51 protein-coding genes, 3 tRNA genes, 1 rRNA gene and 1 pseudogene are annotated in these 53751 nt (G+C 65.1%); 24 read left to right on the top strand and 32 right to left on the bottom strand.

What is annotated here, in order from left to right; all coding sequences use genetic code 11:
* Window positions 1–312 precede the first annotated feature (312 nt).
* Window positions 313–897, bottom strand: coding sequence for a YajG family lipoprotein (locus tag E8F11_RS01310; RefSeq protein WP_280286998.1), 585 nt, complete (start codon window positions 895–897; stop codon window positions 313–315).
* Window positions 898–1074: 177 nt separating this feature from the next.
* Here E8F11_RS01310 and E8F11_RS01305 point away from each other — a divergent pair, with 177 nt between their 5' ends.
* Window positions 1075–1308: a hypothetical protein gene (locus E8F11_RS01305; protein ID WP_280286997.1), complete on the top strand. Its 234-nt coding sequence runs from the start codon at window positions 1075–1077 to the stop codon at window positions 1306–1308.
* Between the two features lie 304 nt (window positions 1309–1612).
* Window positions 1613–3175 (top strand): malate dehydrogenase (quinone), encoded by a 1563-nt coding sequence (mqo, locus tag E8F11_RS01300; protein ID WP_280286996.1) that lies wholly within the window; start codon window positions 1613–1615, stop codon window positions 3173–3175.
* 250 nt (window positions 3176–3425) lie between these two features.
* Here the strand turns inward: mqo and E8F11_RS01295 are convergent, their stop codons facing one another.
* The gene (locus E8F11_RS01295) at window positions 3426–3713 is read right to left on the bottom strand and encodes a PA4642 family protein (protein WP_280286995.1); all 288 of its coding nucleotides are present in this window, start codon (window positions 3711–3713) and stop codon (window positions 3426–3428) included.
* Window positions 3714–3776: 63 nt separating this feature from the next.
* The gene (locus E8F11_RS01290) at window positions 3777–4187 is read right to left on the bottom strand and encodes a hypothetical protein (RefSeq protein ID WP_280286999.1); all 411 of its coding nucleotides are present in this window, start codon (window positions 4185–4187) and stop codon (window positions 3777–3779) included.
* 206 nt (window positions 4188–4393) lie between these two features.
* Here E8F11_RS01290 and dauA point away from each other — a divergent pair, with 206 nt between their 5' ends.
* Entirely contained in the window at window positions 4394–6148 is a 1755-nt protein-coding gene (gene dauA, locus E8F11_RS01285; RefSeq protein ID WP_280286994.1) for a C4-dicarboxylic acid transporter DauA, read from the top strand.
* Here dauA and E8F11_RS01280 read toward each other — a convergent pair.
* Both E8F11_RS01280 and E8F11_RS01275 read right to left on the bottom strand, forming a co-directional pair.
* Entirely contained in the window at window positions 6115–6588 is a 474-nt protein-coding gene (locus E8F11_RS01280; RefSeq protein WP_280286993.1) for a WbuC family cupin fold metalloprotein, read from the bottom strand. The genes dauA and E8F11_RS01280 overlap by 34 nt on opposite strands.
* Before the next feature lie 3 nt (window positions 6589–6591).
* Window positions 6592–7149: a hypoxanthine-guanine phosphoribosyltransferase gene (locus E8F11_RS01275; RefSeq protein WP_280286992.1), complete on the bottom strand. Its 558-nt coding sequence runs from the start codon at window positions 7147–7149 to the stop codon at window positions 6592–6594.
* A gap of 278 nt (window positions 7150–7427) precedes the next feature.
* Between E8F11_RS01275 and upp the strand changes: the two genes are divergently transcribed.
* Both upp and E8F11_RS01265 read left to right on the top strand, forming a co-directional pair.
* The gene (gene upp / locus E8F11_RS01270) at window positions 7428–8066 is read left to right on the top strand and encodes a uracil phosphoribosyltransferase (RefSeq protein WP_280286991.1); all 639 of its coding nucleotides are present in this window, start codon (window positions 7428–7430) and stop codon (window positions 8064–8066) included.
* A 3-nt stretch (window positions 8067–8069) separates the two neighbouring features.
* Complete coding sequence (locus E8F11_RS01265; protein WP_280286990.1) at window positions 8070–9347, top strand: uracil-xanthine permease family protein; 1278 nt, start codon at window positions 8070–8072, stop codon at window positions 9345–9347.
* A 170-nt stretch (window positions 9348–9517) separates the two neighbouring features.
* On the opposite strand, the gene E8F11_RS01260 is transcribed toward E8F11_RS01265, so the two are convergent.
* The 3 genes from E8F11_RS01260 to E8F11_RS01250 form a co-directional block, all read right to left on the bottom strand.
* Window positions 9518–10882: an MFS transporter gene (locus E8F11_RS01260; protein WP_280286989.1), complete on the bottom strand. Its 1365-nt coding sequence runs from the start codon at window positions 10880–10882 to the stop codon at window positions 9518–9520.
* Between the two features lie 162 nt (window positions 10883–11044).
* Complete coding sequence (hemH, locus tag E8F11_RS01255) at window positions 11045–12073, bottom strand: ferrochelatase (protein WP_280286988.1); 1029 nt, start codon at window positions 12071–12073, stop codon at window positions 11045–11047.
* Window positions 12073–12981, bottom strand: coding sequence for a TIGR01777 family oxidoreductase (locus tag E8F11_RS01250; protein ID WP_280286987.1), 909 nt, complete (start codon window positions 12979–12981; stop codon window positions 12073–12075). The genes hemH and E8F11_RS01250 overlap by 1 nt, the downstream gene beginning before the upstream one ends.
* A 198-nt stretch (window positions 12982–13179) precedes the next feature.
* Between E8F11_RS01250 and E8F11_RS01245 the strand changes: the two genes are divergently transcribed.
* The 4 genes from E8F11_RS01245 to phrB all read left to right on the top strand — a co-directional run bounded on the left by E8F11_RS01245 (window position 13180) and on the right by phrB (window position 17443).
* Window positions 13180–14163 (top strand): NAD(P)/FAD-dependent oxidoreductase, encoded by a 984-nt coding sequence (locus E8F11_RS01245; RefSeq protein WP_280286986.1) that lies wholly within the window; start codon window positions 13180–13182, stop codon window positions 14161–14163.
* Window positions 14164–14373: 210 nt separating this feature from the next.
* Complete coding sequence (locus tag E8F11_RS01240) at window positions 14374–15036, top strand: DUF1722 domain-containing protein (RefSeq protein ID WP_280286985.1); 663 nt, start codon at window positions 14374–14376, stop codon at window positions 15034–15036.
* A gap of 2 nt (window positions 15037–15038) precedes the next feature.
* Window positions 15039–15968, top strand: a complete 930-nt coding sequence (locus tag E8F11_RS01235; protein ID WP_280286984.1) for a MerR family transcriptional regulator — start codon at window positions 15039–15041, stop codon at window positions 15966–15968.
* 11 nt (window positions 15969–15979) lie between these two features.
* Window positions 15980–17443: a deoxyribodipyrimidine photo-lyase gene (gene phrB, locus E8F11_RS01230; protein WP_280286983.1), complete on the top strand. Its 1464-nt coding sequence runs from the start codon at window positions 15980–15982 to the stop codon at window positions 17441–17443.
* Window positions 17444–17529: 86 nt separating this feature from the next.
* On the opposite strand, the gene E8F11_RS01225 is transcribed toward phrB, so the two are convergent.
* The 6 genes from E8F11_RS01225 to hemA all read right to left on the bottom strand — a co-directional run bounded on the left by E8F11_RS01225 (window position 17530) and on the right by hemA (window position 22872).
* The gene (locus E8F11_RS01225; protein ID WP_280286982.1) at window positions 17530–18045 is read right to left on the bottom strand and encodes an acyloxyacyl hydrolase; all 516 of its coding nucleotides are present in this window, start codon (window positions 18043–18045) and stop codon (window positions 17530–17532) included.
* Between the two features lie 104 nt (window positions 18046–18149).
* Window positions 18150–18944, bottom strand: coding sequence for a glutamate racemase (gene murI / locus E8F11_RS01220; protein ID WP_280286981.1), 795 nt, complete (start codon window positions 18942–18944; stop codon window positions 18150–18152).
* The gene (locus tag E8F11_RS01215) at window positions 18937–19692 is read right to left on the bottom strand and encodes a molybdopterin-synthase adenylyltransferase MoeB (RefSeq protein ID WP_280286980.1); all 756 of its coding nucleotides are present in this window, start codon (window positions 19690–19692) and stop codon (window positions 18937–18939) included. The genes murI and E8F11_RS01215 overlap by 8 nt, the downstream gene beginning before the upstream one ends.
* Window positions 19686–20516 carry a peptide chain release factor N(5)-glutamine methyltransferase gene (prmC, locus tag E8F11_RS01210; protein WP_280286979.1) on the bottom strand — a complete coding sequence of 277 codons (831 nt, stop codon included), beginning with the start codon at window positions 20514–20516 and terminating at the stop codon, window positions 19686–19688. Before prmC ends, E8F11_RS01215 begins: the two co-directional genes overlap by 7 nt.
* Before the next feature lie 2 nt (window positions 20517–20518).
* On the bottom strand, window positions 20519–21601 hold the full coding sequence (prfA, locus tag E8F11_RS01205; protein WP_280286978.1) for a peptide chain release factor 1: 1083 nt from the start codon (window positions 21599–21601) through the stop codon (window positions 20519–20521).
* Window positions 21598–22872 (bottom strand): glutamyl-tRNA reductase, encoded by a 1275-nt coding sequence (gene hemA / locus E8F11_RS01200; RefSeq protein WP_280286977.1) that lies wholly within the window; start codon window positions 22870–22872, stop codon window positions 21598–21600. Before hemA ends, prfA begins: the two co-directional genes overlap by 4 nt.
* Window positions 22873–23057: 185 nt before the next feature.
* Between hemA and E8F11_RS01195 the strand changes: the two genes are divergently transcribed.
* The 10 genes from E8F11_RS01195 to E8F11_RS01150 all read left to right on the top strand — a co-directional run bounded on the left by E8F11_RS01195 (window position 23058) and on the right by E8F11_RS01150 (window position 30295).
* Window positions 23058–24788 carry a tetratricopeptide repeat protein gene (locus tag E8F11_RS01195; RefSeq protein WP_280286976.1) on the top strand — a complete coding sequence of 577 codons (1731 nt, stop codon included), beginning with the start codon at window positions 23058–23060 and terminating at the stop codon, window positions 24786–24788.
* Window positions 24789–24791: 3 nt separating this feature from the next.
* A complete protein-coding gene (gene lolB / locus E8F11_RS01190; protein ID WP_280286975.1) occupies window positions 24792–25409 on the top strand; it encodes a lipoprotein insertase outer membrane protein LolB in 618 nt (205 codons plus the stop codon).
* Window positions 25409–26260, top strand: a complete 852-nt coding sequence (gene ispE / locus E8F11_RS01185; RefSeq protein ID WP_280286974.1) for a 4-(cytidine 5'-diphospho)-2-C-methyl-D-erythritol kinase — start codon at window positions 25409–25411, stop codon at window positions 26258–26260. The genes lolB and ispE overlap by 1 nt, the downstream gene beginning before the upstream one ends.
* 32 nt (window positions 26261–26292) lie before the next feature.
* A tRNA-Gln gene (locus tag E8F11_RS01180) sits at window positions 26293–26367 on the top strand.
* A gap of 60 nt (window positions 26368–26427) precedes the next feature.
* A tRNA-Gln gene (locus E8F11_RS01175) sits at window positions 26428–26502 on the top strand.
* A gap of 85 nt (window positions 26503–26587) precedes the next feature.
* On the top strand, window positions 26588–27529 hold the full coding sequence (locus E8F11_RS01170; protein WP_028629917.1) for a ribose-phosphate pyrophosphokinase: 942 nt from the start codon (window positions 26588–26590) through the stop codon (window positions 27527–27529).
* A gap of 108 nt (window positions 27530–27637) precedes the next feature.
* Window positions 27638–28246 (top strand): 50S ribosomal protein L25/general stress protein Ctc, encoded by a 609-nt coding sequence (locus E8F11_RS01165; protein ID WP_280286973.1) that lies wholly within the window; start codon window positions 27638–27640, stop codon window positions 28244–28246.
* A 37-nt stretch (window positions 28247–28283) separates the two neighbouring features.
* A complete protein-coding gene (gene pth, locus E8F11_RS01160; RefSeq protein ID WP_280286972.1) occupies window positions 28284–28868 on the top strand; it encodes an aminoacyl-tRNA hydrolase in 585 nt (194 codons plus the stop codon).
* Window positions 28869–28894: 26 nt separating this feature from the next.
* On the top strand, window positions 28895–29995 hold the full coding sequence (gene ychF, locus E8F11_RS01155; RefSeq protein ID WP_280286971.1) for a redox-regulated ATPase YchF: 1101 nt from the start codon (window positions 28895–28897) through the stop codon (window positions 29993–29995).
* 223 nt (window positions 29996–30218) lie between these two features.
* A tRNA-Met gene (locus tag E8F11_RS01150) sits at window positions 30219–30295 on the top strand.
* An 83-nt stretch (window positions 30296–30378) separates the two neighbouring features.
* Here E8F11_RS01150 and E8F11_RS01145 read toward each other — a convergent pair.
* From E8F11_RS01145 to E8F11_RS01135, 3 genes are all read right to left on the bottom strand, one after another.
* Window positions 30379–30798, bottom strand: coding sequence for a type II toxin-antitoxin system VapC family toxin (locus E8F11_RS01145; protein ID WP_280286970.1), 420 nt, complete (start codon window positions 30796–30798; stop codon window positions 30379–30381).
* Entirely contained in the window at window positions 30795–31040 is a 246-nt protein-coding gene (locus E8F11_RS01140) for an Arc family DNA-binding protein (RefSeq protein ID WP_280286969.1), read from the bottom strand. Before E8F11_RS01140 ends, E8F11_RS01145 begins: the two co-directional genes overlap by 4 nt.
* A 630-nt stretch (window positions 31041–31670) precedes the next feature.
* A complete protein-coding gene (locus E8F11_RS01135) occupies window positions 31671–31943 on the bottom strand; it encodes a DNA-binding protein (RefSeq protein ID WP_280286968.1) in 273 nt (90 codons plus the stop codon).
* Between the two features lie 429 nt (window positions 31944–32372).
* Between E8F11_RS01135 and E8F11_RS01130 the strand changes: the two genes are divergently transcribed.
* Window positions 32373–32585 carry a hypothetical protein gene (locus E8F11_RS01130; RefSeq protein WP_280286967.1) on the top strand — a complete coding sequence of 71 codons (213 nt, stop codon included), beginning with the start codon at window positions 32373–32375 and terminating at the stop codon, window positions 32583–32585.
* Window positions 32586–32726: 141 nt separating this feature from the next.
* Window positions 32727–32960 carry a hypothetical protein gene (locus tag E8F11_RS01125; protein ID WP_280286966.1) on the top strand — a complete coding sequence of 78 codons (234 nt, stop codon included), beginning with the start codon at window positions 32727–32729 and terminating at the stop codon, window positions 32958–32960.
* A 262-nt stretch (window positions 32961–33222) separates the two neighbouring features.
* On the opposite strand, the gene E8F11_RS01120 is transcribed toward E8F11_RS01125, so the two are convergent.
* The 11 genes and pseudogenes from E8F11_RS01120 to E8F11_RS01070 form a co-directional block, all read right to left on the bottom strand.
* On the bottom strand, window positions 33223–34221 hold the full coding sequence (locus E8F11_RS01120; RefSeq protein ID WP_280286965.1) for an isocitrate/isopropylmalate family dehydrogenase: 999 nt from the start codon (window positions 34219–34221) through the stop codon (window positions 33223–33225).
* 4 nt (window positions 34222–34225) lie between these two features.
* Window positions 34226–35150 (bottom strand): annotated as a pseudogene (locus E8F11_RS01115) (DMT family transporter).
* Between the two features lie 3 nt (window positions 35151–35153).
* Window positions 35154–35798 (bottom strand): carbonate dehydratase, encoded by a 645-nt coding sequence (can, locus tag E8F11_RS01110; RefSeq protein ID WP_280286964.1) that lies wholly within the window; start codon window positions 35796–35798, stop codon window positions 35154–35156.
* A 72-nt stretch (window positions 35799–35870) separates the two neighbouring features.
* Window positions 35871–36323: a ribosomal protein S18-alanine N-acetyltransferase gene (gene rimI, locus E8F11_RS01105; protein ID WP_280286963.1), complete on the bottom strand. Its 453-nt coding sequence runs from the start codon at window positions 36321–36323 to the stop codon at window positions 35871–35873.
* Entirely contained in the window at window positions 36320–37117 is a 798-nt protein-coding gene (locus E8F11_RS01100; RefSeq protein ID WP_280286962.1) for an energy transducer TonB, read from the bottom strand. Before E8F11_RS01100 ends, rimI begins: the two co-directional genes overlap by 4 nt.
* On the bottom strand, window positions 37114–38664 hold the full coding sequence (locus tag E8F11_RS01095; protein ID WP_280286961.1) for a 2-isopropylmalate synthase: 1551 nt from the start codon (window positions 38662–38664) through the stop codon (window positions 37114–37116). Before E8F11_RS01095 ends, E8F11_RS01100 begins: the two co-directional genes overlap by 4 nt.
* 282 nt (window positions 38665–38946) lie before the next feature.
* Entirely contained in the window at window positions 38947–41271 is a 2325-nt protein-coding gene (locus E8F11_RS01090) for a DUF6160 family protein (RefSeq protein WP_280286960.1), read from the bottom strand.
* 10 nt (window positions 41272–41281) lie between these two features.
* A complete protein-coding gene (locus E8F11_RS01085) occupies window positions 41282–41890 on the bottom strand; it encodes a DUF6160 family protein (RefSeq protein WP_280286959.1) in 609 nt (202 codons plus the stop codon).
* Window positions 41880–42911 (bottom strand): hypothetical protein, encoded by a 1032-nt coding sequence (locus E8F11_RS01080; protein ID WP_280286958.1) that lies wholly within the window; start codon window positions 42909–42911, stop codon window positions 41880–41882. Before E8F11_RS01080 ends, E8F11_RS01085 begins: the two co-directional genes overlap by 11 nt.
* Before the next feature lie 2 nt (window positions 42912–42913).
* Window positions 42914–43957: a DUF6160 family protein gene (locus tag E8F11_RS01075; protein ID WP_280286957.1), complete on the bottom strand. Its 1044-nt coding sequence runs from the start codon at window positions 43955–43957 to the stop codon at window positions 42914–42916.
* A gap of 175 nt (window positions 43958–44132) precedes the next feature.
* The gene (locus tag E8F11_RS01070; RefSeq protein ID WP_280286956.1) at window positions 44133–44741 is read right to left on the bottom strand and encodes a hypothetical protein; all 609 of its coding nucleotides are present in this window, start codon (window positions 44739–44741) and stop codon (window positions 44133–44135) included.
* 235 nt (window positions 44742–44976) lie between these two features.
* Between E8F11_RS01070 and mksB the strand changes: the two genes are divergently transcribed.
* Genes mksB through mksF form a run of 3 tightly spaced genes read left to right on the top strand, consistent with a single transcriptional unit; the run spans window position 44977 to window position 49774 of the window.
* The gene (gene mksB, locus E8F11_RS01065; protein ID WP_280286955.1) at window positions 44977–46236 is read left to right on the top strand and encodes an Mks condensin complex protein MksB; all 1260 of its coding nucleotides are present in this window, start codon (window positions 44977–44979) and stop codon (window positions 46234–46236) included.
* Complete coding sequence (gene mksE, locus E8F11_RS01060; protein ID WP_280286954.1) at window positions 46236–46937, top strand: Mks condensin complex protein MksE; 702 nt, start codon at window positions 46236–46238, stop codon at window positions 46935–46937. The genes mksB and mksE overlap by 1 nt, the downstream gene beginning before the upstream one ends.
* The gene (gene mksF / locus E8F11_RS01055; RefSeq protein ID WP_280286953.1) at window positions 46934–49774 is read left to right on the top strand and encodes an Mks condensin complex protein MksF; all 2841 of its coding nucleotides are present in this window, start codon (window positions 46934–46936) and stop codon (window positions 49772–49774) included. Before mksE ends, mksF begins: the two co-directional genes overlap by 4 nt.
* Window positions 49775–49902: 128 nt before the next feature.
* On the opposite strand, the gene E8F11_RS01050 is transcribed toward mksF, so the two are convergent.
* From E8F11_RS01050 to rrf, 4 genes are all read right to left on the bottom strand, one after another.
* Window positions 49903–52194, bottom strand: a complete 2292-nt coding sequence (locus tag E8F11_RS01050) for an MlaD family protein (protein ID WP_280286952.1) — start codon at window positions 52192–52194, stop codon at window positions 49903–49905.
* Complete coding sequence (locus tag E8F11_RS01045) at window positions 52187–52810, bottom strand: paraquat-inducible protein A (RefSeq protein WP_280286951.1); 624 nt, start codon at window positions 52808–52810, stop codon at window positions 52187–52189. The genes E8F11_RS01050 and E8F11_RS01045 overlap by 8 nt, the downstream gene beginning before the upstream one ends.
* Entirely contained in the window at window positions 52797–53459 is a 663-nt protein-coding gene (locus tag E8F11_RS01040; protein ID WP_280286949.1) for a paraquat-inducible protein A, read from the bottom strand. The genes E8F11_RS01045 and E8F11_RS01040 overlap by 14 nt, the downstream gene beginning before the upstream one ends.
* Before the next feature lie 167 nt (window positions 53460–53626).
* A 5S ribosomal RNA gene (rrf, locus tag E8F11_RS01035) occupies window positions 53627–53742 on the bottom strand.
* Window positions 53743–53751 lie beyond the last annotated feature (9 nt).

Below are 53751 nucleotides of genomic sequence, written 5' to 3'. Positions count from 1 at the left end.
GGGACGAGCGGCATGGATGCCGCGAGAGGCGTGCGGGGCCATGGATGGCCCCTCACGCCGGGCGCCCGGAGCAATGATGTCGCGAGGGAACCCCGGCGAAGCCGGGGCCGGATGCAGGGGCAAGCGTTCTTGGTTACTTCTTTGTGGTTCGGCATCCCGACGTTTGAAAGAAGTGACTCGCCGGGAGGCGAAACAGAGACTCGCAGCCCACTCGATAAGCAGCTCGGCTCAAGACTCGTTAGCAACACTTAACGCAGACATAGCCAATGAAAAAGCCCGGCACGAGGCCGGGCTTTTTCATGCGGGGACGACTTACTGGGCCAGCAGCTGGCCGATGGTCGGGTCCTTGAAGGCGCGGGTCAGGGCGTCGCTCAGCACATCGGTCACCAGCTTGGTGTTGGTCTGCTGGTTGGGTGCGGTACCGAAGCGCTGGTTCAGCGAGGCGCCGTACTTGCCACTGTAGCGGCGGGTGCTGTTCTGCACGTCGACACGGAAGCTGGCGCTGATAGTGGCCTCGGTCACATAGACGCCTTCCTTCGGCGACTGATACTTGAGGTCGGCCAGGGTCAGGGTCAGCTGAGGCGCGTTATAGGCGTTGGGCGACGGGGTGAAGCCCAGCAGGCGCACAGCCGCTTCGGCCTCGGCCTGCAGGCGCGGCAGGAGGTCCTGGCTCTGCACGCTGATGGCGCTGGTTTCCGCGTAGATGCCACCGCGGGTGCCGAGTACGGGCGAAGGACGCCCGTCGGCGACACGCACTACCACGGGCTGGCCCTGGCCGACCGGAGTCAGCGGGCCGGTGAGTTTGGGTTGCGGGCTGAGTTGTTGCGGGCTGAGGGCACAGCCGACGAGGGTCAGGCTGAGGGCGGCCAGCAGGCCGAGCAACGGGCGTTTCAGCATGCTTGATCTCTCCAGGAATGAAGGTAAAACGGCCGGCAGTATAACCAGCCGGCATGGGTACTGACAGAGCGCCAGCACCGCATGCAATGTCAGACATCCGCGCAAGAACGCGGTTCCTGTCATGCCCCTGTCACGCCCCCGTGGGATAAAGGCGCTGCACTCAACGGAGCAATCCCGATGATTTCCCTCTGGTCGCTGTTTCCTCGCCGCCCGCAACGCCGCTGCTTCGCCCTGCTGGATGCCGCCGGCATCTGCCGTGGCCTGCACCAAGCAGCCGGATGCCCAGCGAGCGGCCACTGGGTGGAAGTGCATGAAACCCGCCTGGCCTGGATCGGCCAACCCCTCCCCGCCAGCGCCCGGCTCATGCCGGTCGTCGGACAGCCTGCGCGCCGCAGGGCGTTGGCAGCCTGACCGGCGGAAGAAGAAAAGTCACACCAACCGCCCTATTCCCCCCATTTCATCGTTATAATCGCCCCCCGATTATAAGGTCGTCTCCTGATCGGGCCTCGCAACACCGCTCCTCGCACCCGCTTGGGCATCCGCACAGCCCCACAGAGAGCCGTCCACTTTTCGCGCTGCCACTCGTTGGCTCGCCGCATCCTTTCGCCCGAATTGCAAACGCTTTTGCAGGGACGCATGCGTAAACACGCGCGCAGACGGAAGCGGCCTGCCCGGGGGTAGGCGATCCTTTTGAGGTTCACGTCTCCAAAAGAGCGTGAGAAGACGGTTTTTCACTACTTCACGAGAGAGTGGCGAGCAAATGGCGCAAGACGATAACCAAGCAGTGGACGTGTTGCTGGTCGGGGCCGGCATCATGAGCGCTACGCTGGCGGTACTGCTTAAAGAGCTCGATCCAGGCATCAAGCTGGAGATCGCGGAACTTCGCGAATCCGGGGCCATCGAGAGCTCCAACCCCTGGAACAACGCGGGTACCGGCCACGCAGGCCTCTGCGAGCTGAACTACACGCCCCAGGCGGCTGATGGCTCCATCGACATCAAGAAGGCCGTGAACATCAATGCCCAGTTCGAGGTCTCCAAGCAGTTCTGGGCCTACATGAGCGGCAAGAGCGCCTTCGGCTCGCCCAGGAATTTCATCAATCCGGTCCCGCACCTCTCCTTCGTGCGCGGTGAGAAGGACGTCGCCTTCCTCAAGAAGCGCCATGAGCTGCTCCGCCAGCACCATGCCTTCAGCGAGATGGAATACACCGAAGACCGCGCCACCATGGCCAAATGGACGCCGCTGATGATGAAAGGCCGCGATCCGGCCGAGAAAATCGCCGCGACCCGCGCCATGAACGGCACCGACGTCAACTTCGGCGCGGTCACCAACCAGCTGCTGCAGTACCTCGCCAGCCTCTCGGGCACCCGCGTCAGCTACTTCCAGAAGGTCACCGACCTCAGCCGCAGCGACAAGGGCTGGAAAGTCAGCATCAAGAACACCGAGACCGGCGCCAACCGCGAGGTGTCCGCGCGCTTCGTGTTCCTCGGCGCCGGCGGCGGCGCGCTGCCGCTGCTGCAACTCTCTGGCATCGAGGAAGGCAAGGGCTTCGGCGGCTTCCCGGTGAGCGGTCAGTGGCTGCGCTGCGACAATCCCGAAGTGGTCAAGCAGCACCAGGCCAAGGTCTATAGCCAGGCCGAAGTCGGCGCCCCGCCGATGTCCGTACCGCACCTGGACACCCGCGTGGTCGACGGCAAGAAGTCCCTGCTGTTCGGGCCCTACGCCGGCTTCACCACCAAGTTCCTCAAGCACGGCTCCTTCATGGACCTGCCGCTCTCGGTGCGCCCGAGCAACCTGCTGCCGATGCTTTCCGTGGCCCGCGACAACCTGGACCTGACCCGCTACCTGATCAAGGAAGTGATGCAGTCCCAGGACCAGCGCCTGGACGCCCTGCGCAAGTTCTACCCGGACCTGAACCCGGCCGACTGGCGCCTGGAAGTGGCCGGGCAGCGCGTGCAGATCATCAAGAAGGACAACAAGAAAGGCGGCATCCTGCAGTTCGGCACCGAGCTGGTCTCCTCCACCGACGGCAGCATTGCAGCCCTTCTTGGCGCGTCCCCGGGCGCTTCGGTAACCGTTTCCATCATGCTCAACCTGATCGAGCGCTGCTTCGCCGAGCAGGCCCGCTCCGAGCAGTGGACGGCCAAGCTGAAGGAAATCTTCCCGGCCCGTGAGAAGGTGCTGGAAAGCGATGCGGCCCTGTATCGCGAAATCAGCGCCCGCTCCGATGAGCGCCTGGGACTGACCAGCGTCGGCACTGCGACCCAGAGCATCGCCTGAGGGTCGCGCTGAATGAAAGAACCGCCCTTCGGGGCGGTTTTTTTATGGCTCCTCGTCCTCGACATAGAGAATGGGCGGTGCAAGTCTGTCGTACTTCATCGATCCACCAATCGTGCTCAGGCCCGGCTGAGCTGGTGGATATGAAAAGCGATATCCACCCTACGGGAGTGCCCATCCTTGCGGCTGCGAGGGCTTTCTCGCCCACAAAAAAGCCCGCTCGATGGCGGGCTTCTTCACCAACTGGAGGCGATCAGCCGCGGGCTGCCTTGATCACTTCGATATAGGGCTCGGCCTGGCGCTGGTCCTGGATCAGGGCGATGAAGTCGTTACCCTGCTCGTCCTTGGCGTTCAGGTCGTAGCCGGCCTCGACGAAGAAGCCGACGAAGCGCTCGAAGTCGTCGATGCGCAAGCCGCGGTAGGCTTTGATCAGCTTGTGCAGCGACGGCGGCGTGGAATCGGCCGGCTCTACCGCGAGGAACAGCTTGATCGAGTCATCGGTGATCTCTTCGCCAATCACCTGCTTCTTGTCTTTACGCATCGCTCACATCTCTCAGGCCGGGTATCACGGGGCGGGCAGTTTACCCCCGGCCGGCCTTCGGGCTCAACGCAGGCGCACCGCGCCGCTGTGCAGGTCGGCCCAGACATGGCCGTTGGAATAACTGAGGAACTGGCAATAGACCGGCCCGTTGCGCAGCAAGTCGAGCACCGCGGCGTACTGCGCCAGCGGGTAGTTCAGCTGCAGGATGCGTTTTTCGGTGTCGTAGCTCGGCTTCTTCAGGCTCTTGCCTTCGGCGTCGAACTGGATCACCACCTGGCGCACGTCGGCGCCTTTGCTCAACGGCTTGCCCTTCAGGCGCAGCACGGTGGGCGAGGTGATGGGAATCGGCTGCTGGTTGGACTGGCGCTGGCTGCCGAGCACCACCGAGTACTCGCTGATCTGGATCAGTTGCTGCTGTTCGGGCGTTTCCTGGCGCAGGGAGAGGTCGTCCGGCGGCAGGAACTGGGCGTGCATCGGCGCCAGCTCGGCAGCCCCCAGGGGCAGGCTCAACGACAGGGCCAGGCAGGCCCCGAGACGCAGGGAAACGGGCATCGGCAACTCCGGAGTCAGACAGGCGCACCACTCTAGCACGGGCTTTTCGGACACGGGCATTCGACTCAGGTCGGCATCTCGCCGCGCCGCCAGCCCCTATACTCGGAGCTTCTGCCAACGGAGTGACCATGTCCGGATACCTGCCTCCCCTCTTCGCAGCCCTGCGCCAAACCTGGCGCGAGGGCTACACCCTGGCCGCGCTGCGTGGCGACCTGGCGGCCGGGCTGACGATCGGTATCATCGCCATCCCCCTGGCGATGGCGCTGGCCATTGCGGTAGGCGTGGCGCCGCAGCACGGCCTGTACACGGTGCTGATGGCGGCGCCGCTGATCGCCCTCACCGGCGGCTCGCGCTTCAACGTATCCGGCCCCACGGCGGCCTTCGTGGTCATTCTGCTGCCCATCACCCAGCAGTTCGGCCTGGGCGGATTGCTGCTCTGCACCCTGATGGCCGGGTTGATCCTGATCATCATGGGCCTGGCGCGCCTGGGCCGGCTGATCCAGTTCATCCCCTATCCGGTCACCCTGGGCTTCACCGCCGGCATCGGCATCGTCATCGCCACCCTGCAAGTCAAGGACCTGCTCGGCCTGCAACTGGCCGAAGCGCCGCAGAACTATGTGGAGCAACTGCGCCTGCTGGCCGGGTCGTTGCCTACGGCGCACCTGGGTGATGCCCTGGTGGCCGCCACCTGCCTGGCGGTGCTGCTGGTCTGGCCGCGCCTGGTGCCCAAGGTCCCGGGGCATCTGGTGGCCCTGGCCCTGGGCGCCCTGCTCGGCCTGCTGCTGGAAGCGCTGCAGATTCCCGTGGCCACCCTGGGCGAGCGCTTCAGCTATGTGGTGGACGGCGTCAGCCACCCCGGCATCCCGCCCTTCCTGCCGAGCTTCGCCTGGCCCTGGCAACTGCCCGGCCCGGATGGCCAGCCCCTGGGGCTGACCTTCGAGCTGGTCCGCCAGCTGCTGGCGCCGGCTTTCGCCATCGCCATGCTCGGCGCCATCGAGTCGCTGCTGTGCGCCGTGGTGGCCGACGGCATGGCCGGCACCCGCCACGATCCCAATGCCGAATTGCTCGGCCAGGGCCTGGGCAACCTGGTGGCGCCACTGTTCGGCGGCATTACTGCAACGGCCGCCATCGCCCGCAGCGCCGCCAACGTGCGCGCCGGGGCAAGCTCGCCGGTCGCCGCCATCGTCCATGCTGGCGTCGTGCTGCTGGCGATGCTGCTCCTGGCGCCGCTGTTCAGTTATTTGCCGATGGCCGCCCTGGCGGCGCTGTTGCTGATGGTGGCCTGGAACATGAGCGAAGCACGGCATGTGGCCCACACCCTGCGTATCGCGCCGCGCAACGATGTCGTGGTGCTGCTGGTGTGCCTGGTGCTGACCGTGCTCTTCGATATGGTGCTGGCAGTGGGCGTCGGCCTGCTGCTGGCCGCTGGACTCTTCATCAAGCGCATGAGCGACCTCACTGACACCGCCCCCCTGCCACAACACTTCCACGAGGCGCTGCGCGAGCTGCCCGAGCAGGTGCTCGCCTATGCCATCCGCGGGCCGCTGTTCTTCGGTGCAGCGGAGAAGGCCCTCAGCGTGCTGCGCCGCTTCAACCCGGAAGTGAAGGTGGTGATCGTGGAGATGAGCGCCGTTCCGCTGCTGGACATGACGGCGCTGGCGGCCCTGGAGAACCTGCTGCACGACTACAGCCGCCAGGGCATCGGCCTGGTGCTGGTGGGCACTTCACCACGCGTGCGACTGAAACTGCGCCGCGCCGGCGTGCACCGAGAAACAGGCCGGCTGGCTTACGTGAAGACCCTGGAGCAGGCTCGCGCCAAGGCCTTGCGCTGGCTGGAGCCGGAAGCGCCTCAGTTGAACAGCGACGTCATCCAGGCCAGGTAAGCGGCAACGCCCTCTTCCCCTTCGCGGGGCGCCCAGGCGGGATGTTCGCCCTCGCCCAGCGGACGATAGGGACCGGCCTTGCATTCGAACAGGATGCTGTCCGGCTCCAGCACCACCAGGGCGTGGAACAGGCCCGGCGGCAGGTCGACGCCGACACAGTCGCCGCCGGCGACCAGCTCGCGCTTGTCGGTAACCTCGCCGCTGTCGCTGAAAATCAGCAGGCCCAGGCGGCCCTTGAGTACCAGCAGACCCTCCGCCTTGTCGGCGGACAGGTGACGATGCGGCGGGATGTAGGTCTCGGGCTGCAGCCCCACCGCCAGGCGGTGGCAGGGCTCTTCCATCTCATGGAAGTTGTGGTGCTGGCGCTTGCGCGGGCTCGCCGCGGCCTTGCCGGCCAGTTCAGCGAACAGGGCCTGATCGAGGAAACGCGGCGTGCCCATGGTTCAGAGCCCCTTGACCGCGAAGATGCCGGCGGCGTTGCGCCAGTAGCCCTTGTAGTCCATGCCGTAGCCGAAGATGTAGCGGTCTTCGCAGTCCAGGCCCACGTAGTCGGCCTTCAGATCAGGGCGCGCCTTGCGGTCGTGGGTCTTGTCGATCAGCACGGCGGTGTGCACATGGGCGGCGCCGGCGTGCTTGCAGAAGTCGATGATGGCCGCCAGGGTGTGCCCCTCGTCGAGGATGTCATCGATGATCAGCACGTCGCGATCGATGAAGGAGATCTCCGGCTTGGCCTTCCAGAACAGCTCGCCGCCGCTGGTTTCGTTGCGGTAGCGGGTGGCGTGCAGGTAAGACAGCTCCAGCGGGAAGCCCAGCTTGGGCAGTAGCTTGCCAGCGAAGATCAGGCCGCCGTTCATCACGCAGAAGACCACCGGGTTGCGCTCAGCCAGTTCGCCGTTGATGGCGTCGGCGACCTGGGAAATGGCCGCCTCGACCTGGGCTTCGGTGTACAGGCAGTCGGCTTCGGCCATCACCTGGCGGATGTGTGCGAGATCGGCGGACATGGCAATTCCTCTGGGTTCGACGGGAGCCGCACAGGGCTCCCGCAGGGAAACTTGAACGGGGCGTCAAGATAAAAGTCGGCAAAGGTACTCATCCGACTGCCTCGGAGCAAGTCCCGACGGATGAGCGTCGACCATACTGCAGCAGGTGTGCCGCTGACGGACAGTTCCTTTATTCCCCGCGACATCGCCGTGGAGACCGCCCAGTCAGTGCAGCACAGCCTGTAGCCAATGGATTAAGCTAACGCAATTTTTTTGCCAGCCCGCCGGAGAACCCTCCCATGCCCATCCGTGAGATCCGCCATCCGCTGATCCGCCACAAGCTCGGCCTGATGCGCCGCGCCGACATCAGCACCAAGAACTTCCGCGAACTGGCACAGGAAGTCGGCGCCCTGCTGACTTACGAAGCGACCAACGACCTGCCCCTGGAAAGCTACGAGATCCAGGGCTGGGCCGGCACCGTGCAGGTGGAGAAGATCGCCGGCAAGAAGATCACCGTGGTGCCGATCCTGCGCGCCGGCATCGGCATGCTCGACGGCGTGCTCAGCCTGATCCCGGGCGCCAAAGTCAGCGCCGTGGGTGTCGCCCGCAACGAAGAAACCCTCGAAGCCCACACCTACCTGGAGAAGCTGGCTCCGGAGATCGACGAACGCCTGGCGCTGATCATCGATCCGATGCTGGCCACCGGCGGTTCCATGGTCGCCACCATCGACCTGCTCAAGCGCGCCGGCTGCAAGGAAATCCGCGCCATGGTGCTGGTGGCCGCGCCCGAGGGCATCAAGGTGGTCAACAACGCCCATCCGGACGTGATGATCTTCACCGCGTCCATCGACCAGAAGCTCAACGAACACGGTTACATCATTCCGGGCCTTGGCGATGCCGGCGACAAGATCTTCGGCACCAAGCAGAAGGAAAACTGATTGATGAGCGACGACTTCAAGGACCCGCTCTGGCGCCAGGTGATATCCGGCGCCCAGATGCTCTTCGTGGCCTTCGGCGCCCTGGTGCTGATGCCGTTGATCACCGGGTTGGACCCCAACGTGGCGCTCTTCACTGCAGGCATGGGTACCCTCCTCTTCCAACTGGTCACCGGCCGCCAGGTGCCGGTTTTCCTGGCCTCCAGCTTCGCCTTCATCACCCCGATCATCCTCGCCAAGGGCCAGTTCGGCCTGGCCGCGACCATGGGCGGCGTGGTGGCGGCCGGTTTCGTCTACACCTTTCTGGGCCTGGCGGTGAAGATCAAGGGCACCGGCTTCATCGACCGCCTGCTGCCGCCGGTAGTGATCGGCCCGGTGATCATCTCCATCGGCCTGGCCATGGCCCCCATCGCCGCCAACATGGCCATGGGCAAGGCCGGTGACGGCACCGAACTGATCCCCTACGCGACCGCCATGTGGATCTCCATGCCGGCACTGCTGACTACCCTGATCGTCGCGGTGTTCGGCAAGGGCATCTTCCGCCTGGTGCCAATCATCTCCGGCGTGCTGGTGGGCTTCGCCCTGTCTTTCTGGTTCGGCGTGGTGGACACCGCGAAGATCGCCGCCGCCCCCTGGCTCGAGCTGCCCAACTTCGTCGCTCCCGAATTCAACTGGCAGGCCATCCTGTTCATCGTGCCCGTGGCGCTGGCGCCGGCCATCGAGCACATCGGCGGGGTGATCGCGGTCGGCAGCGTGACCGGTCGTGACTACCTGAAGAAGCCCGGCCTGCACCGCACCCTGCTGGGCGACGGCCTGGCCACCTCGGCCGCCGGCCTGTTCGGTGGCCCGCCGAACACCACCTACGCCGAAGTGACCGGCGCGGTGATGCTGACCAAGAACTACAACCCGAAGATCATGACCTGGGCGGCGGTCTTCGCCATCGGCCTGGCCTTCATCGGCAAGTTCGGCGCCATCCTGCAGAGCATCCCGGTGCCGGTCATGGGCGGCATCCTCTGCCTGCTGTTCGGCTCCATCGCCGCGGTGGGCATGAACACCATGATCCGCCACAAGATCGACCTGGCCGAAGCACGCAACCTGGTGATCGTCTCGGTGACCCTGGTGTTCGGCATCGGCGGCATGCTGGTGGGCAGCGGCACCGGCCAGGACGACTTCGGCCTGAAGGGCATCGCCCTCTGCGCCATAGTCGCCATCGCCCTCAACCTGCTGCTGCCGGGCCATGAAACCTGGAAGCACAGCCGTCCGGACGACGCGCCGCATATCTGAGCTGGTGCAATTAAAGAGAAGCCCCGCGATTGCGGGGCTTTTTCATGGCTGTCGGTCGATGGTTTTCGCTTCGCTCAACCCTACAAGGCTTCCGTAGGTTGGGCTGAGTTCGACGAAACCCAACAGCGGAGTTCCGGGAATCGTTGGGCTTCGCTTTGCTCAGCCACAACCTACGAAGGCTGCGCATCGCGGAGCGTGGCGTCGTCCTGTACCTCCACGCCCCACTGCTGCAGTCGCTTCAGGCTTTCCCGATAGGGCTTGAGCCCCATCCACAACAGCACCACCGAACTGGTCACCGCGAGGGAGGTGACGATCAGCAGGGAGTAGCGCAGCGCGGCGTCGTCGCCGAATACGTAGTCCGTGAACAGCGCCACCGCCGTCGGCCCGAGGCCCAGGCCGATCAGGGTGATGACGAAGAGATAGATGGCCGAGGCCTGGCCGCGCATGGAGTTGGGCATGATCTCCTGGATCGCCGCCGGCGCGACGCCGAAGGGCATGCTCAGGCAGAACACCGTGGGCGCCATCAGCACCGTGACCCAGAAGGCATCGTCCAGCAGCGGGAAGAGCACCACCAGCGGCAATGCGCCCAGGGCGGCGAAGAGGCCGACGCGCATGTTGGCATCGCTTCGCCCGTGCTTGGCCATCCAGTCCGCCAGGCGCCCGCCGAAGACGATGCCCAGGCAGCCGAACACCGCCACCACGCTGCCGTAGACCACGCCCACCTGGCCGGCGTCCCAGCCATAGGTGCGGATGTAGAAGGTGGGAATCCAGGCGGCGCTGCCATAACCGGCAAAGGCCAGGCCGGCAAAGCCGAAGTTGTGGCAGATCACCGTGCGTCTGTTGCTGCGCAGGTAGCGCCCGACTTCGGCCAGGGGCACCACGACCCCGGCGCCGACGCCGCGCCGCTGCGGTTCGCGCACCGCCAGCATGAGCAGGGTGAAGAGCACCCCGGCTGCGCCCAGGGCGAGGAAGATCAGCTGCCACGGACGCACTTCGCCCAGCAGCGGCAGGGTGACTTCGCCTTGGGCCGAAGCGAACTTGATCACCAGCCCCCCGAGCAGGAAGGCCAGCCCGGAGCCCAGGTAGACGCCCATGGAGTAGACGCTGATGGCTGTGGCGCGGCGTTCCTTGGGGAAGCTGTCAGCGATCAGCGAGAAGGCCGCCGGCGACAGCGCCGCCTCGCCAACGCCGACACCGATGCGGCATAGCAGGAACTGCCAGTACAGCCTGGCCATGCCGCAGGCCGCGGTGGCGGCGCTCCAGAACAGCACACCGACTGCGATCAGGCCGCGCCGGCTGCGACTGTCAGCCAGGCGCCCGAGGGGGATGCCGCAGACGGTGTAGAAGAGCGCGAAGGACAGGCCCATCAACAGGCTCATCTGCGTATCGTTGATGGCAAGGTCGCGGCGGATGGGCTCCACCAGCAGGTTGAGGATTTGCCTGTCGATGAAGGACAACACATAGGCCAGCATCAGGATGGCGACTGTGGTCCAGGCATACAGACTCGAGGGGTAGCCGTTGTTCTTGTTCTGCACTGGGCTCTCCTCGGCGCCGCGGTGCGGCGCACGACGGTGGTAGGAGAACCCAGCTTAGGTGGCCATGGACAGCCTGAATACCGAAGAGCGCGACATATAGGCGACATGAATGCGTCTCGTGCCCTCCGGATGATGTCGTAATTCGAAATATGGCCGACAGCTTCAGAGCGGACGCACCGCCGTCTCGCACAACCGCGCGAGGCTCGCGACCCATTGCGGGTGGCTGTTCAGGCAGGGCACCAACACCAGCTCCTGGCCACCGGCCTCCTGGAACTGCTCGCTGCCGCGCTGGCCGATTTCCTCCAGCGTCTCGATGCAGTCCGCGACGAAGGCCGGGCACATCACCAGCAGCTTCTTGACGCCCAGGCGGCCCAGTTCCTCGAGACGGGTCTCGGTATAGGGCTCGATCCATTTGTCCCGGCCCAGGCGCGACTGGAAGGACACCGACCATCGCCCGGGCTGCAGCCCGGCGCGCTTGGCGAAGGCCTCTGCGGTGCGCTGGCACTGGCTGCGGTAACAGACCGCCAACACCTCGTCGCTGACGCCGCTGCTATCCCTGGCGCGCAGGTCATGCTGCGGGTCGATACCCTTGACCAGCTTGCGGATGTGCCGCTCGGGCAGGCCGTGGAAGCTCAGCAGCAGGTGGTCGAAGTCCTGCTCCAGATAGGGCTTCGCGCTGGCCACCAGGGCGTCCAGGTAATCGGGTTCGGCGAAGAACGGCTCGAGCACTGAGACCTGCAGTTGCAGGCCCAGCTCGCGGACCACCCGGCGGGCTTCTTCGATGGCGGTGGTGGTGGTGCTCTCGGCGAACTGAGGATAAAGCGGGGCCAGAGTCACGCGCTTGATGCCTTGCCCGGCGAGCTTGCGCAGGGCACCTTCGATCGACGGCTCGCCGTAGCGCATCGCCAGATCCACCGGCCCGTGGGGCCAGTGCGGCGCCATGGCCTCCTGCAGTTGGCGGCTGAGGACGATCAGCGGCGAGCCGTCCGGCCACCAGATGGACGAATAGGCATGGGCCGACTGCGCCGGCCGCTTGATCAGGATCAGCGAAACCAGCAGTCGCCGCAGCGGCCAGGGCAGGTCGACCACATAAGGGTCCATGAGGAACTGGTCGAGGTAGCTCCGCACATCCTCCACCTTGGTGGAAGCCGGGGATCCCAGGTTGACCAGCAGCAGCGCGTGATCAGTCATCAAACATCCTTAGGCTTCAGCAAGTCGCCGAGCGCCGTGTCCAGATCGGTGAATGCAAAGGTGAATCCCGCCGCCTGCAGGCGCGCCGGCACCGCTCGCTGGCCACCCAACAGCAGGCCGGCCAACTCGCCCAGCAGCAGGCGCAGGACGAAGGCCGGCGCCGGCATGAAGGCCGGCCGCCCCAGCGCGCGCCCGAGGCTGCGGGCGAAATCGCGGTTGCGCACTGGCTGCGGCGAGCACGCATTATAGGGACCGCGCGCGTCTTCCCGCCGCAAGAGAAAATCCATCAGGGCGATTTGATCATCCAGGTGCACCCAGGACATCCATTGCCGACCATTGCCGAGCGCTCCGCCGAGCCCCAGCTTGAATGGCGGGACCAGGCGCTTGAGGAAGCCACCGTCCCGCGCCAGCACCAACCCGGTGCGCACCAGCACCACACGGGTGCCAAAAGCTTCCGCACGCTGCGCGGTTTCCTCCCAGGCCACGCAGAGCTGACTGGCGAAGTCCTCGGTCACCGGCGGCGAGCCCTCGGTCAGTTCGCGTTCACCGCCATCGCCGTACCAGCCCACGGCCGAGCCGTTGAGCAGCAGCCGCGGCTTCTGTTCGCGCTTTTCCAGCCACTCCAGCAGCTGCTCGGTAAGGGTGATGCGGCTGCCCCAAAGCTGTGCCTTGCGCTTGTTGCTCCAGGGCCGATCGGCGATAGGTTCGCCGGCCAGGTTGACTATGGCGTCCAGCGGCTCGTCGCCGTAGTCGGAAAATCCGCTGATTCCACGCACCGTGCGCCCGCACAGGCTGGCGACACTCTGCGGCCGGCGGCTGAGCACGGTGAGCTGGTGACCGTCGTCCAACCAGCGCTGGCAGAGCGCGCGACCTATCAGACCAGTACCGCCGGTCAGCAATATGTGCATGGCATCCTCCTCGCATGGCGCTAAGTACGGATATCGCCCTAGTCTGGTTTATGACGTTCGGACGTGCCCTGGATTGAGCCACGCACCGTCAGAATTGCAGAAGACCGCGATTGGAACCGATCAACCTGTACAGAGCTTGAATATTGTACAGGTCTTGTCTAAAGCGTAGCCTGTAAGCCATAGGTAACGAGGTAGACCATGAGTGCACCTATCGCCATCATCGGAACCGGCATAGCCGGCCTTTCCGCCGCCCAGGCGCTACATGCGGCTGGGCAGAACGTTGAGCTCTTCGACAAGAGTCGCGGCAGTGGCGGGCGCATGGCCAGCAAGCGCAGCGATGCCGGCTCGCTGGACCTTGGCGCGCAATACTTCACCGCCCGCGATCGCCGCTTCGCCGAAGTGGTCCAGCAATGGCGCGACCGGGGCTGGGTCGCGGAGTGGTCGCCCAGCCTCTACAACTTCAGCGACGGCCGCCTGCACCCCTCGCCGGATGAGCAGATCCGCTGGGTCGGCACACCGCGCATGAGTGCGATTACCCGCGCCATGCTTGGCGCCCTGCCGGTGAACTTCGCCTGCCGTATCACCGAAGTCTTCCGCGGCGAACGCCACTGGGGCCTGCAGGATGCCGAGGGTCTCAGCCACGGCCCATTCAGCCATGTCATAGTCGCGACCCCTGCCCCACAGGCCACGGCTTTGCTCGCCTCGGCACCCAAGCTCGCCGGTGCTGCCGCCAGCGTCGCCATGGAGCCCACCTGGGCGGTGGCGCTGGGCTTCGACACGCCGCTGGATACGCGTGTCGAGGGCTGCTTCGTGCAGGACAATCCGCTGGACTGGGTAGCGCGCAACCGCTCGAAGCCCGGTCGCGAGGCCGGCCTGGACACTTGGGTCCTGCATGCCAGCAGCGCCTGGAGCAGGCAGCACCTGGACATGCCCAAGGAAGCGGTGATCGAGCACCTCCACGGCGCCTTCGCGGAAATGATCGGCTGCGCCGTACCGGCACCGAACTTCAGCCTAGCCCACCGCTGGCTCTACGCCCGGCCTTGCCAGGCGCACCAGTGGGGTGCACTGGCCGATGCCGACCTGGGCCTCTATGCCTGTGGCGATTGGTGCCTGTCCGGCCGAGTGGAAGGTGCCTGGCTCAGCGGCCAGGAGGCCGCCCGCCGGCTGCTCGAGCATCTGTAACCGCGCCGCGGCTCGCGCTACAAGTTGCTGCTACCGAAATGGACGGCCGTGAGGCCGTCCAACGCTGAAGAACTTCTCCCTCTGCTGGCTCGCTGCACCTCCTGTCCAAAGCCTGTACAAGTCATTTGACTTGTACAACTTGCTGCCTATGATTGCAGAAAAGCTGTACATGAAAAAGCCTCTGTATAAGTCATGTCCAGGTAGCGCTCCATGCCCATGCCCTTCGATCTGCCGCAGCGCCCCAAACTGGGTATCAGCGCCTGCCTGCTCGGCGCCCCTGTGCGCTACAACGCAGGGCACAAGGAGTCACGCTTGTGCAGCCATAGCCTGGCGCACTACGTCCCCGACCTGCCGCTGGCAGAAGCCGGCCGCCTCAACGACCCGGAGCTGCGGGAGAACCTCCTCACCCGCGTCTACGCCTACGCGCAATGGCAGGAGCTGTGCCGCGAGGGCCTCAGCCACAAGGCGATCATCGACTTCCATTCCCGCTACAAGTATCAACTGATGGCCAACGACCCGGTGCAGTACAAGGCCCTCGGCCGCCTGCTCGGCAACGTCGGCGCCCATGCGCCGCAGGAGATCGGCCCGCGCTACTTCTCGACGCTGATGGCGGCCCTGAAGAAGTGCGCCACTCGCGGCAGCCACAGCAACGTGCTGCAGCACCTCTGCGGTTATCTCAAGCGCCATCTGGACCGGGACGAGAAAGCCGAGATCCAGCGCCTGATCGAGCAGTACCGTTCCGGAATGGTTCCGCTGGTGGTACCCCTCACCCTGCTCAAGCACCACTTCAACAGCCACCCGGACAGCTACATCACCCAGCAGGCCTATCTGCAGCCGCATCCGGAAGAACTCAGCCTGCGCAACGTCCTCTAGCCATGGACAAGACTTCCGACAGCCCACGGGAGACCGACTACCAGGCCGCCCTCGCCAAGGGCCTGCTGCCGATTCGCGAAGTTGCGCGGCAGACCGGCGTCAACCCGGTGACGCTGCGCGCCTGGGAGCGCCGCTACGGCCTGATTGTGCCGCTGCGTACCGGCTCGGGGCACCGCCTCTACAGCGCAGAGGACGTGGCGCGCATCCGCCTGATCCTCACCTGGATGGAACGCGGCATTGCGGTAGGCCAGGTCAAGGGCTTGCTCAACACCCCCCAGACACCCACTGCAGCGGACGCCTCGCCGGCTTCACCCTGGGAGGAGCAGCGCCGCTACCTGATGCAGGCCATCGCCAACCTGGCCGAGCGCCAGCTGGACGAGCGCTTCAATGCCGCCATGGCGCTCTACCCGCCCCTGACCCTCTACCGCCAGCTACTGCAGCCCCTGCTGGATGAGCTGGAACAGCGCTGGCGCGGCCAGTTCGGCAGCCAGGTCGAACGTGTATTCCTCCACTCCTGGCTGCGCACCAAGCTGGGCGCACGCATCTACCACAACAACCGGCAATGCGGTGGAGCCCCGCTGCTGCTGGTAAACGGCTCCGACCTGCCAATGGAGCCGGGCCTCTGGCTCACCGCCTGGCTCGTCAGCAGCGCCGATTGCTCGGTGGAAGTGCTCGACTGGTCGGTGCCCGCGGTCGAGCTGAGCCTGGCGGTGGCGCGCATCCAGCCTCGCGCCCTGCTGCTCTACTCCAGCCAGCCGCTGCGCCAGGACCAGTTGCCCAGGCTGCTCAACGGCCACCCATGCCCCTGCCTGCTGGGTGGCCCTGCGGCGGCCATCCACCAGACCGGAGTCGAGCCCGGCACCACGCTGGCCGAAACCCCGCTGGACGCACTCCAGGCCCTGCTCGACCTCGGCCTGCTGCACAACCGATAAAGGAAAGACTCATGCGCCAGCTCATGTGGTTCCGCACCGACCTGCGGGTGCTGGACAACAGCGCCCTGCACGCCGCCCTTCTGGCCGGCCCCACGCTCGCCCTGTACATCATCAGCCCCGGCCAGTGGCGGGCCCACGACGACGCCCCGGCCAAGGTGGACTTCTGGTTGCGCAACCTCGCCGAGCTAGCCAAGTCCCTGCGCCGGCTGAATGTGCCGCTGCTGGTCCGCCACGCCGACACCTGGGCAGAGGCACCGCAGCTGGTCCGGGGACTGTGCCACGAGTTCGACCTGGGCGCGGTGCAGGTCAACGAGGAATACGGCGTCAACGAAAGCCGACGCGACCAACAGGTGGCCGCCGCACTGGCCGCGGACGACATCCACCTGCAAAGCCACCTCGACCAGCTGTTCTTCCGCCCCGGCAGCCTGCTTACCCAGTCGGGCGGCTATTTCCAGGTCTACAGCCAGTTCCGCAAGCTTTGCTACCAGCGCCTGCACAGCGCCCTGCCGAGTTGCCTTCCCGCCCCGCGTCCCCAGGCCGACCTGGGGATCGCCTGCGATTTCCCGCCCACCAAGGTGGAGGGGTTTCCCACCCCGCCGGACAGCCTGCGCCAGCTCTGGCCGGCGGGCGAGGATGCGGCCCGCGACCGGCTGGACACCTTCGCCCTGGAAGAGCTCTGGTGCTATGAAGAGCGCCGCGACTTCCCCGCCCAGCCCGGCACCAGCCAGCTCTCCCCCTACCTCGCGGCCGGCGTGCTCTCGCCCCGCCAGTGCCTGCACGCGGCCCTGCAGGGCAACCAGGGGGAATTCGACAGCGGCAACCCCGGTGCCGCCTGCTGGATCAACGAGCTGCTCTGGCGCGAGTTCTACAAGCACATCCTGGTGGGCTACCCGCGGGTCTCCCGCCACCGCGCCTTCCGCCAGGAAACCGAGAACCTGGCCTGGCGCCACGCCCCGGACGAACTGGCGGCCTGGCAGCAGGGCCGCACCGGCATCCCGATAATCGACGCAGCCATGCGCCAATTGCTGGCCACCGGTTGGATGCACAACCGCCTGCGCATGGTGGTGGCCATGTTCCTGACCAAGAACCTGCTGATCGATTGGCGCGAGGGCGAACGCTGGTTCATGCGCCACCTGATCGACGGCGACCTGGCGGCGAACAATGGCGGCTGGCAGTGGAGCGCCTCCACCGGTACCGACGCCGCGCCCTATTTCCGCATATTCAACCCCATCAGCCAGTCCCGACGCTTCGATCCGGACGGCCGATTCCTGCGCCGCTGGCTGCCGGAGCTGGAGCACCTGGACGAGCGAGATATCCACAACCCCGCCGGCCTCGGCGGGCTCTTCGGTGTGGATAGCTATCCCGCGCCGCTGGTGGACCTTTCCGCCAGCCGTGAACGGGCGCTGGTTGCCTTCAGGAACCTGGCGGAGCGCTCTTGGCAGGTTGCTGCGGCTCCGCCTGTTGGGCTTCGCTGAACTCAGCCCAACCTACGACTTGCGCCCAGTCGACAGCCAATAAAAAACCGGGCGCTAGGCCCGGTTTCTGGTCTTGCAGCTATGCCTCAGAAGGACAGGCGATAGTGCAGGTTGTAGGTCTCGATACCATCGTTCGGCTGTTTGATGCCGGCGTTGGAGTAGTGGATGGCGCGAATGCCGACTTCCTGGTTGGCAAAGCGCAAGCCCAGGCCCAGGCGGTCTTCGAACTGGAAGGAGGTGCTCAGGTCGTTGTCTTCCAGCTCGGTGCTGTCGAACAGGGCGACGCCGATACCGGCTTCGACGTAGGGCTTCACGGTCTCGCCGGCGAATTCGTAGATGAACATCGGGGTGAAGGACAGGCTATGGTTGCTGGCGCTCTCGTCGCCATCCCAGTAGGTGTAGGCAGCATCCCAGTAGCCGGTCAGGCGTCCTACGTCGCTTTGGAACCAGCTGCTGGAGAAGTCGAACTGGGTGCCCAGCCGATAAGTCATGGTGGATTCACCGGTCTGGCCGATGTCCAGGGAGACGCCTGCTGCCTGGGCGGTGACGGCCTGACCGAGAGAAATGGCTGCAACTGCGGCCCAGCAGAAAAACTTCTTCATTCAAAACAGTCCTTTTTCTGAAGTGCTGACAGAAAGTGTTAATACCTGTCAGCGATTATAGATAGCTTTTTAATCGGGGAAAGCAATCTAGGCCACTTTCCGCCTCAGCCTGGGAACTTGTCCACTCGGGCAGAGTCGCCCCAGAGAATCGGCAGTACTTCCTGCATCGCCGCGGGGTCGCCACTGGACCAGAAGCGGCAGCGCTCGGCCGGTCCCGCCGCCAGCAGACCACGCGCATCCAGCAGGCGCTGCAGTTGTCGGGCCACCGCGGCACCGGTGTCGATCAGGCTGACCGAGTCCGGCACCAGCTGGTGCAGCAACGGGCGCAGGAAGGGGTAATGGGTGCAGCCGAGGATCAGCGTGTCGCAGCCTTCGGCCAGCAGGGGCTCGACGTAGCCGGCCAGCAGCTGGCGGGTATCCGGGCCCATCAGGTCGCCGGCCTCGATGCGTTCGACTAGCCCCGGGCAGGGCTGGGTGATCACCCGCACATCACCGGCGAAACGGTCCAGCAAGGCGGCGAACTTGGCGCTCTTCAGCGTCCCGGTGGTCGCCAATACGCCTACCACACCACTGCGGGTAGCGGCGGCGGCCGGCTTCACCGCCGGCTCCATGCCGACGATGGGCAGCTGTGGATAACGCTCACGCAGGTCGGCCACGGCGGCCACGGTAGCGGTGTTGCAGGCCAGCACCAGGGCCTTGGCACCCTGGCCGAGGAGGAACTCGGCGATGTGGTGGCTGCGTTCGCGGATGAAGTCGGCGCTCTTCTCGCCATAGGGCACATGGCCGCTGTCGGCTACATAGAGCAGGGACTCATTGGGGAGCAGCGCGCGGATCTCCCGTAGCACGGAGACACCACCCACGCCCGAGTCAAAGACGCCTACCGGCGCCGTCTCAGGCATGCCGAGCCCCACAGACTTCGCAGGCCGGGTCACGCTTGACCCGCAGTTCGCGGAAACGGCTGCCAAGGGCATCCACCAGCAGCAGGCGCCCCACCATGGGTTCGCCGAAGCCGGCCAGCAGCTTGAGCGCTTCCAGCGCCTGCAGACAGCCCACCAGCCCCACCAGCGGGCCGACCACGCCGGCTTCGCTGCAGGTCAGTTCGGCCTCGCTGCCATGACCGTAGAGGCAGTGGTAGCAGGGGCTGTCGTCGCGACGTGGATCGAACACCGAAAGCTGGCCTTCGAGGCGGATGGCGGCGCCGGACACCAGCGGCTTGCCGGCGGCCACGCAGGCGGCGTTGACCGCTTCGCGGGTGCCGAAATTGTCGGTGCAGTCCAGCACCAGGTCCACGGTGGCCACGGCAGCGGCCAGGGAATCCTCGTCCAGCGCACGGGTGACGGGCACCAGGCGCACTTCCGGGTTCAGCGCGGCGAGACGGCCCATGGCCGAGTCGACCTTGCTCTGCCCGACGCTGCTGCTGTCGTGGACGATCTGCCGCTGCAGGTTGGTCATGTCGACCGTGTCGAAGTCCGCCAGGTGCAGCTCGCCGACGCCGGCAGCGGCCAGGTAGAGGGAAACCGGAGAACCCAAGCCGCCGAGTCCGACAATCAGCGCGCGGGCCTGTTTCAGCCGCAACTGGCCGTCGACATCTATCTGCGGCAGGAGGATCTGCCGGCTGTAGCGGAGGAGTTCCTGATCGCTCAGCATGGCCATTGTCCGAGGGAGATGCGTTCATGGCCGCCGAGGTCGCGGCGGCTTTCCACCACCTTGAAGCCCTGGCGGGTCAACAGTTCGCGCACTGCGGCGGCCTGGTCGAAGCCGTGTTCCAGCAGCAGCCAGCCGCCGGGCAGCAGGTGGCGGGGCGAGTCCTGGATGATGATGCGGATGTCGTCCAGGCCATCGGCACCGGCCACCAGGGCGCTGACGGGCTCGAAGCGCACATCGCCTTCGGCCAGGTGCGGGTCCCGGGCGGCAATATAGGGCGGGTTGCTGACGATCAGGGCGAAACGCTGCTCGCCCAGGGCAGAGAACCAGTGGCTCTCGACGAAGCGGGCATTGTCCAGCTTGATCCGGGCGCGGTTGCGTTCGGCGAGCTGCACGGCAGCGGATACCCGGTCCACGCCCGTGACCGTCCAACCGCGGCGTTCGCAAGCCAGTGCCAGGGCGATGGCGCCGGTACCGGTGCCGAGGTCGAGCACCTCGGCAGTGCTCGCCGGCAGCAGCGCCAGGGCGGTTTCCACCAGCAATTCGGTGTCGGGGCGCGGGATCAGGGTATCCGGCGCCACTTCCAGGTCCAGGCTCCAGAAGCCCTGGTGACCGAGGATGTAAGCCACCGGCTCACCGCTGCGGCGGCGCTCCAGGAAGGCGGAGTAACGGTCTGCCACTTCCGTGGAAACCACCCGCTCCGGCCAGGTGTGCAGGAAGCTGCGCGGCTTGCCCAGGGCAGCGGCGAGCAGCAGCTCTGCGTCGAGGCGCTGAGTGGGCGAATCCGGCAGGTTAGCCTGGCTGAGGAGGCTGGCGATAATGGTCACGCTCAGTCTCCCAGGGCCGCCAGCTGGTCGGCCTGGTATTCGGCGAGCAGCGGCTCGATCACCGCGTCCACGCCGCCGGCCATGATGTCGTCCAGCGCGTAGAGCGTGAGGTTGATGCGGTGGTCGGTGACCCGGCCCTGCGGGAAGTTGTAGGTGCGAATGCGCTCGGAGCGGTCGCCGGAGCCCACCAGCAGGCGGCGGGTATCGGACATTTCCTTGTGCGCTGCAGCCTCCTGCTGGTCGTTCAGCTTGGCCGCGAGCCAGGCCATGGCCTTGGCGCGGTTCTTGTGCTGGGAACGCTCTTCCTGGCACTCGACCACAATGCCCGAGGGAATGTGGGTGATGCGCACGGCCGAGTCGGTCTTGTTCACGTGCTGGCCACCGGCGCCGGAAGCGCGGTAGGTATCCACACGCAGGTCGGCGGGGTTGATCTCGATGGCGGCCTGCTCGTCCGGCTCCGGCAGCACCGCCACGGTGCAGGCGGAGGTATGGATACGGCCCTGGGATTCGGTTTCCGGCACCCGCTGCACGCGGTGCGCGCCAGACTCGAACTTGAGCTTGGAATAGACGTTGTCGCCCTCGACCCGGGCGATCACTTCTTTAAATCCGCCGTGCTCGCCCTCGTTCTCGGAGAGGATCTCGACACGCCAGCCCTGGCGCTCGGCATAGCGCGAGTACATGCGGAACAGGTCGCCGGAGAAGATCGCCGCCTCGTCGCCGCCGGTGCCGGCACGGACTTCGAGGAAGACGTTGCGGCCGTCGTTCGGGTCCTTGGGCAACAGCATGCGCTGCAGGCGGTTTTCCAGCTCGACCAGCCGCTCGCGGGCGTCGGCCACTTCCTCCTCGGCCATCTCGCGCAGGTCCGGGTCGCTGTCCTTGAGCAGGGCCTGGGCACCTTCGAGGTCGCCCTGCACCTTGCGGAACTCGCGGAAGGCGAGGATCACCGGTTCGATCTCGGCGAACTCCTTGGAATAGGCGCGGAACTTGCCTTGGTCACTGATGACTTCGGCATCGCCGAGCAGGGCGGTGAGTTCCTCGTAGCGGTCCTGGAGGAGGTCGAGCTTGTTCAGCAGGGAAGCTTTCATTGCGAACGTTTATCCGAGCCCTCGTCGAGGGCGAAGAGTTCCTGGGCCACGGCCAGCGCATCGAAGCGCCCGTCGGCGGAGAGTTTCTTCAGTTGCACGCTGGGAGCATGCAGCAGCTTGTTGGTGAGGCCACGGGCGAGCTGTGCCAGCGCTTCCTCGGCGGACGTGCCGTTCTGCAGCAGGCGCAGGGCCCGGGCCAGCTCGTCGTCGCGCTGGCGCTCGGCCTGCTGGCGGTAGGCGCGCAGCACATCCACCGCGGCCAGCTCGCGCAGGCGCTGCATGAAGTCCTCGACCCCGGCGCCCACCAGCTCCTCCGCGGCCTGGGCGGCACCCTGGCGACTCTTGAGGTTTTCCGCGACCACCTCGTGCAGGTCGTCCACTGTATAGAGGTAGACATCATCCAACTCGCCCACTTCGGGCTCGATGTCGCGCGGCACGGCGATGTCGACCATGAAGATCGGCTTGTGCCGGCGCTGCTTCAGCGCGCGCTCCACGGCGCCCTTGCCGAGGATCGGCAGCTGGCTGGCGGTGGAACTGATGACGATGTCGCTGTTGACCAGTTCCTGGGGCATGTCGGCCAGCAGCACGGCGTGTGCGCCGAACTCCTCGGCCAGGATGCTGGCGCGCTCCAGGGTGCGGTTGGCGACCACGATGCGCTTCACGCCCTGCTCGTGCAGGTGACGGGCAACCAGAGTGATGGTCTCGCCAGCGCCGATCAGCAGCGCCTGGCTGCGGTGCAGGTCGGAGAAGATCTGCTTGGCCAGGCTGACGGCGGCGAACGCCACGGAAACCGGGTTCTCGCCGATGGCGGTATCCGTGCGCACCGTCTTGGCGGTGCTGAAGGTGGCCTGGAACAGGCGGCCGAGCAGCGGACCGACGGTGCCGGCCTCGCGCGCCACCGCGTAGGCGGACTTCATCTGGCCGAGGATCTGCGGCTCGCCAAGGACCATGGAGTCCAGCCCGGAGGCGACGCGCATCATGTGGCGGACCGCGTCGTCGTCGGTGTGCACATAGGCACAGGCGCGCAGTTCTTCCAGGCTAAGGTTGTGGTAGCCGGCCAGCCAGGCGAGCACTTCATCGGCGCTGGGGTGGTCCTGCTCCAGGTAGAGCTCGCTGCGGTTGCAGGTGGAGAGGATGGCCGCCTCGCGGCTGGGCGTGATGCGACACAGCTGCTGCAGGGCCTCCACCAACTGCTCGGGGGTGAAGGCCACGCGTTCGCGGACATCTACCGAGGCGGTCTTGTGGTTGATACCTAAAGCAATGAAGGCCATGCAGGGTCGCTAACTGAATCAGGAGGGCGCGCAATTGTCCTACTTCACCCGTACGACGACAACCACCGCCGATAATTGTCTCACCGAACAGGTTTTTGCCCGCCGCCGGTTGGGCCGCGCCCCATGTGCTTGCCGGATGGCTTGTGTCATGATGAGCCACCGCTGGTTAGTCGCCCTCCGCCTCTATGAATAGATCCCTCGCGTTGCTGACCGCCCTGCTGTTCCTCGGCGGCTGTCAGAGCTTGACCCACAAGTCCCCGGACGGTGCCCCGTCGGCAGAGGAAGGCAGCAAGGCCTCCGCGCCCGCCAAGCCCGAGGTCTATGGCTCGTTCAGCCGCGAAACCCTCTATGCCCTGCTCGCCGCCGAACTGGCCGGGCAACGCAATCGCTTCGATATCGCCCTGGGCAACTACGTACAGCAGGCCAATGCCACCCAGGACCCGGCAGTCGCCGAGCGCGCCTTCCGCATAGCCGAGTACCTCGGCGCCGACCAGGCCGCCCTGGACACCGCCCTGATCTGGGCCAAGAACGCACCCGACAACCTCGACGCCCAGCGCGCTGCCGCCGTGCAGCTGGCCCGCGCCGGCCGCTACGACGAAGCCATGGCTTATATGGAGAAAGTGCTCCAAGGCCAGGGCGACACCCATTTCGACTTCCTCGCCCTCTCCGCCGTGGAGACCGATGCCGATACCCGTGCGGGCCTGCTGCAGAGCTTCGACCGCCTGCTGGCCAAGCACCCGCACAACAGCCAACTGGTGTTCGGCAAGGCCGTGCTGCTGCAACAGGACGGCCGCACCGAAGAAGCCCTGACCCTGCTCGAAGGCGTGCCGTCCGACGACAAGGAAATCGCCCCTATTCTGCTCCGCGCCCGCCTGCTGCAGAGCCTGGAGCGTGGCGACGAGGCCCTGCCGCTGCTGCAGAAGGCCATCAAGCAGCACCCGGACGACAAGCGCCTGCGCCTCACCTACGCCCGCATGCTGGTGGAGCAGGACCGCCTGGACGAGGCCAAGTCCGAGTTCGCCGGGCTGGTCCAGCAGTTCCCCGATGACGACGACCTGCGCTACTCCCTGGCCCTGGTGTGCCTGGAAGGCGAGGCCTGGGACGAAGCCCAGGTCTACCTGGAAGAGCTGGTGGACCGCGGCAGCCACGTCGACTCGGCCCACTACAACCTCGGCCAGGTCTACGAGAAACGTGGCGACAAGGAAAGCGCGCTGATCGAATACGCCCTGGTCGGGCCCGGCAACGACTACTTGCCGTCGCAGATCCGCCAGGCGGAAATCCTCCTGGATAGCGGTCGCACCGATGAAGCCGAGGCGCGCCTGTCCAAGGCCCGGGACACCCAGCCCGACTACGCCATCCAGCTTTACCTGATCGAGGCCGAGAGCCTGGCCGAGCGCCAGCAGCCGCAGCGCGCCTGGAAGGTCATCCATCAGGGCCTGCAGCAGTTCCCCGACGACCTGAACCTGCTCTACACCCGCGCCATGCTGGCCGAGAAGCGCAACGACCTGGCCCAGCTGGAGAAAGACCTGCGCTTCATCATCGAGCGCGAGCCGGAAAACGCCATGGCGCTGAACGCCCTGGGCTACACCCTGGCCGACCGCACCACGCGCTACGACGAAGCCAAGAAGCTGGTGGAACAAGCCCACAAGCTCAACCCGGAGGACCCGGCCATCCTCGACAGCCTCGGCTGGGTGAACTACCGCATGGGCAACCTGGACGAGGCCGAACGGCTCCTGCGCCAGGCCCTCCAGGAGTTCCCCGACCATGAAGTGGCCGCCCACCTGGGCGAAGTGCTCTGGGCCCGCGGCAAGCAGGCCGAAGCCCGCAAGGTCTGGGCCGACGCCCTGCAGAAACAGCCCGATAGCGCCATTCTCCGTGACACCCTGCAACGCCTGACCGGCGCCGGAACCCTCTGATCCATGCGTTTACCTAAGCTTCTGGCCGCCGCTGCGCTGGTCCTGCTCAGCGGCTGTGCCGCCCTCGCTCCCCACGAAACCCTGGAAGGCCAGGGCGACCAGGCCACCTGGAAAGCCCACAAGGCCCAGATCAGCGCCCTCGACGCCTGGCAGATCAGCGGCAAGGTGGGCATTCGCGCGCCCAAGGACTCGGGCAGCGGCACCCTGTTCTGGCTGCAGCGCCAGGACTACTACGACATCCGCCTCTCCGGCCCGCTGGGCCGCGGCGCCGCGCGCCTGACCGGGCGCCCCGGCGAAATCGTCCTGGAAGTGGCCAACCAGGGCCGATACCAGGCCGAATCTCCCGAGGCCCTGCTGGAAGAACAACTCGGCTGGCGCCTGCCGGTTTCCCACCTGCTCTGGTGGGTGCGCGGCCTGCCCGCCCCGGAAACCCGCAGCCACCTGACGCTCGACGGCGCCAGCCACCTGTCCCGCCTGGAGCAGGACGGCTGGCAGGTGCAGTACCTCAGCTACGTCCAGCAGAACGGCTATTCCCTGCCCGAACGCATCAAGCTGCAGGGCGAGGACCTCGATATCACCCTGGTGATCAAGGACTGGCAGCCGCGCCAGCTCGGCCAGTGATGCGGGACGCGCAACTCATCCTGCCGGCCCCGGCCAAGCTCAACCTCATGCTGCACATCCTCGGCCGCCGCGCCGACGGCTATCACGAGCTGCAGACCCTCTTCCAGTTCCTCGACCATGGCGACGAACTGGGCTTCTCCCTGCGCCGGGACGGTGAAATCCACCTGCGCACCGAGGTGCCCGGCGTTCCCCACGACAGCAACCTGATCGTCCGCGCCGCCCGCAAGCTGCGGGCCGAATCCGGCTGCCGGCTTGGCGCCGATATCTGGCTCGACAAGCGCCTGCCCATGGGCGGCGGCATCGGCGGCGGCAGCTCTGACGCCGCCACCACCTTGCTCGGCCTGGACCACCTGTGGAACCTGGGCTGGAACGAGGACCGCCTGGCCGAACTCGGCCTCTCCCTGGGCGCCGACGTGCCGGTTTTCGTGCGCGGCCGCGCCGCCTTCGCCGAGGGAGTCGGCGAGCAGCTGACGCCGGTGGAGCTGCCGGAACCCTGGTTTCTCGTCGCCGTACCGCAAGTCTTTGTCAGCACAGCAGAAGTTTTCTCCGATCCCGAGTTGACACGAAATACGCCGCCCATTAAAGTTCGCAGCCTTCTTGAGGGGGGCGGTCGAAACGACTGCCAGCCGGTGGTCGAGAAGCGTTACCCGGATGTACGTAACGCGCTGATCTTGTTGAGTAAATTTACTTCAGCTAGATTGACCGGCACTGGAGCTTGTGTGTTTGGGAGCTTCCCAAACAAGGGCGATGCTGATAAAGTTCGCCGCCAACTTCCGGCCACTCTGCCGAGCTTTGTCGCTCAGGGGCGTAACATCTCGATGTTGCACCGCAAGCTTCAAAAACTGGCTTGAGAAGGAATGCAAGGCATTCGGTTGTACGATACAGGGGCGTCGCCAAGCGGTAAGGCAGCAGGTTTTGATCCTGCCATGCGTTGGTTCGAATCCAGCCGCCCCTGCCATTAACCCAACGGGTTATGCGCACAACGAAACGAAAGTCCTGCAGAGCAAGTTATACATATAGGGGCGTCGCCAAGCGGTAAGGCAGCAGGTTTTGATCCTGCCATGCGTTGGTTCGAATCCAGCCGCCCCTGCCATACACTTAAAAAGCTGTTCAAAAGCCACGGCCTTTGAACGGCTTTTTGATTCATCAGGCCCACCCTCAGCCGGCAGGTACTGCGCGTGTCCAAGATGATGGTCTTCACGGGGAACGCCAACCCCGATCTGGCGCGTCGCGTCGTACGTCAACTGCATATCCCCCTCGGCGATGCCTCCGTAGGCAAGTTCTCCGACGGCGAAATCAGTGCTGAAATCAACGAGAACGTCCGCGGCAAGGACGTCTTCCTGATCCAGCCGACTTGCGCACCGACCAACGATAACCTGATGGAACTGGTGGTGATGGCCGACGCCTTCCGCCGTTCCTCGGCGTCCCGCATCACTGCAGTCATCCCCTACTTCGGCTATGCCCGCCAGGACCGCCGTCCGCGCTCCGCCCGTGTGGCAATCAGCGCCAAGGTAGTGGCCGACATGCTGACCGTGGTCGGTATCGACCGCGTGCTCACCGTCGACCTGCACGCCGACCAGATCCAGGGCTTCTTCGATATCCCCGTGGACAACATCTACGGCTCCCCGGTCCTGGTCGATGACATCGAAGACCAGCGCTTCGAAAACCTGATGATCGTTTCCCCGGACATCGGCGGTGTGGTTCGTGCCCGCGCCGTGGCCAAGTCCCTGGGCGTCGACCTTGCCATCATCGACAAGCGTCGTCCCAAGGCCAACCAGTCCGAAGTCATGCACATCATCGGCGATGTCGAAGGCCGCACCTGCGTGCTGGTCGACGACATGGTCGACACCGCTGGCACCCTCGGCCACGCTGCCAAGGCCCTGAAGGACCACGGCGCTGCCAAGGTCTACGCCTACTGCACCCACCCGGTGCTGTCCGGCCGTGCCATCGAGAACATCGAAAACTCCGTGCTGGACGAGTTGGTGGTGACCAACACCATCCCCCTGTCCGCCGCGGCGCAAGCCTGTTCGCGTATCCGCCAGCTGGATATCGCACCGGTTGTGGCTGAAGCGGTTCGCCGCATCAGCAATGAGGAATCGATCAGCGCGATGTTCCGCTAAGCGGGCATACCTGACGAAACGCGCCCCGCTACGGCGGGGCTTTTTGCCCAACCGCCCGGATGCTGGTCGCAAGCATTACGGGCGATTTGGTTATTTTGGAGAAATGCAATGTCCGAGTTTGCCCTGAATGCCGAAGCGCGTTCTGACCTGGGGAAAGGTGCGAGCCGCCGCCTGCGTCGTAACGCCAACCTGGTTCCCGCTGTTATATACGGCGGCGAGAAAGCCCCGCAATCCGTAAGCCTGCTGGCCAAAGACCTGGCCAAGCTGCTGGAAAACGAAGCTGCCTTCAGCCACGTGATCGCCCTGAACGTTTCCGGCGCTACCGAAACCGTTCTGATCAAGGCCCTGCAGCGTCATCCGGCCAAAGGCTTCGTACTGCACGCTGACTTCCAGCGCGTAGTTGCCGGCCAGAAACTGACTGCCCACGTACCCCTGCACTTCATCAACGAAGCTACCTCCGTTGGCGTGAAGCAAGGCGGCGGCGAAGTTTCCCACACCATCTCCGAAGTCGAAGTCTCCTGCCTGCCGAAAGACCTGCCGGAGTTCATCGAAGTCGACCTGGCCAAGGTCGAAGTCGGTCAGACCGTGCACCTGTCCGACATCAAGGCACCGAAAGGCGTTGAGCTGGTGGCCCTGGCCCACGGCAACGACCTGGCAGTTGCCAACATCCACGCTTCCCGCGTGGTGAAGGAAGAAGAGGAAGGCGCCGCCGAGTAATTTCTTACTCTGCATAGCCTGATAAAGGGCCCCTGTAGTGACTGCCATCCAACTGATCGTCGGCCTGGGTAACCCCGGCCCCGAATACGACCAGACCCGGCATAACGCAGGGGCCCTTTTCGTGGAGCGCCTGGCGGACCGCGAACGCGCCAACCTGAGCCTCGACAAGAAATACTTCGGCCTGGTCGGGAAATTCTCCCATCAAGGCCGCGACGTTCGTCTGCTGATCCCCACCACCTACATGAACCGCAGCGGCCAGTCCGTAGCGGCCCTGGCTGGGTTCTTCCGCATTCCCCCCGAGGCCATCCTGGTGGCCCACGACGAACTCGACATGCCCCCCGGCGTCGCCAAGCTCAAGACCGGCGGCGGCCACGGCGGCCACAACGGGTTGCGCGACATCATCGCCCAGCTCGGCAACCAGAATTCGTTCCATCGCCTGCGGCTTGGCATCGGCCATCCGGGGCACAGCAGCCTGGTTTCCGGTTTCGTACTCAGCCGCGCTCCGCGCAGCGAGCAGGAACTCCTGGACACCAGCATCGACTTCGCCCTCGGCGTGCTGCCGGAAATGCTCGCCGGTGATTGGACCAAGGCGATGCAGAAGCTGCACAGCCAGAAGGCTTGACCCCACTCCGCGCAGAGGCACATACCATGGGATTCAATTGCGGCATCGTCGGCCTGCCCAACGTCGGCAAGTCCACCCTGTTCAACGCCCTGACCAAGTCCGGCATCGCTGCGGAGAACTTCCCCTTCTGCACCATCGAGCCGAACAGCGGCATCGTGCCGATGCCCGACCAGCGCCTCAACGCCCTGGCCGAAATCGTCAAGCCCGAGCGTGTGATCCCCACCACCATGGAATTCGTCGACATTGCCGGCCTGGTGGCGGGCGCCTCCAAAGGTGAAGGCCTGGGCAACAAGTTCCTCGCCAACATCCGCGAAACCGACGCCATCGCCCACGTGGTGCGCTGCTTCGAAGACGACAACGTCATCCACGTTTCCAACAGCGTCGATCCCAAGCGCGACATCGAGATCATCGAACTCGAACTGATCTTCGCCGACCTCGACAGCTGCGAGAAGCAACTGCAGAAGGTCGCCCGCAACGCCAAGGGTGGCGACAAGGACGCCCTGGCGCAGAAAGCCCTGCTGGAAAAACTCATCCCCCACTTCAGCGAAGGCAAGCCGGCGCGCTCCCTGCTGAAAAACCTGGGTGACGAGGAGAAGCGCCTCGTTCGCGGCTTCCATCTGCTCACCAGCAAGCCGGTGATGTACATCGCCAACGTCGCCGAGGACGGCTTCGACAACAACCCGCACCTGGACGTGGTGAGAGCCATCGCCGAAGAAGAAGGCGCAATCGTGGTACCGGTCTGCAACAAGATCGAAGCCGAGATCGCCGAACTCGACGACGGCGAAGAGAAGGACATGTTCCTCGAAGCCCTCGGCCTCGAAGAGCCGGGCCTGAACCGCGTGATCCGTGCCGGCTACGACCTGCTCAACCTGCAGACCTACTTCACCGCCGGCGTGAAGGAAGTACGCGCCTGGACTGTCCGCATCGGCGCCACCGCCCCGCAAGCCGCCGCGGTTATCCATACCGACTTCGAAAAAGGCTTCATCCGCGCCGAAGTGGTCGCCTATGACGACTTCATCCAGTACAAGGGTGAAAACGGGGCCAAGGAAGCCGGCAAGTGGCGCCTGGAAGGCAAGGAGTACATCGTCAAGGACGGCGACGTGATGCACTTCCGCTTCAACGTCTGATCCACGAAAAAGCCCCGGACCTCCGGGGCTTTTTGCATTCGTAGGATGGCGTAGAGCGAAGCGAAACCCATCACCTTCCCTCCCCCATTCCAGCAAATGCATCCCAGCGGCCACCGCGTCCCTCTGAAAACCGTCTCTCCGCCTAAACGATTGAAAGATCACAAAATTATCTAAGCGAAGGGGTTGACATCCCCCGGAGAGATACGGAAAATGCGCGCCACTCGGCTACATAGCTCAGTCGGTTAGAGCGCAGCATTCATAATGCTGATGTCCCAGGTTCAAGTCCCGGTGTAGCCACCATACAAAACAAAGGGTTAGCGAAAGCTAGCCCTTTGTGCTTTCTGGGGTAGTGACTACACCCTGTCTACCAAACCCTTCCTCGCTCAGTTTTCCCAGGGATTCACCAAGGGAACACCGAAAGCCTCAAAGTCGCGGACGTTGCGTGTAGCGATCGTAGCTTCATGCAACCGAGCAATAGCGGCGATCTGGGCGTCAGCCATTCCCACGCTCCTCCCCTTGGCCGCGTTCATCGCCGCCAGCGCGGCGTAATGCACTGCCGCATCCGTATCGAAGGACAATACCTGGCCGGCAAAGTCTTCCTCGATGATGGCCTTAGCAATCTCCAGCATGCCGCTCTTCCGTTTGCCGTCTGGCATTCGCGCCAAACCGTAGAGAATCTCTGCCACAGAAATGGAGCAAATCACCAGGACACGACCCGGCTGAGCATCTACCCATGCCACGACATTCGGGTCGGGCCTAGCCTTCATAAACTCGGAAATCACATTGGTGTCGAGCAGGATCATTCATCAAAGTCCGCAGCTCGAGCTTTGTCAGTTCGTGGCGGGAGTTCGAGATCTACTCCCCCCAAGGCAGCAAAGCGCTTATGGATACGGGTTCCCAACCCGCTTGGCTTGTCCTGCTTCGCCAGAGCTTCGGCAAGGATGACCCTCACCTCTTCCTCCATCGACCGGCCATGACTGGCCGCAACGACACGAAGACGAGCTTTCAGATCATCGTCCAGATTGCGAATTGTGATGCTGGCCATGGGCATCTCCAGTGAAATCATTGCGATCATTGAAATCATACTAGAGCATGTCCACTCTTCTCCATCAGGAACAGGATGTGGAGCAGCCGTGCCTGGTGCCCCTTGAGCCTTCGGCCGTGGCATGCGTACCAGAGCATCGCCAGTCCGGAGAGACGTTGATCCAGGGGGTGACCGGTGATCCTTCGCAAAGCGATGGAATCGGCCTGGTAACGCCGGGCGGCGGCCCGGGTGGAAAAGCCCTGCTTTCGGATTCGACGCCCGGCATGGCCGTTCTCGTAAAAGTCTCTCGTCCAGCAATCGCCCTCCCTGCGCACCGTCATCGGGGGAAGCTCAACCGAGCTGTGACCGCACATAAGGCACCTTGCAACGCGCCAGCACCTCGGGCCGGGGTATGCGAACCAGTATACGTAACGCAGGAAAAGCCCCGGCCCTTCCGGCAAGCAGCGCAGGTCCAGCGCCACCGACTCCGGCCTTCCCGAATGGGGATATCGACCGGAAGGCCCCACGTAAGGCGCGTGCCGATGCACCGTCTGGATTGGCAGCGCCCGGCTCTTGCCTCGGGGTACACGGTGCAGCATGCAGAGCAGCCACAGAAGGCGGGGTCGCGGCAGGAATAGAGGCGACAGATCACTACTCATCGGCATAGTCCCCTGCACTGAACACTGTCTTGCCTCCATCCAGATCCGTGCGCAGGCGATGAAGATTGATCACCCGCCGACGGCCGATCTTCACCGTCGGCAGCGTGGCCGACTCCACCCAGCCGCGCACCACGTCCTCAGTGATCTGCTCGATGCCAAGCATCTGCGCCAGGGCGAGTTGCGAGCAGAAGGGAGCGTCGCGGAAATCGTTTATGCGCTCGGGCTTTCCTTCGAGGTTCAACCCCACTATTCCAGACTGCTCCATAGCACTACCCTATACTCCTGCGCATTGAGCAAATCGTATGAACCTATCCTATGTACAAACCATTAGAGCAAACTAACAATTTGTACATAGGGCATGCAATGAGTATTTGTAATGCCCCAGAAGCTCACAGATAGAGCACTTCAATTGATCAATAGCGCCAGCCTCGTTGAGCTTTCCAAAGCGGGTGACACTGACTACCCGCGCTGGGTGAATATCAAGCGCGGAAGGGCACGCGTGGGTGCTGACGAGATTGAGATACTGGCGAACATGTACCCACGGTATCGATGGTGGCTTCTCACCGGCGAGGTGATGCCAGAGCAGGGGCAGACAAGCCCAGGCAATGACGAGGCCAACCGAAACTCGACCGCTGGGACACGCGATAGCAATCACGACGGAAGTAACTAGGCGCTCGTTCGCCTGATTGGATAGATGAGAAAAGTGAAAGACGATTTCGAAAGCATCCGGGCTGAGCGCGACACGCCAGTCCACCGCCAAGCACCGATCAACAACTATTCCGGCCTTTGGAAACAGATCGCCCTGGGCATCATCGTTGGCTACACCGTGCTCGGAATCATGGGCACCATCGGCTGGTTCATCTTCCTCAAGCTGAGCATGGCCAGCTTCCAGATCAACATTCCTTGATGCCGCCCTTGTCCCCTCAGCCGCTTCCCCCTCCGCGCAATCTGAACGATTCATAGGAAAGCTCCGAACTGAACGCTCCCCCGTGGAACGCCTTCTTCCGCCGTGTTTCCCTGCCGCAGTCATCCATGCGAGGCAATCCACATGCAGATTCATGTTGGCGAACGCAGGGAAGGTGACGTTCTGACACTGAGGGTTCTGGAAGGAGTCAGCGAGTCGGTGTTGATGGCGTTGTTGAAGGCGGAGGGGATCGAGATCGTCGTTGGGCCCATCGAGGGTGGTACGGCGCGGATCGAGCTTCGGGCGCCCAAGCCGATGCTGGTTCTGGAGGAGAGGCGCTTGTATGAGCCAGTGAGGCAGATACCGGATTCAAGTTGATGTTGGAGGCCCCGCTTTGGCGGGGTTTTCTTTTTTGGGGTGTTGGGTTTCGCCGTGCTGGAAGTCTGGGCGGAGTGAACGCCCTCTCCCCCGGCCCCTCTCCCTGAAGAGGAGAGGGGTGACTGGCGGCGGGGGGAGTTCGTGGTTTTCCTGGGGGCATTCGCCGGGCGGGGCGCAGGGTTGTCCTCCTGGTCCGTGCTGCTTTGGCTGCCCTCCCCCCAAACCTCTCCCAGGGAGAGAGGGGGCTGTTCGTGCAGGCCGGTTACAGCGCGGCGAGGATGCCCTGGCCAACCACTTGGGTGGTTTCGAATCCGAAGTCGGCCTTGCCTTCTTCCAGCAGGAAGTTTTCCACAGCCTTCTCCAGGCGCTTGGCCAGGGCGGGTTTCTGCCAGTGATAGCGCAGCAACAATGCGGTGCTGAGTATCGCGGCCAGGGGATTGGCGCGGCCGCTGCCGGCGATGTCGGGGGCGCTGCCGTGGACGGGTTCGGCGAGGGCGACGTCCTGGCCCCAGTTGAGGGAGGGCGCGAGGCCCAGGCCTCCGCTCCAGTGGCAGGCGAGGTCGGAGAGGATGTCGCCGAAGAGGTTGGTGGTGACGATCAGGTCGAAGGCTTCGGGCTGCTCTACCAGTTGCAGGGCGGCGAGGTCTACCAGGCGTTCGTCAAGCTGCGCGGCCCAGCCCTCGCCCTCTAGCACTTCGAGGCAGGTCTCGCGGAACAGGCCGCAGGTGATGGGCAGGACATTGGCCTTGTGGACCAGGGTGATGCGCCGGGCCTTGCGCGCCTTGGCCACCTCCAGCGCGCGCAGGGCCAGGGCCTGGCAGGCGCCGCGGCTGATGACCCGCTGGGCGATGGCCACATCTTCGGATTCCCAGTGCTCGCGGCCGCTGTAGAGGCCTTCGCTGTTCTCGCGGAGGATAACGAGGTCGACCCCCGGCCTGGGGGAAATGCTGGGCCAGCTGCGCACCGGGCGCAGGTTGGTGTTGAGCTTGAGCTGTTGACGCAATTGCAGGATGGCGCTGCGGTAGCCGGCGACTCGTTGACCGGTGGGAGACGAGACGGCGCCGAACAGGCCGGCCCCGCACTCGCGCAGGGCCTGGAAGGTAGCCTCCGGCACGGCGCTGCCGCAGCGCTGGAAGCAGTCCCAGCCGGCTTCGGCTTCCACCGTCTGCAGGTCGGGCAGGAGTTTCTCCAGCACGTGCACGGCCACCGGCACCACTTCGCGGCCAATGCCGTCCCCGGGAATCACGACAAGCTTGGGCATGGGCTCACCTCAGGGAGGGTCGTGTCGCCAACAACAGGCCGGCGAAGATCAGCGCCCCACCGAACCAATGGTAAGCCTGCAGTCCCTCGCCCAACAGCAGGTAGCCGAGCAGGGCGGTGAACACCGGCATCAGGTAATTGGTGAGCACGGCCTTGGCCACGCCCAGCACACGGATGCCCTGGTTCCACAGCAGGTAGGCCAGCAGCGAAGCACAGATGCCGGTATAGACGATGGCAGCCAGGTTATCCACAGAGGGTTCGAAGGTCTGCCCACTGGCCAGTTCCAGCAGGTAGAACGGCAACAGCAGCGGTACGCCGCAGAGCACCAGCGCCCCCAGCAGCACCAGCGGCGGCAGCTGGAAATACGGACTCCAGCGGCGCAGCAGCAGGGTGTAGAGCGCCCAGTCCAGCACGGCGAGCAGCATGATCAGGTCGCCCGGGTTGAACGACAGGGCGGCCAGTTGCGCCAACCGCCCCTGGGCGATCAGCACCAGCAGGCCGACGGTCGCCACCACAAGGCCGAGCCAGGCGCGCCGGGGTGGCCATTCGTTGAGCAGCACCCCGGCGCCGATGAAGGTGGCGAGCGGCAGGCAGGTGTTGAGCAGGGTCAGGTTGATGGCCACCGTGGTGCGCGCGGCGAAGTAGAGCAGCACGCTGAAGGTGCTGATCCCCAGGGCAGCCACCAGCAGCAGCCACCAGCAGCAGGCGCCAGCCGGCGCGGCGCAGCTGGCTGCGATACTCCCACATGGGCCGGGCGACGAAGGGCAGGAGAATGGTGAGCGCCAGGCTCCAGCGCCAGAAGGCCAGGGTGAAGGGCGGGATGGCGTCGTGGAAGGCGCGGGCCACCAGGGCGTTGCCGGCCCAGAAGAGGCTGGCCACGAGCAGGCCGAGCCAGGCCAGGCCGACGGCCCGGCTGCTTTGTTGTGGCATGGTTCAGTTCTGTCCGAGTGGGCGCAGGCGGTACTGCGGCGGCAGTTGTTCCATGCCGCTGACGGTGACGTTGAGGTTCTTCCAGATGCCGTCCTTGATGCCGTAGATGCAGCCGTGGACGGACAGCTCCTGGCCACGGTGCCAGGCGTTCTGGACGATGGTGGTGTGGCTGACGTTGGCCACCTGCTGGATGACGTTCAGCTCGCAGAGGCGGTCGACCCGCTCTTCCTCGGTGGCGAAGGTCGCCAGGTGGTCGCGCTGTTCGTAGTAGAGGTCGCGAATGGTGCGGAGCCAGCCGTCGATCAGGCCGTACTGGGTGTCGCGCATGGCGGCACGGACGCCACCGCAGCCGTAGTGGCCGGTAACCAAAATGTGCTTAACCTTGAGCACATCCACGGCGTACTGGATGACCGACAGGCAGTTGAGGTCGGTGTGCAGTACCACGTTGGCCACGTTGCGGTGGACGAAGAGGTCGCCGGGCAGCATGCCGACGATCTCGTTGGCCGGCACGCGGGCGTCGGAGCAGCCGATCCAGAGGAATTCCGGCACCTGCTGCTTGGCCAGCTTTTCGAAGAAGTCCGGGTCTTGCTTCTTGATCTTCTCGGCCCAGCGCGCGTTGTTGTCGATCAGCTGTTGCAGGTCGCTCATGCTCTTCTTCTCCTCTTCTGGCTGGCGCACCTTACGGAGCGCCGGGAGCTTTGGCAATGGCCTGCGCGGGGCTCAGTCGATCAGGGTGCAGGCCATCACCAGTGCGTCTTCACGCCCGCCCACGGCCGGGTAGTAGTCGCGCCGGCGGCCGATTTCGTTGAAGCCGTAACGCTCATACAGCCGGTAGGCGGACTGGTTGCTGGCGCGCACTTCGAGGAAGCATTCTCCGGCCTGCAGTTCGCGGGCGCGCTCCATCAGGTGCTCCAGCAGGCGCAGGCCGAGGCCGCGGCCCTGGCTTTCCGGCTTGACGGTGATATTCAGCAAATGGGCTTCGCCGACTATCACGTTGATCACGCCGTGGCCGACCTGCTGGCCGCCTTCGAACATCAGCCAGCAGTCGTAGGACTTGAGGCTGTCGTTAAAGATGCCGCGGGTCCAGGGGTGGCTGAAAGCGGCAAATTCGATTTTCAGTACGGCATCGAGGTCCGCCTCGGTCATCGGGCGGAAGGAAACAGCATCGGTCATTCGGTGTTCTTCCAGCGGCGCATCACACGGCGCATGGCTTGCCAGAGTTCGGCCTTGCGCTGAGGCTCGTCCATCAGTAGTTCCAGGCCCGGCAGCGCCCAGGCGGCGCCCAGGCCTTCGACCTGCAGTTCGCGGTTGAAGGCTTCGGCATCGGCTTCGCCGGCAAAGCGCACCGCCGGCAATCCCACCAGCCAGAGGCAGGTGCACGCGCCCTGCTCTTCGAGGCGTACGCCGACGAAGCCCTGGACGAAGTCGCGGGCCGCATCGGGGCCCTGGTCCATGCTGCCGCCGCTGAGCAGCGGCCAGCGCACCGGCTCGCCGATCAGTTGCGGGCTGTCGGGCAGGCCGGCGGCGCGCAGCAGGTCCTTCAGCAGCAGGTAGGCCGGATCGCGGCTCTGGAAGGGCTCACCGGTGGGCAACTCCACCAACAGCATGCAGCTGCCGGCGCGCAGCAATTGCATGGAGAAGCGCGGCGGCGGCAGCACTTCAACCTTGGCCGGCGTGGCCTCGGGCTCGGTGCTGGCCTCGGGTTCGGGCTGCACGGCCTGGCGCGGCGTGCTGCCGGGCCGGGGGATCTCGATCTTCGGCCGGGTGGAGGCCGGGCGCGCTTCGGCGACCGGGCTGGCCGGAGTGGTCTCGGCGACCGGCTTTGGTGCCTCCTCGGGGGGGACTTCCGGAGCCGGGGCGAGCAGTTCGGGGCGGGAGGGCGCGGCAAAGGGCAATGCCACGCGCGGCAGCCAGGTGGCTACCTGCATGGCATTGAGATACGCGCGACGACGGAGTTCAGCTATCAAACGTCAGCAACCTGTGGATGGGCCCTGCGCACACCTGCCTGCATCAGGTTCAGCGCATTGAGGTAGGCCTTGGCGGAGGCCACCACTATATCGGTATCGGCGCCATTGCCGTTGACGATTCGTCCGGCTTTTTCCAGGCGCACTGTCACTTCGCCCTGGGAATCGGTGCCCTCGGTGATGGCATTGACCGAGTAGAGCTGCAGGCTGGCCTCGGAGGAAGCCAGGCTTTCGATGGCCTTGAAGGTGGCGTCCACCGGGCCGGAACCCTCGGCGCTGGAGCCCTGCTCGACGCCGTCGATTGCCAGCACCAGCTTGGCGTGCGGTACCTCGCCCGTCTTGGACGCCACTTCCAGGTAGACCAGCTTGAAGTGTTCCGGGGCTTCGTCGCCCAGGGTATCGGAGACCAGCGCCTGCAGGTCCTCGTCGAAGATCTCGTGCTTCTTGTCCGCCAGCTCCTTGAAGCGGGCGAAGGCGGCGTTCAGCTCGGCCTCGCTGCCCAACTGGATGCCCAACTCGTCGAGCCGGGTGCGGAAGGCGTTACGCCCGGAGAGCTTGCCCAGCACCATCCTGTTGGTGTTCCAGCCGACGGACTGGGCGGACATGATCTCGTAGGTCTCGCGGTGCTTGAGCACGCCGTCCTGGTGGATGCCCGATTCGTGGGCGAAGGCGTTGGCGCCGACTATGGCCTTGTTCGGCTGCACCGGAAAGCCGGTAATGCCGGAAACCAGCCGCGAGGTGCTGAGGATGTGCGGGGTGTCGATGTTGGTGTAGACGCCGAGCACGTCTTGGCGGGTCTTGATGGCCATGACGATCTCTTCCAGCGCGGCGTTGCCGGCGCGCTCGCCCAGGCCGTTGATGGTGCATTCCACCTGGCGGGCGCCGACGGCCACAGCGGCCAGGGAGTTGGCCACGGCCAGGCCCAGGTCGTTGTGGCAGTGCACCGAGAAGACCGCCTTGTCGGCGTTGGGGATGCGCTGCAGCAGCTGGCGGATGGTCTCCGCGTACTGGTGCGGGATGGCGTAGCCGACGGTGTCGGGGATGTTGATGGTGCGGGCGCCGGCGTCGATGGCGGCTTCGATGATGCGGCAGAGGAAGTCGATCTCGGAGCGGCCGGCGTCCTCGCAGGAGAATTCCACGTCCTCGCAGAGCTTGCGCGCGCGCTTGACCGCGCGGACCGCCTGCTCCACCACCTGGTCCGGCTGCATGCGCAGCTTGTACTGCATGTGGATGGGGCTGGTGGCGATGAAGGTGTGGATGCGCGCGGAGTTGGCACCGACCAGGGCCTCGGCGGCGCGGTCGATATCGGCGTCCACCGCCCGCGACAGACTGCACACGGTGCTGTCCCTGATGCTGTCGGCGATGGCCTTGACCGCCTCGAAGTCGCCGGGGCTGGCGATGGCGAAGCCGGCCTCGATCACGTCCACCCGCATGCGTTCCAGGGCCTTGGCGATGCGCAGCTTCTCTTCCTTGGTCATGGACGCGCCAGGGCTCTGCTCGCCGTCCCGCAAGGTGGTATCGAAGATGATGACGCGATCGTTGCTGCTCATGTCTCGCTCCTCACGGCCCCACCGTGCGTGCGGCCGGGGCTCAGGCTGATGGCGCCGGACTGCTTGTGGCGACGGCTCCAGATCAGGGAATTGTGGCGTGAAAAGCGGTGGTCGGAAAGGTCGGTGGGCAGGTGGTGGCGAGGGGGAAACCTTTGCCGGGGCTTTTACTGTGGGGGCGAATTCATTCGCTAAGGGCTGCGCAGCAGCCCCGGTGACTCCCTGGCCGAACCTACGGTCCGGTTAGCGAATGAATTCGCCCCCACGAAGAATGCCTAGCGAACTTCAGTTGATCGGCGTAGCCGTCAGGTTGGTGCCGATATCGGCGTTCTGCACCTTGATGCCATACATGGAGGTGACGGCGCCCCCGGTGGGGTGGACGTGTTGCAGGCGCTCGACGTTGACCTCCTTGAAATGGATGCGACCGTTAACCGCGAAGCCCAGCGGGTCGGGGGTGACCGGGGTGCAGGTACCGCCGTTGCGGGTGCAGGCCTTGGTGGGGGCCACGTCGAGGTTGAGGTCGGCGTTGAAGCCGTAGGTGTTGGCGTTGGGGTCGCTGGGGTTGCCGTCGGAGGTGTAGAAGTTATCCACAACCAGCTGGCTGCCGCTGCCGGACGCGCCGTTGACGCGGTTGGTTTCCCAGACGATCTGGTTGCGCTTCTCGTCGGTAGCCACGCCATTGCTGCTGCTTTCCACCGCCGTGTCGCGGACGAAGACGTTCTTCAGCTTCACCGAAACCCCTTCGTTGCCCCGGTCCTCCCAGCGCCCGCCGCTGGCCGAGCAGGCGCCGGCATTGGCGCCGCTGCCGCCGACGCAAAGGGCGCCGGCCCCGCCAGAGCTCAGCGCCAGGGTGGAGCCCTGTTCAAAGCGCTTGAGTACCAGCCGGCCGAGGCTGGCGCCGGTGTTGCGGTCGCCCCAGCGCAGGTCGGCGACGTCCAGCCTGGACCAGTAGGTGCCTTTGCTCAGCTCCACGCCGTTGTTGCTCACGTCCACCGAGCCGTCGCGAAAGTGCATGTCGTAATTGGTGCCGGCCAGCCACAGGCCCTTGCCGGTTTCGTCCACCGAGATGGCGGCGCGGGCGTCGGTGAAGAAGAAGTCGGCGTTGTAGCGCAGGCCGTCGCCGACCTTGCCGCCCGGCAGCAGGGTGATCTGGCCGTTCAGGGTGAAGTCGTAAGCCGGGAATATCTCCATCAGCACCAGCAGTTCGGTGCCGCCCTGCAGCGGCGCGGTGGGCGAGCCCACCCGCAGACCGTCGAAGCTGTAGCCGCCCTTGATGTTGGCAAGACCCAGGCGCAGACCGTCGAAATGGCCGTTGTAGCTGCCCTTGCCCATGTCGCTCTGGGTGCCGGCGTAGCAGCCGGTGCTGGCCCCGGCGGCGCAGCCTTTGGTCAGGTCGAGGGTGAACTGGCCGGTGCCGTGGGTGCGCAGGCCGCTGAACCACATGCTGTTGCCGTTATCGGTGAGCGAGACCGAGCTGTTGGCCATGTTCCAGCTGACGTCGGCGGTCAGGCCCTTGGCGCCGGAATTGGGGTCGCCGCCCGGGCGCAGCTTGAGCCAGTTCTGCCGGGCGCCTTCATCGACGAAGTTGAGGTCGATGGCCAGGCTGCCGAGCTTCTGGTTGGCGGGATTGCCGATGATCAGGCCGCCCAACGTGGCGTTCAGCTTGAGGTCCTGGAAGGCCACCTGTGCATAACTGCCACCCACGTCCTGGGCCAGGTCGAGGGTCAGGCCGCCGAGGCTGCGCAGGGTGCCGGAGAAGTTCTCGGCGCGCAGGATGCCTTCATCCTGGTACTGGAACAGGCTGCTGCCGATATTCAGGTCGGGGCGGATGCGGACACCGTCGCCACTGGCGCCCCCGCTGGCGATGCTGAGGCTGCCGCCCAGGCGCAGGTCCATGCTCAGCTTGCCGAAGCTGCGGCTGGCGCCGGCGTCGCGCAGGTCCGGCGCATTCGGGGTCACGGGCGAGCCGGAGGGGTCGCCATGGGCGAGGTCGAGGCCGATGCCGCCCACCGTGCCGATGAAGCGCGCATCCCCCAGGTTCAGCTTGACCTCCTGGCCGCTGCCACCATTGACGATGTCCAGGTAGGCGTTGTCCAGGTAGGTGTCGAAGGACAGGCCTTTGACGATCAGGTCGAAGCCGTTGTCGCGATAGTAGAAGGTCACATCGGTGAGGGACAGCCGGCTGTCGTCGATGGAAATGCCGCTGACGCCGCTGGCCCCGCCGCCCTTGAGGTGCAGGGTCGCGCCGAGCGTATAGAAGGCGCGGAAGGCGCCGAAGCTCTTGCTGCTGTCGTCCAACTCGATGTTGTTCACCGTCAGCACCTGGGGGCTGGCGGCGTGCTCGATCTGCAGTTGGCCGTCCTCCACGTCGAGGGTGGAACTGGACGTGCTGGCCCCGCCGCTGGCAGCGCGGTTACTCACGTCCCGCAGGTTCAGGCCGCGGCCGTCCTCGCTGTAGCTGACACTGCCGGCCGACCAGCCCTGGCTGGAGGTTTCCAGGCTGATGCCGCCCTGCCCGCTGACCGAGGACATGGCGGAGTCGTCCAGCGCTTCCATGGCCTGGGCCTGGGAGGCGAGGAGCATGCCGAGCAGCAAGGGGGCTGGGCGCATGGTCGGTTCCTCAGTTCTTCGGGAAGATCAGCACGCTGCCCTGCATGCGGATGGTGCCGTCGATCTTCGCCGAGAAGATGTTGGTCTGCTGGTAGCCGGGATTGCCGCCGTTGGCGAGGGTGCCGGCCTTGTTCTGCCAGCCGCCCTGGTTGGCCACGCCGAAGGCGAAGCTGCCGTCCTTGAAACGCACCTCGTTGGGCAGTCCGAATGCCAGCACGTCCTGGTTGAAGGCCGCACCATCGCCGCCGAAGCCACTGGTGATGGTGCGGGTGTTCAGGGTCAGGCCCTCGAAGCTGAAGATGCCCTTGAGGTTGTCCAACACGTACCAGCCGCCGTTGGCCTCGGTACGGATGGCGATGCGCAGGCCGCAAGTTTCCGGAGTGGCGCTACCGGCGGTGGCGCAGCTGCGCTGATTGACCGTCCAGGTGGCGGCGTCGTTGGAGGCCGGGGTGTTCCACAGCACGCCGCCGTTCTTGTTGATGCTGAACTCGCCGGAGAGGTAGACCCCGCCCTGCCCGCTCAGCAGGCTCAGGTCGGCGTCTTCCAGCGCCTGCAGCTCGGCCCGTGCCAGGCTCGGCAGCACCAGCAGCGCCGCCAGGTAGAGCGCCTTAGAGGTCATGGCTGGTCACCTTCAGGTAGTTGATGCCCAGGCCCTGGATGGCGTTGTAGCCGAAGTTGTAGCCGCCGCTGCTGAAGCTGCCGCTGCCGCTCTGGAGGCTGTTGATGACGATGTTGGTCCGCGGGGCGTTGGCGTAGAAGTCGGCGGCCAGGGCGTCCTTCTGCGCCTGGGTGGTAACGGAGGCAGTGGGGTTGGGCAGTTCGAGCACGAACTGGCCGTTGCTGCTCACGTCGAACAGCAACGGCTGGGTCTTGCCGTAGCCGAGGGAAATGTTGGCATAGGCGTTGTTGAGGAAGATGGTGCGGTCGCGCTGCTCGGTGGCGGTGGTGCAGCCGCTGGTGTTGGCCGCGCAGCTCATGATCTGCAGGCTCTTGGTGAATAGGTTGATGCGCGCCTCGCCGACCATCTGGTTGCGGCTGCTGTCGCCCCACAGGCGCAGGTAGGAGCCGTCCATCGCCAGCTCGGCGAAGTCCAGGTTGAGGATGTCGGTGCGCCCGGCGGCCACCTGGAAGTCGAAGCGTATCCCCAGGTCGACCTTCTCGCTGGCCCGGCTGGAGCAGTTGTTGCCCGCCGCGGCGAAACCGGCGATGCAGGGCTGGCCGGCGGTGCCGGTGAGGCGCTCGGGGAACATGAATTCGAGGACGGTGACGTTGCTCGGCGTGGTCTGCACCCATTGCCCATCGTCGCGCAGGGTGCGCATGGCTTCGCCCTTGGCCAGGTTGAGGGCGAAGGGTTGGCTGAGCCGGCCGATGGTCACCGGGCTGAGGTTTGCGCCCTTGTTGCTGCCGGCTGCGCCGAGGTAGAACTCCTTCACCGCGATGGGGACGTTCTGCTTGGCCGCGTTGGTGATGTCGTTGATGGTGATGGTGGCGTTGTTGGCGTCCAGCAGGACCTGGTCCAGCACGAAGCCGATCCCCGCCCCCTGCACGCCGGACAACTCCTGGTCATCCAGGGCCTGGAGTTCGGCCCGCGCAAGGCCTGCGAGCAGGGCGAAGCCCAGCAAAGGCAGCGATCTCGGCATCTTCAGCACCCCGCCGTAGCCGTTCCGAGGCAGGTGTCCTGGCGCGGAATGCCATTGAACGCCTGGTCGAAGTTGATGTTGATCGGGGCCACCAGGTTGCCGTTGGCGTCCTTGTACTTGGGCATATTCATGAAGGCGCCCTTGAGGGCGGTGATGAAGGCGTTGCGGTCCATGTCCTTCCAGGCCAGGTCCTGGGACTGGAAGGAGATGAAGAAGCCCCGGGCCGCACCTTCCATGTTGCTCATGTCGCTGATGTTGCCCACTGGCAGGGACTGGAACTGCGACAGCGGGAAGCAGGTGGAGATGCCGAGGATGCTGCAGTTCTGCGAGGCGAAGGCGCCCAGCAGGGCGTCGGTCCAGCCGCCGGCGCAGCCCGAGGTGCAGGTCATGCCATCGCCGTTCTTGATGCCGGACATGCCGGCGCGAATCGGGTCCGCCACGCCCTGGGCGGTCACCAGTTCGGCGTCGGCCTCGACGATGCTGCTGCGGTACACGCCGGCCAGGAACAGGGCGCTCTGCTGGAAAAAGTTGGACTTGTCGTAGATGGCGTTGCCGGTGCCCTTGATATGCACCGGGATACTGCCGGTCAGGCTCTGGATCTCGCCGGAGAGCACACCCTTGGACTCGCCGAAGCCGATGCGCACACCCACCACCTTGCTGCCAGAGTAGGCCAGCTCGACGAAGGGGTTGGCGATCTTGAAGGGGTTCACCGAGCCATCGGCGTTGACCGTACCCAGGGCAAAGTTATTGATCAGGATGTCGGACGAGCCGGCGGACTCGCCGGTCCGGGTCAGCAGGTCGTCGTACTGGCCGAGTTGGAGCTTCTTGATATTGAGCTGGGTATCGACGCTCACGCCGAAGTTGACCCGGGTGTAGTTGATCCCGGCGTTGGCATCGGTGGTGAGGTTGATGAAGGCCTGGCCGGTGACTTCGGAGAGTTCGTCGTCCGCCATTTCCTCCATCCGCGCCTGGGCGACGGATGCGCAGAACAGCCCCGCAAAGCAAACAGCCATCAGCTGCCAGGCTGGAAGCAGTATCGAACCCATGGCGACTTCCCTGGTTGTTCTTGTATGGAGACGCGCTGCCGGCTCGCCCCCTTTTCGGCCACTATAAGGAGCCCCGCCGGGAAGTGTCCCGACCCATAGTCGAGTCAATGGGCGATGGCTATTTGCCGTCCGACGGCCGGCTGTTACCCATTGCCACAGCGGGGTAACGCCGGCTTCAGCGCTGGCGGAACAGGCCGATCAGGTGCTCGGCGATGGTGCCCTTGATGACCTCCACGTCCAGCCGGGAGATGCGTCCCAGGCGGCGCGGCTCGATGCGGTGCAGGTGCAGCGAGGGCATGCGCGCCTCGTATTCGCGCAGATCGCCTTTCGCCAGCACCGGCAGGAACTGCTCGCCGCGCGCCTGGTAACGCCGGATCAGCAATTTGAGGCCAGCCTGGAAAGGCAGTTCGAGGGAGGGGCTCAGGCGATGCTCGCCAGGAATTTTCAGGTAGAGCCCGGTACTGCCCAGTACCTCGCCGGGCAGGATATGGATGCCGGTAGGCAGCACAGCGTCGGCGGCGACCTCGTGGAAGATGTCGTGCCAGGCGCGCTCGTCGGGGAGGATGGTGATGCTGCCGTGCTCCTCCTCCGGCACCACGAAGCTGTAGCTGCTGTAGAGCTTCTCGACATAGGGCGAGTAGACGCAGAGGCGGCTCTCGAAGCGCAGCAGGAAGGCAATGGCCTCCTGCCGGTTGGTAATGGCGTCGAGGTCCCAGTCCAGGTCGGTCTGGCGTTCCAGCTCGGCCCAGCGGGCATCGGCGAGTAGGGCGGGTTCGGCGCTCATGATTCCTGCAATCGGACAGCGAATGGTTCGACAACGCAGAAAACATGCCAATGAATTCAAGCACTTGAACGGGGCTTTCGGCCCTTTTCGCGGCATCTGATAGCACGATGCCAGTCGCAAACTGCCGAAAAACGTCAGTCTCGGGCGCGCGTCGCTCCTCTGATCGGCTGAAGCTGAATCGCCACCGGCAACCTGAAGTACAATCGCCTCTTTTTTCAGCGAACCCGGCCAATCGATGATCGATCCCAAGCGCGTACTGCGCGCCCTAGCCGAACACTGGACGTTGCTCGAACCGCTCTGCGAGCGCTTCGATACCGGCACCCTGAGCCTGGTCGAACTGCGCGTGCAGCTCGCCGCCCAGCTGCCGGAAGGCACGCCCACCGACGTGACCGCCCTGCTCGACCTCTGGGTGCGCCTGGACATCCTCGTTCCCGTGGCCAAGAGCCCGAACCGCTTCGAGCTGAACGCGCAGATCCACGACTTTCTCGCCTACCTGCGGCGCGAACACCGCCTCGGACTGTGCCTGGAAATCGAAGCCTATCTGCGCCACCTGGAACGCCTCGCCGGCTACATCCAGGAAGCCTTCGAGATCCGCGACGGCAACGACCTGGCGCGCCAGCTGCGTCTGCTCGACATGCGCGTACGCGACGTGCTGAAGAAGCTCGACAACGACGAGCAGGCGCTGGTGGCGGTGGCCGACCGGGCCAAGACCAGCGACCGGCAGATTCCCCTGCGCCAGCGTTATGCCGAAGTGCTGGCCACCTGGGACGAGTACGTCGAGCCGATGATCCAGCTGGTGGCCGCCGACGGCGCCTTCGAACAGGGCGTACGCCGTGTCGAGCAGGTGCTGCTGCGCCTGTTGGGCGAACAGCAGCGCCTCGGCCAACTGGTGGACGACGACCTGCTGCTGCGCACCCACGCGCGCATCCTGGAGATGCAGACCAGCGCCCAGCTGACCCTGCGCAAGGCCCGCGAGCTGCTGCTGCCGCTGCGCGAGGAAGCCCGACGGCACAACGCCGTGACCCGCGGCGCCGCCCTGGCGCTGTCGGTGATCCGCAAGAAGGGCCTGGACGCCGTGCCCCAGGCGGCCCTGCCACTGTTCACCCGGCCGCAGAGCACCTTCCTCGGCAGCAGCTCCCAGGTGGAAGCCTATGTCTACGCCCTGGCGCGCTTCCAGCCCAAGCCGGCGCACTTCCCCAAATCCGGCGGCCCGCGCAAGGCCGTCGCGCCGCGCTCGCCGAAGACCGCGCGGGAGATGCTCGACCGCTGCGAGCAGGCCCTGCCGCTGCCGGACCTGATGGTCTGGCTGCTGGAGCAGGAGCCCGAAGGCGCCACCGACGAGCTGCTCTACTGGTTCTCGCGCCTGTCCCGCGATACCCGCTTCCAGCGCGACCGCCTGGAGCGTCGCGAGTACCTGACCGCCGAGCACCAGGTCAGCCTGAGCTCCTATGCCCTGATCAAGAGCCAGCCCGCCGCGGCCGAGAAGACTTCCTGATGAATATCGACCTGAAAGAAATGACCCAGCTCGCGCCCATCTTCCGCGAGCTGTTCAAGGGCTATCACCTCTCCCGCAGCGAGCCGGAGTGCTACGCCCAGCTGTCCACCCAGCAGGACCAGTACCGCGCCCTGTTCAAGGGCCTCGGCTTCGAGCTGGTCTGCGACCCACGCGGTTTCTACTACTTCGTGCCGGAACAGATGGGCGCCCAGGTGAACAAGACCGCCCAGCGCCTGGCGCTGTTCACCTTCATCCTGGTCGAGCACCTGGCCGACCAGGGCCGCGACCCGCTTTCGGTGCTCGACGGCGGCAGCATCGGCCGCGACGAGCTGCCAGCGCTGCTGGAGAAGTACCGCGACCTGTTCAACCAGGCCGAGGTGACCACCCATGAAGAGCTGGAAGAAAAGGTCATCCGCCGCCTGACCCAGCTCGGCTTCGCCGAGGACAGCAACGGCGTGTACCGCTTCCTGCCGCCCATGCACCGTTTCCTCGACGTGTGCCTGGCCGTGCAGCACGACCGCGACCTCGCCGCCAGCCTGCACAGCACCGACCTGGAACTGCACACCCCGGTGCTGATGGATGACGACAGCGGCGACACGATCATTCCCATCGACATCCCTGACGCAGTCGAAGTATCCGAAGAAGACGCCCTGGCCCGCGCCATGGCCGAAGAACGCGCAGCCCAGGAGGAGGACGCATGAGCCAGGAACGCTACGGCATCCGCCGCTTCGCCCTGCTGAACACCGCCGGTTACAGCCTCGGCCTGTTCCCGCTGGAAACCCCGCTGTCGATCTACGGCGCCAACAACCTCGGCAAGTCGGCCTCGATCAACGCGCTGCAGTTCCCCATCCTGGCGCGTATGTCGGACATGAGCTTCGGCAAGTACAGCCTGGAGCAGTCGCGCAAGTTCTACTTCGCCACCGACACCAGCTACATCCTGGTGGAAGTGTCCCTGCCCCACGGCCCCCATGTGATCGGCGTCGCCGGTCGCGGCCCGGGCGGCGGCTTCGGCCACCAGTTCTTCGCCTACCGCGGCGAGCTGAACCTGGAGCACTACCAGCGTGACGGCACCTGCCTGCGCCAGCGCGAACTGTTCAACAGCCTGGAGCGCGAGGGCATCAAGGCCTACGAGCTCAAGCCCGATGAGCTGCGGCGACTGCTGGTGGGTGGCCATACCTCCATCCCGCTGGACCTGACCCTGATCCCGCTGCGCTCCACCAGCGAACAGAGCCTGAAGACCTTCCGCTCGCTGTTCATCAACCTGCTGCACATGCGCGAGATCACCGCGGCCAAGCTCAAGCAGCTGTTCCTCGACGCCTTCGAGCACAGCCTGCGCTCCGGCAGCGTGGACTACATCGCTGCCTGCGAAGAGGCCTTCCGCGACGTGCGCCGCATGGAGCAGGACTACCAGGCCCTGGTGGCCGCCGGCCCGCTGGTGGAAGCCCTGGCCAATGGCGTGACCCAGCGCGAAATCCTGCGCGGCAAGCTGCACCGGATTTCGCCGCTGCTGGACGCCCTGCTGGGCACCTGGCAGGACTATTCCGGTGCGCGCAAGGAAGAGCTGGTGATCCAGGCCGAGCACTACCGCAACGAGCAGGATGGCCTGCAGGGCGAGCAGCGTGGCGGCACCCAGGAAATGATGCGCCTGGAACGCGCCATCACCGAAAGCCAGCGCTGGCTGGGCGAGCTGGCGGTGCTGAAGAACCGCTTCGCCCTGGTGGACGACGCCAAGGTGCTGGAACAGCAGCTGCTCGCCGCCAAGGACGCCCACGACGAACTGGCCGGCGCGCTGGCGCAGTCCCGCCAGTTCTCCGCCGAGGACCTGGACGAGCGCCTGCGCGACCTGGAAAAACGCCTGAAGGCGGTCAAGCAGCAGCTCGACCATGCCGACAACAACAGCTACTCACGTCTGCGCGAAGAGTTCTCACAGGCCGACGTGGACCGCCTGATGCGCCTGTTCAACGGCCAGCTGTTCAGCCTGCCGCTGGGCGAAAAGGGCATCCAGCTGGAAGATGGCGAAGCCTGGGTGAAGACCCTGGAAACCGTGCTCGACCAGTTCAAGGGCAGCCAGTTCGAGGTGCCCGGCCTGTCCATCGACCTGTCCCATATCGAGCCGCCGGCCCTGCAGGCCCTGGCCGACCGCGCCGCCCTGCGCGACCAGAAGGACCGCCTGGAACGCGAGCTGAAGCAGCTCAAGACCCAGCAATCCGTGGCTGCCGACCGCGCCGCGAGCAAGGCCCAGGCGGAGAAGCTGTACCAGGACGTGCTGGATGCGCAGAAAGCCCTGGAAGACTTCCGCAAGGCCCAGACGCTCACCGCCGAGGAACCGGCCAAGCTGGAAGAGCTGGCGCAGCTGGAAGCCACCCAGGACGAACTCAAGCGCTCGGCGGACGCCTTCACCGAGCGCGTCCAGCAGCTCTCCGCCAAGCTTCAGCTGGTGGGCCGCCAACTGGCCGACCTGGAAGCCAAGGAACGCACCCTCGAAGACGCCCTGCGCCGTCGTCAGCTGCTGCCCGCCGACCTGCCCTTCGGCAAGCCCTTCATGGACCCGGTGGACGACAGCCTGGACAACCTGTTGCCGCTGCTCAACGACTACCAGGACACCTGGCAGGCGCTGCAGCGCATCGACGGCCAGATCGAGGCGCTCTACGCCCAGGTACGCCTGAAGGGCGTGGCCAAGTTCGACAGCGAGGATGACACCGAGCGCCGCCTGCAGCTGCTAATCAACGCCTATGCACACCGCCAGGACGAGGCCCTGACCCTGGCCAAGGCGCGCCGCGCCGCGGTCACCGACATCGCCCGGACCCTGCGCAATATCCGCAGCGACTACGACAACCTGGAACACCAGCTGGCCCTGTTCAACCGCGAAATCAACAAGCGCCAGGTCTCTAACCTGCAAAGCTTCCGCATCGTCCTGGCGCCGAACAAGGAAGCCCTGCGGCACATCGACCAGATCATCCACAGCGCCGGCCAGTACGAGGAAGGCGAGACCCTCTCGGTCTTCGACCTGACCAACTCGACCGACCAGGATGCGAAGAACGAAGAGGCCAAGGAGTACCTGGCGCGCCTGGTGGCGGCCAACGGCAACCAGCTGGGCCTGAAGGACCTGTTCGAGCTGGCCTTCGAGATCACCAAGGTGCACGGCCAGCCGGTGATCCACACGGACATCGATGGCGCCGCCTCCAACGGCACCACCATGACCATCAAGGCGCTGACCAACATGTACCTGCTGCTGCACCTGATGGACCGCGAGCAGGCCGGGCGCATCCGCCTGCCCTACTACCTCGACGAGGCGGCGGACATCGACGAGCGCAACCAGCAGGCGCTGATCGAGACCAGCCAGCAACTAGGCTTCACGCCCATCCTGGCGTCTGTGAAGCCGCAGGTATCGGCCAATGTCGCCATTGACCTGGAGGGCGGCAGCGGTCCGAACGGCATCTATATCGACGAAGCGGACTGGAAGTTCATCAAGCGCCGCGAAGTGGCCAAGGCCGCCAGCGAGGCGAACGAGTCGGAGACGGCGGCCGAGCTCGCCTGACTCCTCCGCCGGAAAAACAAAAGGGCCGCAATCGCGGCCCTTTTGCTTTCCGGGTCCTGGTGGACCAATACCCTACGGAGCGCCCTTGTAGGGTGAAAATCCACGGAGTGGATTTCCACCAATGGACCTCACTTGCCCAGGGGAATCTTCGGCGCCCAGGTCAGCCACTCGTCCTCGGCATCGTCATGCAGGGCGAAGGTCTGGCCATCGAGTGCGCGATTGCCCATCTGCCCTTCGTTCGGCGTCGCGAAGGAGATACCGCCTTCCATCAGCGACTCTAGGGACTCGGTGCGCACCTTGACCCCCTTGAACAGGCTGGCGTCCACGCCAACGCCGCTGGTATGCCAGAAGCGGCTGCCACTGTGCACCAGGGGCGCGTAGCGCGGCTCGATCAGCGCATGAATGAATACGCGGTCGGAGGTCTTGCCCAGTTCGAAGGACAGTACCTTGCCCACCGGCACTTCGCGGTAGCTGACAATCACGCCAGGCTTGATGGAACCACGGCGTGGCGCGCTCAGGGTGATGCGCAAGCCCTCCTGGCGAGCCAGGGAGTCCGGCGCCTCGGCCAGGGCGGTGAAGCGAGTCTGGGCCGCGCCCGGCTTGCTGGCCGGCAGCACTTCCAGGTACTGGCCGCTGACCAGGGTTTCCAGATTGGCGGTGCGCAGCAGGCCGAGTTCGGGGCGCACTACCCAGAACTGGCTGCCGGCACGGGCGATGCGATCCGGCGCCTGCATGATGCGCGCCTTCACCAGCACGCCGGAAAGGTCGCTGGTGAGGCTGACGGACTCCACCTCGCCGACATCGATGCCCTTGTAACGTATCGGCGTACCTTCCTTGAGGCCATCGGCCTGGGGAACGGATATCTCGATCAGGGTGCCTTTGGCGATGGCCAGGTCCTCGTCCTGGTACAGGGTGAAGCGGCGTGGGCGGGTCACCGGTTTGGCCTTCGGGTCCGGGGTGCTGAAGGTAATGCCTCCCGACAGCAAGGTCTGCAAGGATTCGCTCTTCACTTCGACACCCGACAGCCCGCCCTTGAGCGTCACGCCGCTGGAGTTCCAGAAGCGCGTGGACTCGTTCACCAGCTTGGTGAACTCGGGCTCGATGTGCACGCCGATGACCACGCGCTGCTGATCGCGGGACAGCTGGTAGCTCTGCACGCTGCCCACGCGCATCTGGCGGAACAGCACCGGGCTGCCCACTTCCAGGGAGCCTAGGCGGTCAGTGGTCAGGACCAGGTGCAGGCCCGGGGCGTCGGTGTTCAGCGGAGGCGCCTTGGGCCGAACGTTGAACTCGCGGGTCGGGGTCCCCTCCTTGGCGAAGCGCACGGCAATGTAGTTGCCCTTCACCAGGGCTTCGATACCGGTGATGCCCGCCAGGGAAATCGACGGCTTGACCGTCCAGAACTCGGTGCCCTCCACCAGGTAGTCCTCGGTGCGCGGCTCCATGGTCAGCTCGGCGGTGGCGCCAGTGAAGTCCTTGTCCATATCCAGCTTCTTCAGGGTGCCGACCTGCACGCCGTTGTACATCACCGGCGTGTTGCCCGGGTTGAGGCCACTGACGTCGTCCATACGCAGCAGCACCCGCAGGCCCGCCTCGGCGGATTCGAAGCCGTCGTAGAGGCGGAAGGGGATGCTCGGATCGGTGGGCGGGCTGTCCTGGCGGTGCTCCGGAGTGGCGAAGGCAATACCGCCGGCCGCCATGCTGAGCAAGGACTCAGTGCGAATCTTCACCCCCGAAAGGCCGGCAGTGACGTTTAGCCCGCTGGCGTTCCAGAAGCGCGTGTGCTTGCGCACAAGGTGGGCGTAGGGCTGCTCGACATGCACCTTGATCTCGACGGTGCGCTGATCCTCGGCCAATTGGTAGCTCTTCACCTGGCCGACCTGGATCTGCCGGTAGTAGACCGGACTGCCCTGTTCCAGGGAGCCGAGGCGTTCGGCCTTGAGGGTGAGGTGCAAGCCAGGCAGCGAGTCGGAGAGTGGCGGGGGTTCAGTCAGGGCGGTGTATTTCCGCGCCGGCTCGCCCTTCACCGGGTCTATGGCGATGTAGATGCCGGAGACCAGGGTTTCCAGGCCGGTGACGCCGGCCAGGGAAACCCGCGGGCGAACCAGCCAGAAGCGGGTCTCGTTGCTGAGGTAGGGGGCGGCTTCCTTGAGCACTTCGACCGTGGCGACCACGCCCTTGATGTCTTCACTGACGTGCAGGTCGGTCACCTTGCCCACCTGGATGCCCTTGTACATCAGTTGGGTCTTGCCAGCCTGGATGCCGTCGCCGTTCTCGAAACGGATCTGGATTTCGATGCCCGCTTCGCTCATGGCCTTCCAGGCCAGCCAGAGGCCGATGAGCAGCGCCACCAGCGGTAGCACCCAGATGGCGGACCAGCTCGTGGTTTTGCGGGTTTTGGGCGTTGGCAGCTCAGGCATTCTCGTCGTCCATATCGGTGTTGTCCCAGATCAGCCTGGGGTCGAAAGTCACTGCCGCGGTCATGGTGATGATCACGACACTGGCAAAGGCGGCCGCTCCCAGGTTGGCTTCGATGCTGGCCAGATTGCCGAAGTTCACCAGCGCCACCAGGATGGCGATGACGAAGATATCCAGCATGGACCAGCGGCCTATCCATTCGATGAAGCGGTACATCAGGATGCGTTGGCGCGGCGACATGGGCAGCCGTCGCTGCACTGAGTAAAGCAGCAAGGCGATGCCTACAAGCTTGAAAGTGGGCACCAGGATGCTGGCGATGAAGACCACCAGGGCGATAGGTACCATTTCGGCATGAATCAGCTCGATCACGCCGCCCATGATGGTCGAGGGCGCGCCGTTGCCGAAGAAGTTCACCGTCATGATCGGCAGCACGTTGGCGGGTATGTAGAGGATGGCAGCGGTGATCAGCAGCGCCCAGGTGCGGACCAGGCTGTTCGGGCGGCGCGGATGCAGGTGGGAGCCACAGCGCGTGCAGGCGCCGTGGTCTTCATCCGATTCGGGACGGTTCAGCTGGTGGCACTCGTCGCAGACGACGATGCCGGCATCAATGGCGCGCATGGGACTCTCCCTCCGCATCCAGCGCATCCCAGACCTGGTGTGGCGACATGGTGACCTCCAGCCAGACCTGGGACAGCAGCAGCCCGATGAAACACGCAAGCCCGATACCCAGGTGCAGGTCGGCCAGGTCGATCAGCTTGACGATGGAAACCAGGATGCCCATGAGGTAGACCTCGAGCATCCCCCACTCTCGCAGGTGGTGGTACAGGCGATAGAGCATTATGCCCAGGCCCCGGGCGCGGCCGGTGTTGATGCAAAGCAGCACCACCAGTTGGCAAAGCAGCTTGATCAGCGGAATGACCATGCTGCAGAGGAACACCACTATGGCCACGCTTGCCATGCCGGTGTCATACAGGCCGAGAACACCCGTCCAGACGGTGTCATGGGTCGTCTGTCCCAGAAGGTTGAGCTTCATGATGGGCAGGAAATTGGCCGGGACGAACAACAGCAGGGCGGTGACGACCAGGGCCAGGGCGCGTCGCTCCATCTGCGAGCGGTGCACGACCAGCTCATAACCACAACGGGGACAGCAGGCCTTCTGCTCTTCGCCGAGATCGGGGCGACGCATCAGCAGATCGCACTCGTGGCAGGCAATCAGATCGTGCAAGGGTAAATCGGATAGCGGGCGTTGATCAGCCTGTTCAGGCATGGCGGCATGGCTCTCAGGGTAACGCGGGTATTTTAGACGAGCGGGCCTGCGCGGTCGCGGCCCAAGCGTTTCGAGGCGCTACCGGCCTCAGCCTCCTGCCCACAACTTTCTCGCGCGCAAAGACAAACCCCCGACACGCCTTAGCGTATCGGGGGTTTGGGATAGAAGCTTGACGATGACCTACTCTCACATGGAGAAGCTCCACACTACCATCGGCGATGCGTCGTTTCACTACTGAGTTCGGGATGGGATCAGGTGGTTCCAACGCTCTATGATCGTCAAGCAATTCGGT

Source organism: Pseudomonas sp. BN417, from assembly GCF_029871205.1.
Classification (GTDB): Bacteria; Pseudomonadota; Gammaproteobacteria; order Pseudomonadales; family Pseudomonadaceae; genus Metapseudomonas.
Note: the sequence above shows the minus strand (reverse complement) of the source record. Positions and strands in the feature narration are given on the sequence as shown.

Bases quoted from the DNA above. Each gene is read 5' to 3' on its own strand.
- hemH (WP_280286988.1), bottom strand. From the start codon at position 12,073: ATGACTGATCACGCGCTGCTGCTGGTCAACCTGGGATCCCCGGCTTCC.
- E8F11_RS01085 (WP_280286959.1), bottom strand. From the start codon at position 41,890: ATGACCTCTAAGGCGCTCTACCTGGCGGCGCTGCTGGTGCTGCCGAGC.
- ychF (WP_280286971.1), top strand. From the start codon at position 28,895: ATGGGATTCAATTGCGGCATCGTCGGCCTGCCCAACGTCGGCAAGTCC.
- E8F11_RS01045 (WP_280286951.1), bottom strand. From the start codon at position 52,810: ATGCGCGCCATTGATGCCGGCATCGTCGTCTGCGACGAGTGCCACCAG.
- E8F11_RS01290 (WP_280286999.1), bottom strand. From the start codon at position 4,187: ATGCACGCCCAGTTCCTGCCGCCGGACGACCTCTCCCTGCGCCAGGAA.
- E8F11_RS01240 (WP_280286985.1), top strand. From the start codon at position 14,374: ATGCCCATGCCCTTCGATCTGCCGCAGCGCCCCAAACTGGGTATCAGC.
- hemA (WP_280286977.1), bottom strand. From the start codon at position 22,872: ATGGCCTTCATTGCTTTAGGTATCAACCACAAGACCGCCTCGGTAGAT.
- E8F11_RS01145 (WP_280286970.1), bottom strand. From the start codon at position 30,798: ATGATCCTGCTCGACACCAATGTGATTTCCGAGTTTATGAAGGCTAGG.
- E8F11_RS01140 (WP_280286969.1), bottom strand. From the start codon at position 31,040: ATGGCCAGCATCACAATTCGCAATCTGGACGATGATCTGAAAGCTCGT.
- can (WP_280286964.1), bottom strand. From the start codon at position 35,798: ATGAGCGACCTGCAACAGCTGATCGACAACAACGCGCGCTGGGCCGAG.
- E8F11_RS01080 (WP_280286958.1), bottom strand. From the start codon at position 42,911: ATGCCGAGATCGCTGCCTTTGCTGGGCTTCGCCCTGCTCGCAGGCCTT.
- rimI (WP_280286963.1), bottom strand. From the start codon at position 36,323: ATGACCGATGCTGTTTCCTTCCGCCCGATGACCGAGGCGGACCTCGAT.
- lolB (WP_280286975.1), top strand. From the start codon at position 24,792: ATGCGTTTACCTAAGCTTCTGGCCGCCGCTGCGCTGGTCCTGCTCAGC.
- E8F11_RS01265 (WP_280286990.1), top strand. From the start codon at position 8,070: ATGAGCGACGACTTCAAGGACCCGCTCTGGCGCCAGGTGATATCCGGC.
- E8F11_RS01275 (WP_280286992.1), bottom strand. From the start codon at position 7,149: ATGTCCGCCGATCTCGCACACATCCGCCAGGTGATGGCCGAAGCCGAC.
- E8F11_RS01120 (WP_280286965.1), bottom strand. From the start codon at position 34,221: ATGCCCAAGCTTGTCGTGATTCCCGGGGACGGCATTGGCCGCGAAGTG.
- E8F11_RS01075 (WP_280286957.1), bottom strand. From the start codon at position 43,957: ATGGGTTCGATACTGCTTCCAGCCTGGCAGCTGATGGCTGTTTGCTTT.
- E8F11_RS01095 (WP_280286961.1), bottom strand. From the start codon at position 38,664: ATGAGCAGCAACGATCGCGTCATCATCTTCGATACCACCTTGCGGGAC.
- E8F11_RS01040 (WP_280286949.1), bottom strand. From the start codon at position 53,459: ATGCCTGAACAGGCTGATCAACGCCCGCTATCCGATTTACCCTTGCAC.
- E8F11_RS01135 (WP_280286968.1), bottom strand. From the start codon at position 31,943: ATGGAGCAGTCTGGAATAGTGGGGTTGAACCTCGAAGGAAAGCCCGAG.
- mksE (WP_280286954.1), top strand. From the start codon at position 46,236: ATGAATATCGACCTGAAAGAAATGACCCAGCTCGCGCCCATCTTCCGC.
- E8F11_RS01215 (WP_280286980.1), bottom strand. From the start codon at position 19,692: ATGCTGAGCGATCAGGAACTCCTCCGCTACAGCCGGCAGATCCTCCTG.
- ispE (WP_280286974.1), top strand. From the start codon at position 25,409: ATGCGGGACGCGCAACTCATCCTGCCGGCCCCGGCCAAGCTCAACCTC.
- prfA (WP_280286978.1), bottom strand. From the start codon at position 21,601: ATGAAAGCTTCCCTGCTGAACAAGCTCGACCTCCTCCAGGACCGCTAC.
- murI (WP_280286981.1), bottom strand. From the start codon at position 18,944: ATGCCTGAGACGGCGCCGGTAGGCGTCTTTGACTCGGGCGTGGGTGGT.
- E8F11_RS01070 (WP_280286956.1), bottom strand. From the start codon at position 44,741: ATGAGCGCCGAACCCGCCCTACTCGCCGATGCCCGCTGGGCCGAGCTG.
- E8F11_RS01195 (WP_280286976.1), top strand. From the start codon at position 23,058: ATGAATAGATCCCTCGCGTTGCTGACCGCCCTGCTGTTCCTCGGCGGC.
- phrB (WP_280286983.1), top strand. From the start codon at position 15,980: ATGCGCCAGCTCATGTGGTTCCGCACCGACCTGCGGGTGCTGGACAAC.
- E8F11_RS01310 (WP_280286998.1), bottom strand. From the start codon at position 897: ATGCTGAAACGCCCGTTGCTCGGCCTGCTGGCCGCCCTCAGCCTGACC.
- upp (WP_280286991.1), top strand. From the start codon at position 7,428: ATGCCCATCCGTGAGATCCGCCATCCGCTGATCCGCCACAAGCTCGGC.
- E8F11_RS01295 (WP_280286995.1), bottom strand. From the start codon at position 3,713: ATGCGTAAAGACAAGAAGCAGGTGATTGGCGAAGAGATCACCGATGAC.
- E8F11_RS01225 (WP_280286982.1), bottom strand. From the start codon at position 18,045: ATGAAGAAGTTTTTCTGCTGGGCCGCAGTTGCAGCCATTTCTCTCGGT.
- E8F11_RS01130 (WP_280286967.1), top strand. From the start codon at position 32,373: ATGAGAAAAGTGAAAGACGATTTCGAAAGCATCCGGGCTGAGCGCGAC.
- E8F11_RS01050 (WP_280286952.1), bottom strand. From the start codon at position 52,194: ATGCCTGAGCTGCCAACGCCCAAAACCCGCAAAACCACGAGCTGGTCC.
- E8F11_RS01250 (WP_280286987.1), bottom strand. From the start codon at position 12,981: ATGCACATATTGCTGACCGGCGGTACTGGTCTGATAGGTCGCGCGCTC.
- E8F11_RS01245 (WP_280286986.1), top strand. From the start codon at position 13,180: ATGAGTGCACCTATCGCCATCATCGGAACCGGCATAGCCGGCCTTTCC.
- E8F11_RS01235 (WP_280286984.1), top strand. From the start codon at position 15,039: ATGGACAAGACTTCCGACAGCCCACGGGAGACCGACTACCAGGCCGCC.
- dauA (WP_280286994.1), top strand. From the start codon at position 4,394: ATGTCCGGATACCTGCCTCCCCTCTTCGCAGCCCTGCGCCAAACCTGG.
- mksB (WP_280286955.1), top strand. From the start codon at position 44,977: ATGATCGATCCCAAGCGCGTACTGCGCGCCCTAGCCGAACACTGGACG.
- E8F11_RS01090 (WP_280286960.1), bottom strand. From the start codon at position 41,271: ATGCGCCCAGCCCCCTTGCTGCTCGGCATGCTCCTCGCCTCCCAGGCC.
- E8F11_RS01165 (WP_280286973.1), top strand. From the start codon at position 27,638: ATGTCCGAGTTTGCCCTGAATGCCGAAGCGCGTTCTGACCTGGGGAAA.
- mksF (WP_280286953.1), top strand. From the start codon at position 46,934: ATGAGCCAGGAACGCTACGGCATCCGCCGCTTCGCCCTGCTGAACACC.
- E8F11_RS01305 (WP_280286997.1), top strand. From the start codon at position 1,075: ATGATTTCCCTCTGGTCGCTGTTTCCTCGCCGCCCGCAACGCCGCTGC.
- E8F11_RS01125 (WP_280286966.1), top strand. From the start codon at position 32,727: ATGCAGATTCATGTTGGCGAACGCAGGGAAGGTGACGTTCTGACACTG.
- E8F11_RS01280 (WP_280286993.1), bottom strand. From the start codon at position 6,588: ATGGGCACGCCGCGTTTCCTCGATCAGGCCCTGTTCGCTGAACTGGCC.